At 71.3% G+C, this 56,460-nt stretch carries 51 protein-coding genes and 1 pseudogene (2 of these 52 running past the window's edge); 27 read left to right on the plus strand and 25 right to left on the minus strand.

From position 1 onward, the window contains the following. Positions 1–371, plus strand: the 3' portion of a protein-coding gene (locus ACLJT4_RS28105) for a dienelactone hydrolase family protein (RefSeq protein WP_411126360.1). Its footprint begins 352 nt before the window's first position; only the last 371 of its 723 coding nucleotides appear in the window; its start codon lies beyond the left edge, outside the window; it ends in the stop codon at positions 369–371. A gap of 270 nt (positions 372–641) precedes the next feature. Here ACLJT4_RS28105 and ACLJT4_RS28110 read toward each other — a convergent pair whose 3' ends face one another. Together ACLJT4_RS28110 and ACLJT4_RS28115 are read right to left on the minus strand one after the other, a co-directional pair. Then, complete coding sequence (locus ACLJT4_RS28110; protein ID WP_411126362.1) at positions 642–1,229, minus strand: YbhB/YbcL family Raf kinase inhibitor-like protein; 588 nt, start codon at positions 1,227–1,229, stop codon at positions 642–644. A 32-nt stretch (positions 1,230–1,261) separates the two neighbouring features. Next, the gene (locus ACLJT4_RS28115; protein WP_411126585.1) at positions 1,262–1,732 is read right to left on the minus strand and encodes a MarR family transcriptional regulator; all 471 of its coding nucleotides are present in this window, start codon (positions 1,730–1,732) and stop codon (positions 1,262–1,264) included. Positions 1,733–1,896: 164 nt separating this feature from the next. Between ACLJT4_RS28115 and ACLJT4_RS28120 the strand changes: the two genes are divergently transcribed. After that, entirely contained in the window at positions 1,897–3,156 is a 1,260-nt protein-coding gene (locus ACLJT4_RS28120) for a lanthionine synthetase LanC family protein (RefSeq protein ID WP_411126364.1), read from the plus strand. Positions 3,157–3,425: 269 nt separating this feature from the next. On the opposite strand, the gene ACLJT4_RS28125 is transcribed toward ACLJT4_RS28120, so the two are convergent. After that, positions 3,426–4,265, minus strand: a complete 840-nt coding sequence (locus ACLJT4_RS28125) for an SDR family oxidoreductase (protein WP_411126366.1) — start codon at positions 4,263–4,265, stop codon at positions 3,426–3,428. A gap of 92 nt (positions 4,266–4,357) precedes the next feature. Between ACLJT4_RS28125 and ACLJT4_RS28130 the strand changes: the two genes are divergently transcribed. Continuing rightward, positions 4,358–4,729 (plus strand): winged helix-turn-helix transcriptional regulator, encoded by a 372-nt coding sequence (locus ACLJT4_RS28130; protein WP_411126369.1) that lies wholly within the window; start codon positions 4,358–4,360, stop codon positions 4,727–4,729. 88 nt (positions 4,730–4,817) lie between these two features. Here ACLJT4_RS28130 and ACLJT4_RS28135 read toward each other — a convergent pair whose 3' ends face one another. Next, the gene (locus ACLJT4_RS28135; RefSeq protein ID WP_411126371.1) at positions 4,818–5,381 is read right to left on the minus strand and encodes a GNAT family N-acetyltransferase; all 564 of its coding nucleotides are present in this window, start codon (positions 5,379–5,381) and stop codon (positions 4,818–4,820) included. A 244-nt stretch (positions 5,382–5,625) separates the two neighbouring features. Next, positions 5,626–6,048, minus strand: a complete 423-nt coding sequence (locus ACLJT4_RS28140) for a hypothetical protein (protein ID WP_411126373.1) — start codon at positions 6,046–6,048, stop codon at positions 5,626–5,628. Between the two features lie 396 nt (positions 6,049–6,444). On the opposite strand from ACLJT4_RS28140, the gene ACLJT4_RS28145 reads away from it, so the two are divergent. After that, positions 6,445–7,212, plus strand: coding sequence for an SDR family oxidoreductase (locus ACLJT4_RS28145; RefSeq protein WP_411126375.1), 768 nt, complete (start codon positions 6,445–6,447; stop codon positions 7,210–7,212). A gap of 28 nt (positions 7,213–7,240) precedes the next feature. Further along, complete coding sequence (locus ACLJT4_RS28150; RefSeq protein ID WP_411126377.1) at positions 7,241–10,147, plus strand: BTAD domain-containing putative transcriptional regulator; 2,907 nt, start codon at positions 7,241–7,243, stop codon at positions 10,145–10,147. Between the two features lie 337 nt (positions 10,148–10,484). Here the strand turns inward: ACLJT4_RS28150 and ACLJT4_RS28155 are convergent, their stop codons facing one another. After that, positions 10,485–11,432 (minus strand): phosphotransferase enzyme family protein, encoded by a 948-nt coding sequence (locus ACLJT4_RS28155; protein WP_411126379.1) that lies wholly within the window; start codon positions 11,430–11,432, stop codon positions 10,485–10,487. Positions 11,433–11,690: 258 nt separating this feature from the next. Between ACLJT4_RS28155 and ACLJT4_RS28160 the strand changes: the two genes are divergently transcribed. After that, complete coding sequence (locus tag ACLJT4_RS28160) at positions 11,691–12,125, plus strand: VOC family protein (RefSeq protein WP_411126381.1); 435 nt, start codon at positions 11,691–11,693, stop codon at positions 12,123–12,125. 115 nt (positions 12,126–12,240) lie between these two features. Here the strand turns inward: ACLJT4_RS28160 and ACLJT4_RS28165 are convergent. Beyond that, positions 12,241–12,525, minus strand: a pseudogene (locus ACLJT4_RS28165) (helix-turn-helix domain-containing protein); the annotation flags it as partial. A 44-nt stretch (positions 12,526–12,569) separates the two neighbouring features. Beyond that, complete coding sequence (locus ACLJT4_RS28170; protein WP_411126383.1) at positions 12,570–12,923, minus strand: hypothetical protein; 354 nt, start codon at positions 12,921–12,923, stop codon at positions 12,570–12,572. A gap of 412 nt (positions 12,924–13,335) precedes the next feature. Between ACLJT4_RS28170 and ACLJT4_RS28175 the strand changes: the two genes are divergently transcribed. Together ACLJT4_RS28175 and ACLJT4_RS28180 are read left to right on the plus strand one after the other, a co-directional pair. After that, positions 13,336–13,836: a hypothetical protein gene (locus ACLJT4_RS28175; protein WP_411126385.1), complete on the plus strand. Its 501-nt coding sequence runs from the start codon at positions 13,336–13,338 to the stop codon at positions 13,834–13,836. A gap of 457 nt (positions 13,837–14,293) precedes the next feature. Continuing rightward, positions 14,294–14,950: a L,D-transpeptidase family protein gene (locus tag ACLJT4_RS28180; protein WP_411126587.1), complete on the plus strand. Its 657-nt coding sequence runs from the start codon at positions 14,294–14,296 to the stop codon at positions 14,948–14,950. 485 nt (positions 14,951–15,435) lie between these two features. Here the strand turns inward: ACLJT4_RS28180 and ACLJT4_RS28185 are convergent, their stop codons facing one another. Further along, positions 15,436–16,032, minus strand: a complete 597-nt coding sequence (locus tag ACLJT4_RS28185; protein WP_411126387.1) for a TetR/AcrR family transcriptional regulator — start codon at positions 16,030–16,032, stop codon at positions 15,436–15,438. A gap of 171 nt (positions 16,033–16,203) precedes the next feature. On the opposite strand from ACLJT4_RS28185, the gene ACLJT4_RS28190 reads away from it, so the two are divergent. The 4 genes from ACLJT4_RS28190 to ACLJT4_RS28205 all read left to right on the plus strand — a co-directional run bounded on the left by ACLJT4_RS28190 (position 16,204) and on the right by ACLJT4_RS28205 (position 20,246). Beyond that, positions 16,204–17,163: an alpha/beta hydrolase family protein gene (locus ACLJT4_RS28190; RefSeq protein ID WP_411126389.1), complete on the plus strand. Its 960-nt coding sequence runs from the start codon at positions 16,204–16,206 to the stop codon at positions 17,161–17,163. Between the two features lie 185 nt (positions 17,164–17,348). Continuing rightward, positions 17,349–17,987, plus strand: a complete 639-nt coding sequence (locus tag ACLJT4_RS28195; protein ID WP_411126391.1) for a glyoxalase — start codon at positions 17,349–17,351, stop codon at positions 17,985–17,987. Between the two features lie 380 nt (positions 17,988–18,367). Then, positions 18,368–18,847 carry a MarR family winged helix-turn-helix transcriptional regulator gene (locus tag ACLJT4_RS28200; RefSeq protein WP_411126393.1) on the plus strand — a complete coding sequence of 160 codons (480 nt, stop codon included), beginning with the start codon at positions 18,368–18,370 and terminating at the stop codon, positions 18,845–18,847. A 355-nt stretch (positions 18,848–19,202) separates the two neighbouring features. Continuing rightward, positions 19,203–20,246 carry a PP2C family protein-serine/threonine phosphatase gene (locus tag ACLJT4_RS28205; RefSeq protein WP_233659162.1) on the plus strand — a complete coding sequence of 348 codons (1,044 nt, stop codon included), beginning with the start codon at positions 19,203–19,205 and terminating at the stop codon, positions 20,244–20,246. Positions 20,247–20,390: 144 nt separating this feature from the next. Here ACLJT4_RS28205 and ACLJT4_RS28210 read toward each other — a convergent pair whose 3' ends face one another. The 4 genes from ACLJT4_RS28210 to ACLJT4_RS28225 all read right to left on the minus strand — a co-directional run bounded on the left by ACLJT4_RS28210 (position 20,391) and on the right by ACLJT4_RS28225 (position 24,424). Continuing rightward, a complete protein-coding gene (locus ACLJT4_RS28210) occupies positions 20,391–21,176 on the minus strand; it encodes a hypothetical protein (protein WP_411126395.1) in 786 nt (261 codons plus the stop codon). A gap of 65 nt (positions 21,177–21,241) precedes the next feature. Further along, a complete protein-coding gene (locus ACLJT4_RS28215; protein WP_411126397.1) occupies positions 21,242–22,393 on the minus strand; it encodes a YncE family protein in 1,152 nt (383 codons plus the stop codon). Continuing rightward, a complete protein-coding gene (locus ACLJT4_RS28220; protein ID WP_411126399.1) occupies positions 22,390–22,986 on the minus strand; it encodes an ankyrin repeat domain-containing protein in 597 nt (198 codons plus the stop codon). Before ACLJT4_RS28220 ends, ACLJT4_RS28215 begins: the two co-directional genes overlap by 4 nt. Positions 22,987–23,431: 445 nt before the next feature. Beyond that, positions 23,432–24,424, minus strand: a complete 993-nt coding sequence (locus ACLJT4_RS28225) for an NADP-dependent oxidoreductase (RefSeq protein ID WP_411126589.1) — start codon at positions 24,422–24,424, stop codon at positions 23,432–23,434. A gap of 121 nt (positions 24,425–24,545) precedes the next feature. Between ACLJT4_RS28225 and ACLJT4_RS28230 the strand changes: the two genes are divergently transcribed. Then, positions 24,546–25,682, plus strand: a complete 1,137-nt coding sequence (locus ACLJT4_RS28230; protein WP_411126401.1) for a GlxA family transcriptional regulator — start codon at positions 24,546–24,548, stop codon at positions 25,680–25,682. A gap of 150 nt (positions 25,683–25,832) precedes the next feature. On the opposite strand, the gene ACLJT4_RS28235 is transcribed toward ACLJT4_RS28230, so the two are convergent. Further along, positions 25,833–27,326, minus strand: a complete 1,494-nt coding sequence (locus tag ACLJT4_RS28235) for a family 43 glycosylhydrolase (protein WP_411126403.1) — start codon at positions 27,324–27,326, stop codon at positions 25,833–25,835. Positions 27,327–27,505: 179 nt separating this feature from the next. After that, complete coding sequence (locus ACLJT4_RS28240; RefSeq protein WP_411126405.1) at positions 27,506–30,808, minus strand: BTAD domain-containing putative transcriptional regulator; 3,303 nt, start codon at positions 30,806–30,808, stop codon at positions 27,506–27,508. Positions 30,809–30,936: 128 nt separating this feature from the next. Between ACLJT4_RS28240 and ACLJT4_RS28245 the strand changes: the two genes are divergently transcribed. After that, positions 30,937–32,460: an FAD-dependent oxidoreductase gene (locus ACLJT4_RS28245; RefSeq protein ID WP_411126407.1), complete on the plus strand. Its 1,524-nt coding sequence runs from the start codon at positions 30,937–30,939 to the stop codon at positions 32,458–32,460. Between the two features lie 60 nt (positions 32,461–32,520). Next, a complete protein-coding gene (locus ACLJT4_RS28250; protein WP_411126409.1) occupies positions 32,521–33,186 on the plus strand; it encodes an SGNH/GDSL hydrolase family protein in 666 nt (221 codons plus the stop codon). 256 nt (positions 33,187–33,442) lie between these two features. Here the strand turns inward: ACLJT4_RS28250 and ACLJT4_RS28255 are convergent, their stop codons facing one another. Together ACLJT4_RS28255 and ACLJT4_RS28260 are read right to left on the minus strand one after the other, a co-directional pair. Beyond that, positions 33,443–34,018, minus strand: a complete 576-nt coding sequence (locus ACLJT4_RS28255; RefSeq protein ID WP_411126411.1) for a TetR/AcrR family transcriptional regulator — start codon at positions 34,016–34,018, stop codon at positions 33,443–33,445. Positions 34,019–34,239: 221 nt separating this feature from the next. Next, positions 34,240–34,830 carry a TetR/AcrR family transcriptional regulator gene (locus ACLJT4_RS28260; protein ID WP_411126413.1) on the minus strand — a complete coding sequence of 197 codons (591 nt, stop codon included), beginning with the start codon at positions 34,828–34,830 and terminating at the stop codon, positions 34,240–34,242. An 83-nt stretch (positions 34,831–34,913) separates the two neighbouring features. Here ACLJT4_RS28260 and ACLJT4_RS28265 point away from each other — a divergent pair, with 83 nt between their 5' ends. Then, complete coding sequence (locus ACLJT4_RS28265; RefSeq protein ID WP_411126415.1) at positions 34,914–35,666, plus strand: class I SAM-dependent methyltransferase; 753 nt, start codon at positions 34,914–34,916, stop codon at positions 35,664–35,666. Between the two features lie 48 nt (positions 35,667–35,714). Here the strand turns inward: ACLJT4_RS28265 and ACLJT4_RS28270 are convergent, their stop codons facing one another. Further along, complete coding sequence (locus ACLJT4_RS28270) at positions 35,715–36,176, minus strand: thiamine pyrophosphate-dependent enzyme (protein WP_411126417.1); 462 nt, start codon at positions 36,174–36,176, stop codon at positions 35,715–35,717. Positions 36,177–36,285: 109 nt separating this feature from the next. On the opposite strand from ACLJT4_RS28270, the gene ACLJT4_RS28275 reads away from it, so the two are divergent. Further along, entirely contained in the window at positions 36,286–36,660 is a 375-nt protein-coding gene (locus tag ACLJT4_RS28275) for a VOC family protein (RefSeq protein WP_411126419.1), read from the plus strand. A gap of 181 nt (positions 36,661–36,841) precedes the next feature. Here the strand turns inward: ACLJT4_RS28275 and ACLJT4_RS28280 are convergent, their stop codons facing one another. Then, the gene (locus ACLJT4_RS28280; protein WP_411126421.1) at positions 36,842–37,813 is read right to left on the minus strand and encodes a LysR substrate-binding domain-containing protein; all 972 of its coding nucleotides are present in this window, start codon (positions 37,811–37,813) and stop codon (positions 36,842–36,844) included. Positions 37,814–37,884: 71 nt separating this feature from the next. Here ACLJT4_RS28280 and ACLJT4_RS28285 point away from each other — a divergent pair, with 71 nt between their 5' ends. Next, positions 37,885–38,973 carry a YeiH family protein gene (locus ACLJT4_RS28285; RefSeq protein ID WP_411126423.1) on the plus strand — a complete coding sequence of 363 codons (1,089 nt, stop codon included), beginning with the start codon at positions 37,885–37,887 and terminating at the stop codon, positions 38,971–38,973. Positions 38,974–39,360: 387 nt separating this feature from the next. On the opposite strand, the gene ACLJT4_RS28290 is transcribed toward ACLJT4_RS28285, so the two are convergent. Beyond that, entirely contained in the window at positions 39,361–40,233 is an 873-nt protein-coding gene (locus ACLJT4_RS28290) for a hypothetical protein (protein WP_411126425.1), read from the minus strand. Between the two features lie 730 nt (positions 40,234–40,963). Further along, positions 40,964–41,881 carry an endo-beta-N-acetylglucosaminidase H gene (locus tag ACLJT4_RS28295; RefSeq protein ID WP_411126427.1) on the minus strand — a complete coding sequence of 306 codons (918 nt, stop codon included), beginning with the start codon at positions 41,879–41,881 and terminating at the stop codon, positions 40,964–40,966. A 430-nt stretch (positions 41,882–42,311) separates the two neighbouring features. Between ACLJT4_RS28295 and ACLJT4_RS28300 the strand changes: the two genes are divergently transcribed. From ACLJT4_RS28300 to ACLJT4_RS28320, 5 genes are all read left to right on the plus strand, one after another. Further along, positions 42,312–43,046 (plus strand): S1 family peptidase, encoded by a 735-nt coding sequence (locus ACLJT4_RS28300; RefSeq protein ID WP_411126429.1) that lies wholly within the window; start codon positions 42,312–42,314, stop codon positions 43,044–43,046. 636 nt (positions 43,047–43,682) lie between these two features. Further along, positions 43,683–44,273: a nitroreductase family protein gene (locus ACLJT4_RS28305; RefSeq protein WP_411126431.1), complete on the plus strand. Its 591-nt coding sequence runs from the start codon at positions 43,683–43,685 to the stop codon at positions 44,271–44,273. Further along, complete coding sequence (locus ACLJT4_RS28310; RefSeq protein ID WP_037634412.1) at positions 44,233–44,550, plus strand: DUF6092 family protein; 318 nt, start codon at positions 44,233–44,235, stop codon at positions 44,548–44,550. The genes ACLJT4_RS28305 and ACLJT4_RS28310 overlap by 41 nt, the downstream gene beginning before the upstream one ends. 72 nt (positions 44,551–44,622) lie before the next feature. Next, positions 44,623–45,306: a tRNA-dependent cyclodipeptide synthase gene (locus ACLJT4_RS28315; protein WP_411126591.1), complete on the plus strand. Its 684-nt coding sequence runs from the start codon at positions 44,623–44,625 to the stop codon at positions 45,304–45,306. A 136-nt stretch (positions 45,307–45,442) separates the two neighbouring features. After that, positions 45,443–45,994 carry a hypothetical protein gene (locus tag ACLJT4_RS28320; protein WP_411126433.1) on the plus strand — a complete coding sequence of 184 codons (552 nt, stop codon included), beginning with the start codon at positions 45,443–45,445 and terminating at the stop codon, positions 45,992–45,994. A 67-nt stretch (positions 45,995–46,061) separates the two neighbouring features. Here the strand turns inward: ACLJT4_RS28320 and ACLJT4_RS28325 are convergent, their stop codons facing one another. After that, entirely contained in the window at positions 46,062–47,015 is a 954-nt protein-coding gene (locus ACLJT4_RS28325; RefSeq protein ID WP_411126435.1) for a LysR family transcriptional regulator, read from the minus strand. A 134-nt stretch (positions 47,016–47,149) separates the two neighbouring features. Here ACLJT4_RS28325 and ACLJT4_RS28330 point away from each other — a divergent pair, with 134 nt between their 5' ends. Further along, complete coding sequence (locus tag ACLJT4_RS28330; RefSeq protein WP_411126437.1) at positions 47,150–48,406, plus strand: MFS transporter; 1,257 nt, start codon at positions 47,150–47,152, stop codon at positions 48,404–48,406. 43 nt (positions 48,407–48,449) lie between these two features. Here ACLJT4_RS28330 and ACLJT4_RS28335 read toward each other — a convergent pair whose 3' ends face one another. Further along, positions 48,450–51,356, minus strand: coding sequence for a M48 family metalloprotease (locus tag ACLJT4_RS28335; RefSeq protein ID WP_411126439.1), 2,907 nt, complete (start codon positions 51,354–51,356; stop codon positions 48,450–48,452). Between the two features lie 30 nt (positions 51,357–51,386). Then, positions 51,387–51,869 (minus strand): hypothetical protein, encoded by a 483-nt coding sequence (locus tag ACLJT4_RS28340; protein ID WP_411126441.1) that lies wholly within the window; start codon positions 51,867–51,869, stop codon positions 51,387–51,389. A gap of 200 nt (positions 51,870–52,069) precedes the next feature. On the opposite strand from ACLJT4_RS28340, the gene ACLJT4_RS28345 reads away from it, so the two are divergent. Further along, complete coding sequence (locus ACLJT4_RS28345; RefSeq protein WP_411126443.1) at positions 52,070–52,618, plus strand: YciI family protein; 549 nt, start codon at positions 52,070–52,072, stop codon at positions 52,616–52,618. Between the two features lie 102 nt (positions 52,619–52,720). Here the strand turns inward: ACLJT4_RS28345 and ACLJT4_RS28350 are convergent, their stop codons facing one another. Continuing rightward, entirely contained in the window at positions 52,721–53,980 is a 1,260-nt protein-coding gene (locus tag ACLJT4_RS28350; protein ID WP_411126445.1) for an NAD(P)/FAD-dependent oxidoreductase, read from the minus strand. A 627-nt stretch (positions 53,981–54,607) separates the two neighbouring features. Between ACLJT4_RS28350 and ACLJT4_RS28355 the strand changes: the two genes are divergently transcribed. Together ACLJT4_RS28355 and ACLJT4_RS28360 are read left to right on the plus strand one after the other, a co-directional pair. Next, positions 54,608–55,351, plus strand: coding sequence for a class I SAM-dependent methyltransferase (locus ACLJT4_RS28355; protein WP_411126447.1), 744 nt, complete (start codon positions 54,608–54,610; stop codon positions 55,349–55,351). 331 nt (positions 55,352–55,682) lie between these two features. Continuing rightward, positions 55,683–56,460, plus strand: partial view of a lysozyme gene (locus ACLJT4_RS28360; RefSeq protein ID WP_411126449.1) — the 5' portion only. The gene runs 266 nt beyond the window's last position; the window shows 778 of its 1,044 coding nt (coding positions 1–778); it begins with the start codon at positions 55,683–55,685; its stop codon lies off the right edge, out of view.

Raw genomic sequence — 56,460 nt, forward strand, 5'->3', positions numbered from 1 at the left:
CCCCGGAATGGCGGACCACCCTGGACGCCCTCCTTGCACTGCCCGGGATCGGCGGCCCGGTCGGGTACTCGGGGTGGACCGCCCTCGGCATCCGGCTGGCGGTGACCGAGCCCCGCATCGCGGCCGCCGGATTCTTCGCCGGCGGCTACGTGCCCCGCGCCCAGCGCGAGGAGGCCCGGCAGGTCACCGTTCCGCTGCTGTTCCTAGTGCAGTGGGACGACGAAGGGAACCCACGGCAGCGGGCCCTGGACCTGTTCGACGCCTTCGGCACCAAGGAGAAGACGCTGCACGCCAACATGGGCGGGCACGTCGGCACCCCGTGGTTCGAGCTGGAGGACGGGGGCCGGTTCTACGACCGGCACCTGAAGTAGGACCGGGTCGCCAGGCCGACGGCAGACGGTAGGTGCTGACGGCCGGAATGCTGCTCGTCGAGGGCAGCTTCCGGCCCTCCTCGGCTCTGTCCCCACCGCGGGCCCTGCCAATTCGGCGGGGCCCGCGGTACCCGACGCCATGAACTGTTGGTTCCCGCCGAGGCTTCGAGCGCTTGCCAAGCTCGTGTACCGGTGCTGTCGGTCCTGCCGCCCCGCGCGGGCGCTGGCGCGTAGCCGCGCGAGCAGTTCGGCCGGAACCCCGGGTGCTGTTCAGCGTTGACTGATTCCGGTGATGCGGCCGCGGGCCAGGACTGGTGCGTCGAGGGAGGCCAGGAGGCGGCGGGGGCGGGTCTTGGTGAGGGCGTCGCGGTCCGGGCGGTCCAGCAGGCTCGTGCCCAGCGCGTAGAGCTCGAAGACGTAGCGGTGGGGTCCGTGGCCCTTGAGCGGCTCGGGTCCGTAGTAGCCGCGGCTGATGAACGAGCGCAAGAGCGTCACGCCCGGCGCTGGGGTTTTCTTGCCGAGGGCGCCGGGCGGCAGTTCGTGTGGGCTCGGCAGGCGCGTCTCGTCGATGAGGGCGAGGCAGTGAACGGCGGGGTTCGCCCCGAGGGGGACGTCGACGTCCTCGACCACGAGCAGGAGCTCGGACGTCCCGGTGGGCGGTGCGCTCCAGGTCAGGTGGGGGGAGATGTTCTGGCCGCCGACGCGGGTGCCGCTGTGCTTCAGGGGCAGGGTGCCGTCGTCGGAGAAGTCCCGGCTGATGATCGTGAGGGTCTGCGGGCCGAACAGGTTGGCCTGGTTCCAGGCGTGGTTGCGTTCGTCGGGGCGGCGGTTGCGCAAGAGGGTGCCGAGTACGGCCATGGGTCCTTCTCTTTCCTTGGTGTGGGGGCCGGTCAGGGTCGCTCGGCGGCGGTTGCGGGGTCCGCTGCTGAGTTCAGCGTGGTGAAGATGCGGGCGAGCGCGGCGAGGTCGTCGGCATCGAGCTCGGTGAAGGCGCGGGGCGGCTCGGTGAGGAGGCGCTCGGCGGCTGCGGCGGTCTGCCGGCCGAGGTCGGTGAGGTGGACGACTTTGCGACGCTTGTCGTCGGGGTGGCTCTCGCGGCGCACCAGGCCCCGCCGCTCCAGCCGATCGACCGCGACGGTGGCCGCGGAGGGGTCTACCGCGGCGGCTTGGGCGATCTCGCGCATCGTCATCGGGGCTCGCATGAGGTTGATCAACTGCTCTGCGTGCCCCGGGCCGAGGTCCAGCTCCCTGCGCAGCGCGCGGCGTCGGTCCTGGCCGGTGATGAACGCGTGGACGGCGGCCCATGCCTGTGCGGACGAGGCACCGTTCGAGTGCGAGTCGGGGGTCAGGGCGTCCTCCAGTGGCCGGGAGGCCCCTGGAGAGCCTCAGAAAGATTGTTGCATATCAACTATTTCTTAGGCGTGGCGGCCTCGGCGTGGGAGTCTCGCTGTTCGGATCACCACCACCATCTGCCGGCTGACAACTGTCTGGGCGAGAGCGGAGTGACATGCCACAGTGAGCGCCCATGACGGCGGATGTGACGATCTCAGTGGCAGGCGAGGCGGAAGGACTGGCGACGGATGCGCTGCGCTGGCTCCTCCGAAACGCGCGGGAGAGCGGAGCCGACGGACTGGCCTGGGCTGCCGCACCGTCCGACCGGGAAACCTCCCCGACGTTCTACAGCGGCACGGCAGGCGTCATTGCCGCTCTCCTGGAAGCATGGCGGCACTTCGGCGACGACCGGTACGCCGATGCCGCCGTGCGCGCTGCCCGCAGCGTGTCCGCCGGCGTCGACGGCCATGAAAACAACTCCCTGTACTTCGGCCTGACCGGCATGGCGCTCGTCCTACGGGCGGTCCACGACGAACTCGGCGCTCCGCCGGCCGGCGCCGCCGCGTGTCGGGCCCTGGACCAGGTGCGCGCACGTTTCGATGGCACACGCTGGGGCGACTGGTTCGACCTGATGGTCGGCAACGCCGGAATAGCCCTGGGTGCTCTGTCATTGGGTGATGCGGATCTCGCGATACGCGCGATGGAGCCCTACCTGCGCGCTGCCGAGCAGACCGCGGCAGGCGTTCACTGGGAGTCGGAACGAGGCCGGACGTCGCGTCTGCACCACATCGCGCACGGCACGCTCGGCATCGTCTACGGACTGGCCCGCGTTGGGCGGGCCACCGGTCGGACGGATCTGGTCGACCTGGCGCGGGCGGGTGCCGCGGACGTCGTGACACGCAACGAAGCCGGCTCGACCGCCTTCCTCGTTCCTCACTCCGACCCACAAGACCATCCGGACCTCACCGCGCGCTACAGCTACGGCTGGTGCCACGGCCCGACCGGCGACGCGCACGTGTTCCGGCTGCTTCGCAGCGTCCTCGACGAACCCACGTGGCAAACCCACGTCGACAACTGCTGGCACACCGTGACCCGGTCCGGACTGCCACGCCGGCTGCGGCCTGGCTTCTGGGACAACAACGGACGGTGCTGCGGCACGGCTGGCGTGCTGGCGCTGGCCTGCGACCGCATCGCCGAACAGGAGGACCGCCCCGACTTCGCACGGCTCCTCGTCACCGATCTCCTCGCCCGCGCGACCCGCGACCAGGACGGAGCCCGATGGTCCAACGTCGAGCACCGAGCCACTCCAAGCGCCCTCGAACCCCGGACCGGCTGGGCATCGGGCAACGCCGGGATCGTTCGCGAACTGCTGCGCTGTGTGCGTGTCTGGCGCGGGGCCGACCCGACGTATGCAGTCACCTGGCCGGACCAGCCGCCGCCGGCACGGCGGTAACGCCACGCATCCTTCCTGGCCCGAGGCTCGGCACGGTCGACGGTGCGCTGAACTGGGGGGCCGGACCTGCGGTGGTCTGTTCTGTAGGGCCCGGTGTGAGGCCCTGAGCGGCCCAGCGCCTGGCGCGCCGACAACGACGGTACCGCCGACGACGACGGTACCGCCGATGGCTGCGGTACCACCGATGGCTGTGGCACTACGGAGGTGGGCAGCCTCGTACGATTGCGGTCGCACGAGACTGCCCGGGCGTTCCAGTTGAGAGTTGCGCCTCAGCGGAAAGCGGCGATGTTGCGGGCGACCCAGTCGTTGAAGGGGCGCGGGGCGCGGCCGAGGACGCGTTCCACGTCCGGGCTGATGCGGAGTTCGGCCGGGTTCGGGGCGGAGATGATGTCCAGGGTGTCGTCGGCGAGTTCCACCGGCACGAACTGGGTCATCGTGGCCTTGGCCTCGTCGCGGGTGAGTTCGTGGAACCGCACGGGCGAGCCGAGCGCGGCGGCGATCACCTCGGCCTGCTGACGCGGCGTGATGACCTCCGGCCCGGTCAGCTCGTACACCCCACCGGTGTGCCGGTCGTCCAGCAGGCAGGCCGCCGCGACTTCGGCGATGTCCGCCGGGTCGATGACGGGCACCCCTACGTCGCCGAAGGGTGCGGCGACCGTCGCTTGCGTGCGGACGGACTCCGCCCAGGCGAAGGCGTTGGATGCGAAGCCGCCCGGTCGTACGACGGCCCAGTCCAGGCCGGACCCGCGCAACGCGTCCTCCACCGCGCGCATCGCGACGCGCGACGGGCCGAGCGGCCGGGTCGCCACGCCCTGCGAAGACAGCAGGACGACCCGGCGGACCCCACTGGCCGCGGCCAGGTCGATGATGTCGGTCGGCCTTGCTTCGGGGGCGTGCAGATCGCCGGACAGCAGGAGGAACAGCGCCTTCGCCCCGTCCAACGCGGGGGTGAGGCTTGTCGGCTCGGACAAGTCGGCCGCCACGTGCCGGACTCCGTCAGGCATCGCCACCGCGTGCCGCGACACCGCCGTCACCTGCTCCCCCGCCTCGGCCAGGGCCTGCGTCAGAGGTCGGCCCACATTCCCGGTAGCCCCGGTCACCACAATCATGTCCAGCTCCTAGTTCGTTGTGCACTGCGGGAATTGACGCTAGGAGCCCGGCTTACTTTTCGTAAGAACATACCTAGAGGTAAGCTCCAGACATGAGGGAAGGTGCGCAGCTGACGCAGGTCGAGGCGGGCAAGCGGTATGAGGTGTTTCACACTGACTGCCCCGCGCGCGACATGGTCGACCACGTCACCAGCAGGTGGGGCATCTGGGTGCTGATCTCCTTGCGGAGCAACGACCTTCGGTTCTACGAGCTGCGCGACAGCATCCAGGGTGTCAGCGAGAAGATGCTCGCGCAGACCCTGCGTGCACTGGTCCAGGACGGCCTGGTCTGGCGGGAGGTGGAGCCGACGACGCCACCCCAGGTCACCTACGGGCTGTCCGGGTTCGGTCGGGAAGTCAGCGAACCGCTGACGGACTTGTTCGACCGGATCACCCAGCGGCTGCCGCCGCGCAGCCAGGCATAGTGCGGTGGCGGTCGGCCAGGCCGGCCCACCGCTCCGTCGACCTCGTCAACCAGTGGGTGGCGTATCAGAACGGCCGTTCGCGCACTGGCTACTGCTGCTCCCACTGCTCCTTGGTGATCTCGTACCGTACGCCTCCGTGCTCGGCGCCCTCGATCATCTCCATGTCGGAGGGAGTGGGGATGGCATGCGCGAGCGTCATGTCGAGCTTCTCCATGATGTTGCGCGAACCGTGGTTCACCGTCATCGTCTCAGCCCAGACCATGCGCACACCGAGCTCCGTGAATGCCTTGCCCAGCAAGGCCCGCGAGCCCTCGGTGGCATATCCCCTGCCCCAGGCCGCCTGCCTCAGCCGGTAGCCGAGTTCGACCTCGTCCAGCGGGCCGTTCGACTCGGGGCGCAGGATGAACCAGCCGATGAACGCGCCGCCGTCCTTCTCGTGCGCGGCGAACAGTCCGAGGTCGCCGCCCCACTTCTCGTAGCCGGCGAGGATGTTCGGCAGTTGGCGCTCACGGACGAGCTCCGGTGCGGTCGGACGGCCGCCGGTCAGGTAGCGCATCACCGCCGGGTCGCTGTCCAGCTCGATCAGCAGGTCCGCGTCATCGGCGGTGAAGCGGCGCAGGGCCAGGCGCTCGGTCTCAAGGTAGGTGTCCATGCCTCGATCATGCCCGAAGCGAGTCGGGTCCCACTCCTGCGCGCCCCACAGCCCTGGACGGCTCGGAGCGAACACCTCTCGCGGGACGGCGGATTCCGTCAACCGGTCGCAGCTGAGAGGGACTTCGACCCACGTCCGGCCGAACAAGACCCTGGCAGAGCCACGTTGGCCGATACAACGAACCCGCGGTGAACCGCGCGGCCGTGGACGGTGGTCGTGCCCCGCCCGCGGCCGCGCTACTGGCTCAGCGGACCTGCACCGTCACCACCTCAGAGGCGTGCAGGCGCACCGGGTGCTGGTCGTGCGTGCTGGTCAGGCCGTAGAGCACGGCACGGAATTGCAGGTCGCCGCGGCGCGCGGCAGTGCCACGTGCGGTGACCTTCGCGTCGCCCTTGACGGCGGCGCTGCAGTTTTCCTGGTGCCATCCCTCGCCGAAGCCGTTCTCTTCCAGGCACAGCTGATGCAGGTAGCCGGCGCTGTCGTCGTCGCCGTGCGCGCTGACCGTGATGGTCTTGCCGACCTTCGCCGTGTGCGGCGCCGTGATGTCCACATTGCCCTTGGCGAACGCCGGCCCGGCGGCCAGCGTCACCGCGGCCAGACCCAGTGCACCGACCATGGCCGCCCGGCCACCGCGCGCCCTCATCCCGGTCTTCTTCGTCCTGGTCATGGACTTCCCCTCCCATGGATCTCCCCGAGACCCATCCGTTCGTCAAAGCGCCTCGTGCGCTTCGCTGATCATCCAGACGGGCCGTTCACCTCGCTCGTTGCGCCCCGCCCCTGCCCGTTACAAATCCACGACAAAACGCGCCGCCGACGCTTGATCAGACCGGCAGCCGCCACATCTCGTTGGAGTCCAGTCCCGGCGCGTTCGCGTCGTCGCAGCGGAGGTGGGGCGGCGACCTTGGACGGCGTCCACCTGCACGGCGGCGTTCCGTGCGATCGTCTGGTCGACTGGCGTCGACGTGACCCGGTGAGCCGGTGGTGAGCTTCCGGTGAGGGCTGGCGGCGACTGTGGGGGCATCGCCGGATCCGCCGCGGACCGGCCATCGAACAGGGAGCGACGATGAACGTTCTGACTGGCAAGACGGCGCTGGTGACCGGCGGCTCGCGGGGAATCGGCCGGGCGGTCGCGTTGCGGCTGGCGGCAGAGGGCGCGCTGGTCGCCGTCCACTACGGCGGCAACGACCAGGCGGCCGAGGAAGTCGTGGGGCGGATCGAGGAGGCGGGCGGCCGGGCGTTCGCGATCCGGGCCCGGTTCGGCGAGGACGGCGCGGTGGACCGGCTGTTCGAGGAGCTGACCGTGGGGCTGGCGGGGGCCGGGCTGGACGTCCTGGTCAACAATGCGGGCATCAGCTCGGGCAACCCGATCTCGCGGGTCACCGAGGAGGAGTTCGGCAGGTTGATGGGCATCAACGTCGCCGCCCCGTTCTTCGTGATCCAACGCGCGATGGCGCTGCTCAACGACGGCGGACGCATCATCAACATGGGCTCCACGGCCAGCCGGTTCGCGGTCTCCACCCAGATCGCCTACACGATCAGCAAGGCGGCACTGGAGTCGATGGCGCCGTCGCTGGCCAACGAGCTCGGCCGGCGCGGCATCACGGTGAACACGGTCGCGCCGGGCGCCGTGCGGACCGACATGATCGCCGGCTACACCTCCGTCCCCGAGGTGGTGGCCGGGCTGGAATCGATCACCGCGCTGGGGCGGTTGGGCGAGCCCGAGGATGTCGCGGACGTCGTCGCGTTCCTGGCCGGCCCGCAGGGCCGCTGGGTGACCGGTCATACCGTCGACGTCTCGGGCGGAACCTTCCTGGGCCCCCTTGCCCCATGAGCCTGTGCGCGCATGAATAATCGCGCGCATGCAGTTCGGAATCCTCGGCGAGACCCGAGCGCGGCACGGCGACGGTGGCGAGGTCCCGTTGGGCGGACCGGCCCGGCGGGCGCTGCTGGCCCTGCTGCTGGTGCGCCCCGGAGAGGTCGTCCCGACGCACCGGTTGGCTGACGAGATGGACCCCACCGGGGCGCTCTCGGCGCATGCGCTGCAGTCCCAGGTGTCCAGGCTCCGTTCCGCGCTGGGCGCCGGGGCGGCGATCGAACGGGCCGGCGCCGGGTATCGGATCGTGGTCGATCCGGACGACGTGGACGCCTCACGGTTCGAGCGCCTGGCCGGCGCGGGACGGGCGGCGCTGGCCGACGGCGACGCCGGGCGGGCGCTCGTACTGCTGGGCGAGGCGCTGGAGTTGTGGCGTGGACCGGCGCTGGCCGACCTGCCCGAGAGCGAGACGGCCCGGGCCGCCGCCGTGCGGTTGGAAGAGCGCCGGCTCGGGGCGCTGGAAGACCGCATCGAAGCGGGGCTGCGGCTCGACGGGCACCGGACGCTCGTGCCTGAGCTGCGCGAGTTGGTCGGCCGCCATCCACTCCGGGAGCGGCTGGCGGGGCTGCTGATGCGGGCGCTGTTCGCCGAGGGCGGGCAGGCCGAGGCGCTGGTGGTGTTCGAGGAGACCCGGCGACGCCTGGCCGACGAGCTGGGCGCCGATCCTTCGCCCGAACTGACGGCGCTGCACGGGGAGTTGCTGCGCACCGATCCGACGCCGTCGCCCGCCGCTCCGCCCGCCCAGCTGACGGGCTTCGTGGGGCGCGCGAACGAGGTGACCGAGGTGGCCGAACTGCTGAAGGCGGTCCGGCTGGTCACCCTCCTCGGGCCCGGCGGCGTCGGCAAGACCCGGCTGGCGGTCGAGGTCGCGGGTACCGGGGGCATCGAGGGCCAGCTGTGCTTTGTGGAGCTGGCCCCGCTGCGGGACGGCGCCGGCCTGCCGCACGCCCTGCTGGGCGCGCTCGGCCTGCGTGGGAACGGGCTCCAGATGGGCGGTGACGCGAAGACGCCGGTCGATCGTCTGGTCGCGGCGCTGTCCGACCGAGCGCTGCTGCTCGTCCTGGACAACTGCGAGCACCTCGTCGACGAGGTCGCCGGCCTGGCGGCGCGGCTGCTGACGACCTGCCCGCGGCTGCGCGTGCTGGCAACGAGCCGGGAGCCGCTCGGCATCACCGGCGAGCACCTCTACCCCGTGCGGCCGCTCGACGGGGACGCGGCCGTGCAACTGTTCACCGAGCGGGCCGGTGCCGTGCGGCGCGGCTTCACCGCCGACCCCGAGGTCGTGCGGAGGATCTGCGCGGCGCTCGACGACCTGCCGCTGGCCATCGAGCTGGCGGCGGCGCGGTCTCGCACCCTGGACATCGACGACGTGGCGGGCCGGCTGGACGACCTGCTCGCCGTCGGCGCCCGCGGAAGCCGCACGGCGGACGCGCGGCACCGCACGCTGCGCTCGGTGGTCGCGTGGAGCTGGGACCTGCTCTCCGAGCCCGAGCAGCGGGCCGCGCGCAGGTTCACGGTCTTCGCCGGGGGCGCGACGGCCCGCTCCGCGCTTCGGGTGTGCGGCACCGACGGTGAGACGCTGGAGGCGCTGGCCGACAAGTCGCTGCTGGAGGTCGCGGGCGTCCGCTATCGGATGTTGGAGACGATCCGCGCCTACGGTGCCGAACGGCTCGACGAGGCCGGCGAAGGCACCGCCGTGCGGCGCGCCCACGCCCAGCGCCTGCTGGAGCTCGTACGGACGGCCGACCCGCATCTGCGGCGGGCCGAGCAGTTGGAGTGGCTGCCCGTGGTCGCCGCCGAGCACGGTGACCTCCTGGCGGCGCTGCGCTGGGCAGTTGAGGAGACGGCCCTCGAACTGCTCGCCGCGGCGTTCACCTACCTGTGGGTCCGGGGCGCGTCCGCGTCGGTCGCTCCCCTGGCGATCGCACTGCTCGCATCGGTGGGCGAGACGGCCCCCGACGGGCTCGGCGAGGAGTACGCGACGTGCGTGCTGCTCGCCGGCGCGGCTTCGGCGACGGGCGAAGCCGGGAGGCAGGTATGGCTGCGGCACCGGACGGCGGCCGGCGAGGCGCTGGCGGCCGCGTGGCCCGGCGACCGGTCGGGCCGCTACCCGGTCGTCCTGCTGCTGTGGATGCTGCGGAACGCGGGCGGACCGGACCCGCAGGGTGCGTTCGCGCTCGTGTCGTCCCAGCGCGAGTGTCCCGAGCCGTGGGCCCGGGCCGCCGCCCACTACGTGTCGGGATTCGGGCACCTCGGCCAGCGGGAGGCCGCGACGGCCGAGGACGCCTTCGAACAGGCACTGGAGGGCTTCCGTTCGCTCGGGGACCGTTGGGGAATCGCGCTGGCCTTGGACGCGCTGGCCGGCGTCGCCGGCGCGCGCGGCGAACGGACACGGGAGGCCGCACTGACCGACGAGGCCCTGGAGCTCACCGAACGGCTCGGCGCCCTGGAGGACAGTGCCGACCTACTGGTCAACCGGGGCGATCACCTCGCCCGCGACGACGCGGCCGAAGCCCGTACCGCCTACGCGAAGGCTGCCGCGCTCGCCCGCCGCGCCGGCAACTCCACCTACCTGGCGGCCGCGCTGCGCGGGCTGGGCGACGTCGCCCTGGAGGAGGGCGACCTGGCAGAAGCGGAACGGCTCTACAGCGAGGCGCTGGAACGGATCGATCCGCACTGGATCAAGAGTCTTGGGCCCCGGGTGCGCACGCTCATCGGCCTCGGCCACGTCTCCGTGGCCCGGAGCCACCACGCGGCAGCGCGCGAGTACTACCGGCAGGCCGCCGAGGTCGCCGCCGCGGTCGGAGCGCGCGTCCCGGAGGTGCTGCACATGCTGGGATTGTCCGGGAAGGCCGTGGAGTCCGTCCTCGGAGCCGCGGCCACGGACCGGTGAACGCGCGGTGCGTGCTCCCGTAGAAGAGAGAAGAACCGCAGTCGCACGGTCGCGGAACTTCAGGCGGTCGCTGACGGGTACCGCGAGGATCCGCCCGACCTCGACCGGCGACGCGATGGTGCGGTCCGGGCACTCACCCTCGGCCTGGCTGGCACGAACCGGCTGGCCCCCGGCCGCGGGTAGGACAGTCGGCAACCAGCGACATGGTGGACCGACGGCGGCCGACGGCCGACGGCTTACCATCAACTACCCTGATGGACCTGGTTGGCGGCTATGGACCTGGTTGGCGGCTACGAACGGCAAGCCGACAGGCAGTGGTCTTCCCCCCGCTTGGTCATCACCCCGCTTGGTCATCGTCCCGTGCGGCGAACCACTGACGTGCGGCTTCCAGCCCGGCCTCGTTCACCTGCGGGCCGTCGATGCCCGTGAGGTCCCCGCGAGCGATCCGGCCGGCGAAGTAAGCGGCTTGGCCGGCCCAGCGGTAGTCCAGCAGGGGGTGGAGCGCTCGCTCGACCTCGTCGTGGGTCAGTGCGCCACCCGCCACGTAGGCGTCGATCAGTGACCGCATGGAATCCGGCCCGCGGTACATCACGAGCGCCGCCAGGTCGTACACCCGCGGCAACACACCGGCCCCGCTCCAGTCAATCATTCCGCAGACACCACTGACCGGGTCGAGGCGGAAGACGTCTGGAGCGGGGTCTCCGTGCACCGGCCCCCACGTCAACGACCGCAGGTCGAGTGCATCGAGCCGGGCCAAGACGTTGGTGATCACGGGCCTGAGCCAGGGCCGTACGTCCAGGTGCTCCGACGGGAGATACAGGCGGGTCGGGCGGGTGCCCTTGCCGTCCTGCGTGCCGAGCGCGCGATGGGCTCGGGCCAACGTGGAACCCATCAGGCCCAGTTCGGTGTGCGACTCGCCGGTCAACCCGCGACCTTCGACCCAGCGCAGCAGCGCCATCACCTGGCCGCCGAACGGCACGACCGACCGACCACGGGTCGTCGCCACGGGAGCCCCCGCAGGTATTCCGTCGCGGTCCAGCCGCTTCGCCAGCCCAAGTCCGAACACGAACGCGTCCTCGGCTTCCGGCGGGACCGCCTTCACCACCCAACGGGTGCCCCCTGAGCGGGCCTCCCACGTCAGGGAGTTCATTCCGCCTTCGAGGAGGGTGACTTCAGCCGCGTGAAGTGCCCAGTGGTCCGCAAGCAGCTGGGCAACCGTCTGCGGATTGTGGGGCGTGGGCTCTGCTTGGGTGGGGTGATCGGGCGAGGCACAACGGTCAGCCATCGTGGCAATCCTCCACACGGAACTCGGGCCCCCAGAGTAGGCCGCAGCGCTCACCAACTCACGTCATTTAAAGGACTGTTGATCTCCTGATGCGATGGGTACACCTTGGGGCGATCCGCTACCACCGTCGCGCCGTTCTCGTGGACTGTCCGTTTTGATCACCTGGTGTCCGAGGCGGCCCAGGATGCAACGGGTGACTGGCGGATGCGTCTGTGGAAATGGGCGGCAGGGCCCCCTGGTACGCGGTACGGTGCGCCGATGTCAGAGATCAAGAAGTTCCAAGTCACTTTTGACTGCGCGGAACCTGAGCGCCTCGCTCGCTTCTGGTGTGAAGTGTTGGGGTACGTCATTCCGCCGCCCCCGGAGGGGTTCACCACCTGGGACGATTTCAACCGCACCCTGCCTCCTGAGAAGCAGGGATCATCGTTCGCCTGCGGTGATCCCTCAGGCGTGGGCCCGCGCCTGTACTTCCAACGTGTCCCCGAAGGCAAGATCGTTAAGAATCGGGTGCATCTCGACGTCCGGGTCGGCACCGGGCTCGTGGGGGATGAGCGCCTCGCCACGCTCGAAGCCGAGTGCGCACGACTGGTCGCGCTCGGTGCGACCCACGTGCAAACGCTGTACGCCGATGAGGAAAACGAGTCGTGCATCCCGATGCTGGACATCGAGGGCAACGAGTTCTGCATCGACTGAACATTCTCCGATCCAAGGAGGTGGGGAGCCACCTCCTTGGATCTCCCTGGGCTCGTATGGGGCGGGAGTTACCCCTTTCGGAACCCCTTTCGGAACCCCTTTCGGAACCGCTTGCGGGCCGGAGCGCGAGCAGAGGTCCGAGGTGATCGATGATGCGGTCGGCCGCGGACTTCGAGACGCCGAAGAGCGGAGCGAGCTGGTGCGGCGTCAGGTTGGGACGCGAGTAGGCGGCGACCAGCAGGACTCGGTCTTCCAGCGGCAGGCTCCATGGTCGGCCCCGCCGTACTGCGCCCCCTCCTTCGCACCGAAGCATGGTCACCAACTTGTCGAAACAGCGCGCACTCAGCCCGGTGAACAGCCATATCCAAGAAGGTTCCGATGCCGTGGTCACTCCAGCCACGCCGTGATCATCCCATTCCCGGCCCGACTGGGCCGGAACATGCGTCAGACCTCCGGGATGAAGGCCGGGTCGATGCCCAAAGCGGTGATTCCCTCGCACACGGAGCTGTCGAACTGCTGGATCTCCGCCACAAGAGTGGCCCAGGCCACGGGTGAAGACCAGGAATCTGGCGTGTAGATGGAGCCAACCCGCCAGCCCTCGCCTGAGCACACGATGCGGATCAGCCCCTCCTCCGCCTGCATCGAGTCGAGTTGGAAGTCCTCCTGGCCTGCGTTCGAAGACTGGAGCCAGAGCGCCAGATGGTAGGCCAGTTCGGCCACGGGGAACGCCTCCTCGGACCACACCATCTGCCCCTCTTCCCAGATGGACAGCTCTGCCTCGATGTCGAGGAGAAGCACCGCCAGGGGAACTTCCTGCGGGGTGAGACCGCGTCGCGGTAGGTCCGACAGTCCAAATTTTCGGCAGCCAAACCGCACTGCTTGGCCTCCATCAGATTTGAGGCCCACTACGCGTTCAGGCCACTCAAATATGGGCAATTTTACCAAGGTGTACCAGGCGCCCCACTCAGCCCCCCTTAACGGGCCACCCCTTGGCGACGAAAAATGGCCAGGCCGTCCGCATCTTCCAACTTCCCGCAAGTGAGCGTGACGGACACCAGTAGGATGCCACCCAAATCACCCAAGCATCGAGGATTTCTACGTGCGCTCATCATTCTCGACTTTATCTATTTCCCTTACGGGCGGTTTGCTGGTTGGAATATCCGGTCCGGTCCTCGAAAAGTCGGGCGGGCCGGTAGGTCATGCCGCAAGCGTGATCCTGGTCGCGGGCTGGATATACGCGCTGCTGGGGTTCTCGTCCGGGCTTCTAGCCAAGACCAAGGTGCAAGCCGTCGCCCTGTCCATAGTTTCACTGTGGGTGACAGTTTCAGCTTACTATCTAACGAAGGCCGCTCAAGGTGACTTTACGCAAGCCAGTTATGTAGAACCGACTGGACCTACCGTTTTCGCCTGGAGCGATTTTCTCTCCATGCTCGCCGTGTGGTTCTTCTTCGCTCTCCTCCTCGGATCTCTTTGCGGAATAGCCGGGTACTTCGCACGTACCGGCCCGTACCGGCTCCCTTTCAGGATCCTGGTTCCAGCGGTGGCTCTCGTGGAAACTTCCGTGCGGCTGTCAGCAGAGGCAGACGTCCAGGAGACGCTGGTGGGAGCGACCTGGAGTGTCACACGCATTCTGGCGGTAGCAGCGATCCTGCTTCTCGTTGGCGTCTCGGCGTTGGAGGCCCGGAAGCGACGGTCCGCCGAGCGAGCGTGATCGTGCTCGTGCTCGTGCTCGTGCTCGTGCTCGTGCTCGTGCTCGTGCTCGTGCTCGTGCTCGTCTGAACTCAAGACCCATCTCACCGCCGACGGAAACTACCGCCCGCCGCGCTTCGTACTCGCAGCGGACAAGCGAGAGACGCACCACGAGCCAACGGCCTGCGATCCATCCGACCAGGCATTTGCGTCTCGTCTGTGCCCCCGTTCCCGCGGGGTGTCCGTCATGCCGTGCAACGAAGATCGCGACCTGCACTGCACGCACCTCGCGCACGAGGACGGCGACACGCTGAGCACGTGCTTCACCGAGAAGGACCACATCGCCTCGCACGGGGAGCAGCGACGGCCCTGCCGGGCTGCCTCTTTCGTCGCCGACCAGTACCTTCTGAGCAACCGTCCCTCTCCCTTAGGGGGTTGCCGTGGCCGTTGCACCTGCCGTTGTCGCGCTCTCAGCCGTCCTGTTCGCCCTGCCCCCGCTCGGCAGCGGTCCGCCGCTGCCGGACCGGCTGGCCGAGACCGGCGGGGGCAGCCAGCTGATCACCGCCGTCGCACCCCGCACCGATGCCACGACAGGGGCCCTGACCTGGTGGGACCGGCGGGGCGGAAAGTGGGTCATGGTCGGCAGCGCGCCCGCCCGTTTCGGGGCGAAGGGTCTCGTGGAGGGCAGCAAGCGCGTTCAGGGCACCGACACCACCCCGACCGGGGTGTACGACCTTCCCTACGGCTTCGGGATCAAGGCCGCGCCAAACGGGACCTCGGTGTCGTACCGCCGGGTGAACCGGAACTCCTGGTGGTGCCAGGACGAGCACTCGCGCGCCTACAACCGCTGGGCCGAGCCGCTGCCCGCCGACTGTCGCGCCGCCGAGGCCGAGCACCTCGCCGACTACGGCACCCAGTACGCGCACGCGCTCGTCATCGGCTTCAACTACGAGAAGCCGGTTCGCGGCCGGGGCGCGGGCATCTTTCTGCACGTCAACGGGCGTGCGGCGACGGCCGGATGTGTCTCCGCTCCCGCGGACGCCGTGCGCCGGATCCTGGCCTGGGTCGAGCCCCGGCAGCGGCCGCACATCGCGATCGGGACCACCTCCGGGCCCACCGCGATCACTCGCTATTAGGGTGCGTCGCGGAAGAGGGTCTCTGGGTGGTTGAGTGATCTTGAGCCGTGGTCGGGGTGGGTAGGTCGCGACGCGGACGGGGTGGGTAGGTCTCGCCGTAGCAGAGAAGCGCAGGGCCGTTCGGGGAACGGCCGCTCACCAACCTGCTCAGGCGCCGTCACGTCACCCTCCTCGGCTGCGTTCCGCACGCGGTGCGCGCGGTCACTTCGCGGCCCCGCCCCGTACCGACGTGCACCGACGTGCACCGACGTGCACCGACGACCAGGCCAGGCATCTCCTCCCCCACCTTCACAGGGGCCCCGACCCACACCGCCAGGCAACCGATCGGGAAAGCCAACCCCCACAGCCGCCAAAGCCGTTACGCGCCAACCTACTTGTCCTGGTGATGGCGTGTTCGACGTTCACGGGAAGCGGCAGCACCAGCTCAGAGGCGCCGTTGCTGGCCGGCGCCGGCCCCGTTGTTGGGCGGTGGCAGTTCAGGGGCATCAGGACGTCTGCGGTCGTCGGAGTCCCTGGAGGAGGAGGGCGACCAGGCGTCGGGGGTCGTACCGGGGGTCGTTGTCGCGTCCGATGCAGAGGTTGCCGATGCCGCGCATCAGCTCGTAGGGCTGCACGCCGGGCCTGATGTCGTCTGACTCGACCGCGGCGTCGAGGAGTTGGGCGCACACGGGCAGCAGGCGGTCGAGGAAGTAGGCGTGCAGTGCGGCGAAGCGGTCGCTGTCGGACTGCAGGGCGTCGGCGAGGCCGTGCTTGGTGACGAGGAAGTCGACGAAGAGGTCGACCCATTGGTGCAGTGCGGCGAGTGGCGAGTCGGCGTCGGCGAGCAGCTTCGGGCCGGCTTCGGCGCATGCCTCGATCTGATGCTGGTACACGGCGGTGACGAGGTCCGCCCTGGTCGGGAAGTGGCGGTAGATCGTGGCCATCCCGACGCCCGCCCGGGCGGCGATCTGGCGGATCGGTGCGTCGACGCCGGCGGTGACGAAGACCGCGGCCGCGGCCGTGAGCACCGTCTCCCGGTTGCGCTGGGCGTCGGCCCGCTTGCTCCGGGACGGCGGTTGCCCTACAGGGCCCTCGGCGGCCATCGCGTTCTCCTTCAACACCGATTGACAAAACGGAACAGCGCTCCGAATACTAAATGGAGCAGCGTTCCGTTTCAGCTTAACCGAAGCGGGACGCCCCTGACCCCGCCTTGCCTGCCCGCCGGCCGCAGGAGACCGCCGGGCGGCCGGCGCCACCGAAAGGGAACCCACACCATGAGCGCACCCACCACCACCGACGCCTTCGGCGCGCCCGTGCCGGTCCTGTCCTTCAGCCCCGTGGTCCTGCCCGTGCCCGGACGTCCCGTCGATCTGCAAGTACGCGTCTGCGCACCCGCGACCGGAACCGACCTCCCCGTCATCCTCCTCTCCCACGGCCACGGCCCCTCGAACAACCTCTCCTCACTCAACGGCTACGCGCCGCTCGCCAACTTCTGGGCGGCACACGGATTCGTCGTCGTCCAACCCACCCACCTCACCTCCCGCACCCTGACCCACCTGGTCGCCGACGCCCCCGGCGCGCCCGACTTCTGGCGCTCCCGCGCCGAGGACATGACCCACGTCCTCGACCGGCTCGACGTGATCGAGAACGCCGTGCCGCAGCTCGCCGGGCGGATCGACCATGCCAAGATCGCCCTCGCCGGGCACTCGCTCGGTGGCTTCACCGCCGCCCTCCTGCTCGGTGCCGGGCTCACCGACCCCGACACCGGCAACGTGGTGCACCTCGTCGAGCCGCGGATCAAGGCGGGCGTGCTGCTCGCCGCGCCCGGCAGAGGCGGCGACGTCTTCAACGGCCCCATGGCCGCGCAGTGGCCGATCGTCGGGGCCGTCGACTTCTCCACCATGACCGCACCCGCGCTGGTCGTCGCCGGCGACAAGGACGACTCCCGGCACTTCACGGACGTGGGGCCGGCCTGGCACAGCGACCCCTACACCCTCGCTCCCGGCCCCAAAACCCTGCTCACCCTCTTCGACGCGGAACACGGACTCGGCGGGATCGCCGGATACGACGCCGCCGAGACCACCGACGAGAACCCGGCGCGCGTCGCCGCCCTCGCCCAGCTCACCGCGGCCTACCTCCACTCCCAACTCCACCCCGATTCCCTTATCTGGCAGACCACTTGCGAGGAACTGACGAGCGGGCCCGACGCGGTAGGACACGTCGAGACCAAGTAGCTCCGCAGTCACGCCCCGCGTCGGACGGGCCGCGGCGCCGTCGTCCGATCTGCCGCGTCGGCCCACTCCCGCTCCGGATGCTGCCGGGCCTGCTGGCCCCGTTCCCAGGCGGCATCCGTGCGGCATCCGGAAGCGGTCAGTTTTCAAGAAGCGCCGGTCACCCGGCCGGCCCTAACGTCGACGGCATGAACTCCATCGACACCTTCATCTTGGAGGTGGCCGACCTCTCGGCCGCCACCCGCTTCTACTCCACCGTCCTCGGGCCCGACTCGCCACACCTGCACCTACGGGCAGCCGGGGACCCTACGACCGGCTTCCGCGGATTCGCACTGTCGCTGGTGGTGTCCCAGCCAGGCAACGTCGACGCCCTCGTCGACGCGGCGCTCGCCGCCGGGGCCACCGCGCTCAAGACCCCCTCGAAGTCACTGTGGGGCTACGGCGGCGTTGTCCAGGCACCGGACGGCACGATCCTGAAGATCGCGACGGCGGCGAAGAAGGACACCCACCCGGTCACCCGGGACGTCGACGAGTTCGTGCTCCTGCTGGGCGTCGACGACGTGAAGGCCACCAAGCAGTTCTACGCGGACCGGGGCCTGAGCGTGGGCAAGAGCTTCGGTAGCAAGTACGTCGAGTTCGCCAGCGCCCCCGGCCACGTCAAGCTCGCGCTGTACAAGCGCCGCGGTCTCGCCAAGGACGTGGGCGTCTCCGCCGAGGGCACCGGATCCCACCGCCTCGTGCTCTCCGGCGCCGCCAGTCCCTGCCGAGACCTGGACGACTTCGTCTGGGAAGCCAGCTCCCATACGCCACTGACCACTACGGCCTGACCGGAGCCAGTCACCTTTCCCAACCGTCGGTACGCCTCCCCGTGCGTCATGCGAGCTACGAGGCCGCTGGCCGAGGAGGTGGTCGGGGAGGTGGTCGGCGAGCACTCGGGCGGCGTGCTCGACCAGCCGCCTTTCGCTCGTGGCGCCTGCCGGGCGCCCGGCGCGGAGGCCGTGCCGTACATGCGGAGGTCGCGCGCCGCTCCGAGCGCGCCGACGGCTCGGCCCACGCCACCGTTCGCGCCCTGGAGCAGGGCGGTGTCGCCGGGGCGGAGGCGGCCGTGGGTGTCGAGTTACACGACATCTATTGGGAGGGCGAGGCCCCCAATGCCAGGCTCAACGGCTCGATGTCGTATCAATCAATGCCGTGTAATCTTTTAGATATGGATGCGATGGATGCGATGGATGCGGTGGAAGAGGTGCGTTATCTGGTGCTCGCCGCCCAGCGCGAGGGCAACCGGATGCTGGCGGCGGCCCTGCGACCACTGGGCGTGACGCCCGCCCAAGGTGAGGTGCTGCGGCTCCTGGCGGAGCGCCAGCCGCTCACCCTGTCCGGGCTCGGCGCGCTGCTGGTCTGCGAGAGCGGGGGCAACCCCAGTCGGCTGGTCGACCGCCTGGTGGCCGCCGGCCTGGTCCGCCGCGAGGAGGGCATCGAGGACCGGCGGCACGTACAGCTCACGCTCACCCCGGCCGGCCATCGCACGGCCCGCGGCGTCACAGAGGCCGAGGCGGAGCTGAACGCACGGATCGCCAAGGCCGCCGCCGGCCACGACCTCGACGCCGTCCGGGGTTTCCTGCGCGCCCTCGTCGCCAACCAGGGCGCGGGCCAGGCCCTGGCCCGTCGATCAGGCCGCGAGGAATAACGGACACGGAAGCCGGCGGCGGAAGCCGATCGGCGCAGGCCGGGGCCGCCGAGCCGCCGTACAGCAGCTTCACGACCGCGCCGGCCTCCGCATCCGCCACCGAGGTGAACGGCCGCGCGCGACGGGCTGCAGTGCGGGGCCGGGCCGCGGCGCGGCAGAGGACCGCGGGACCGGGCGACACCGGCGCGGTCCGGGAGGGCGAGCGTCAAAACCGTGGCGGCACGCCACGGCCGGCCGGCGACAAGCGGCCCGACTCCGACCCATCAGAGCGCTTTGTCTGCTTTGTGTAGATATTCTGTGGAACGTGACTGGGTCTGGGCGGCAGCGGCTCCTTCGATACGGCCGGTGGAGGCTCGTGCGGCTCTCGCCGGTCGTCCTCACCGTCGTCATCGCCAGCCTGGCCTACACCACTCCCCCGGAGATGGCCTTCAGCCGTCTTCTGCCCGCGGCGCCGGCCCTCGCCGCCGCCATGTGGCCGGTGCTGCCGACCGTCCTGCTGGGGACGGTCTGCCTCTTCCTGATGATCGGCCTCAGCATCGTGTTCCCCGGTCTGGGGACGTGGTGGACGGCCGGGGGGATCATCGCGGTCACCGTGGCGGCGGCGTACGGAAGCCACGTCCGGCTCCAGCGGGAGCGGACCCTCTTTCAGGTGCGGCTCGTCGCCGATGCGGCGCAGCAGGTGGTACTGAGCCCGATGCCGCGCCGCTTCGGGAACATCGAGATCGAGTCGCTGTACCTCGCAGCCGCGGCGGAGGCCCGTATCGGTGGGGACTTCTTCGAGGTGGTCGACACGCGATACGGGGTCAGGATGCTCATCGGCGACGTGCGGGGCAAGGGGCTGCCGGCCGTGGGGGCGGCCGCGGCGATCGTCAACTCCTTCCGGGAGGCGGCGTACGGCGAGGCCGACATGGTCAGCGTCGCGCGCCGCCTCGACGCCAGCTGCGCCCGCTACAACGCCGCCTTTCCCGCCGAGGGGCCGGTGGAGCGCTTCGCCACCGCCCTGCTCGCCGAGATGCCGCACCGAGGCGGGCGCATCGAGATCCTCAACTGCGGACACCCGCCGCCGCTGCTCCTGAACCACGGTGAACTCCGCGCCCTCGAACCCACCGCCCCCTCGCCGCTGCTCAACCTCGCGGAGCTGATCGGCGATCACTACACCATCGACGCCTTCGACTTCTCCCCCGGAGACCTGCTGCTCCTCTACACCGACGGGGTCACCGAGGCCCGCGCCCGCGACGGCGAGTTCTTCCCGCTGGCCGCCTGGATGCGCCGACAGCTGCCGAGGCCGCCCCACGAGCTGCTCACGGCTCTTCACCGCGACCTCCTCCGTTACAGCAAAGGACGCCTCGACGACGACATCGCCGCCCTCGCCGTGCGTCTGCGCGACCCCTCGGAGTAGGCCCGGGCCACGGCCAGCGGGCGGCCGGGCTGGGGTCGTCGGCTTCACGGACGAGGTGCTGCTGCCGGCCGACCGACGGGTCTCAGGGCGGCGCCGGGAATCGTGCAGACCTCGACGGAGTCGCGCCGGCGCCCCTGCGTTCCCTCAGGAGGCCCAGGGCAGCCGGACGGCTTCGATCTCCGCGTCATCGACCAGGGCGTCGATCAGCGCGGTGGGCCCGACGACCTTGGTGCCCCACAGGTCGTAGTCGGTGTAGACGATCCATGAGCGGTCCTCCGGCCACAGGTTGGAGGGGCTGAATTCCACCTCGTCGATGTCGTAGAGCGCCCGTGCGTCCCGCAGTCGTCCCGAGCGGACGTGCAGGTGGTCGAAATCCCCCATGACCAGTGGGTTGTAGTAGGCACAGCAGCGGGTGTCCGGGCCGGCCGGGCTGTGCTCCCGCAGGATCTCGATCAGCCGGTTCCAAGATTCCCGGTCCAGGCTGCCCTCCGTCGGCGGCTCGATGCCCACCGGCCAACTCCCGTCCTCCGTACGGCCGTCAGGGGCGCTGCGGAACGAAGGCCAGTGGCCCTCGCGGACAATCGGGTCGCCGGTGCGACGTGCGAGCTCCGCCCAACGCAGCCGTCGCCAACCGGGTCCCGGATGCTCCGCACGCCCCAGGTCCCCGCCCGTGACCGTTCCCACCTCGAAGTCGATGCCGCCGAAGGTGGCGGGTTCGATGCTGCCGTCCGCCAGCCTGGCCTGGTGGACCTCATGGTGGGACACCGTTCCCGGCCCCTGCTCGTGCTCGTACATCGCGTTCAACACCCAGGCCGCGTCCGGCATGCCAGGCGGAGGGAACCCGGTGATGCCGTCCTCCTCGCACAGTTCGACGAGCCAGTCGGTCTCGGCGGAGGGCACGATCTGCCACAGGGCGGATATCTCGGACATGCGCCACATCATCTCATCCGGTTACCCCGCTGCCACGACCAGCCGCAGTTGCTCGTCCCCGCCGGTCAGAGAATCGCGATGCCCAAGGGGCGGTCGCCCGCGGTGAGGCGCCGGACGGTGCCGGAGTCCACGTCGACGACGGAGATGCCGTCCCAGTAGCCGTCGCGGGTGAAGCCGCCTGTGACGTAGGCGGTTCGGCCGTCGGGCGAGACCGCGACGTCCTCGTGGGGACCGTCCAGCGGGATCACCTTCTCCTGCCCCTGCGGGGTGCGCACGGTCAGCGACGGGCCCTTGTCCCGGGAGGGGTCGATGGGGCCGGTGCCGACGGCGAACAGCGTGCCGTCGGCGGTGATCGTGACGCCGTGCTGGTGGGTGTCGGCGGTCATCCGCTCGATGCGCGTGCGGCCCGTCTCCGAGTCGACCACGGCCAGCCGCTCCCCTTCGAACGGCAGCAGCAACTTGCCGTCCGACGGGCGTACGGCGGTGTAGTGCGGCTTGAGCCAGGATCCCAGGCCGCCTTCGGTGCCGTAGGGGGCGACCTCGATGCGCCGGGTGCGCAGGGAGCCCGGGATCACCACGGTGACGTCGAAGGAGTCGTGATCCGTGGCGTACACCTCGTGCCCGTCGCGTGCGACGTCCACGTCGAACGGTCGGCGGCCCACCTCGGCGACCCCGGTGACCTTCAGGCTGCGGGTGTCGATCGCCTCGACGGTGCCGTTGCCGCCGGGCCGGTTGACGCCGACGTACACATGACGGCCGTCAGGGGCGAGCGCGATGCCCATGCCGCCGCCGCGGTACTCGCCGTGCGTCGGCTCCCCGATGCCCTTCGTCTCATACGGGATGCGGGTGATCCGCTGGCGTTCGGCGGTGTCGACGACGGCGACGCCCTCGGCGGTGGCGACCCAGGCACGGCCGTCGTCGCCAACGGCCAGTCCGTAGGGAGCGGTGCCGACGTGTACGGAGTCGAAGGCGCCGCGGGCGGGATCGACGAACGTCACGGTGTCGGCGCCGAAGTCGGCGACGAGCACGGTGCCGTCGGGCGTCCGGCCGGCGGGCGCGGGGACCTTCTTCGCGGCGGCGGACGGCGCACCGTCGTGCGGTGCCGCGCCGTCCGCCCCACCGGCGGTGCACCCCGTGACGACGAACGCGAGGGCGGCGATGACGGCCGGGGCGCGGCCGGCCGACAGGGCCCGCCGCCGGGGCGCGGCCCGCGTCACCGGATGGCCTTGAGCAGGTCGGCGATCTCTGCGTACCCGTGACGCACGGCGTGCCTGAGGGCGGTGACGCCGTCTTTGTCGGGCAGGTTCAGGGTCGCGCCGGCGGTGATCAGCAGCTCGACGATCTCCTGGTGGGCGCAGCCGCCGTCGCCGAGGATCACGGCCTCCAACAGGGCGGTCCAGCCGAGCCGGTTCACGTGGTCGACGTCGATGTCGGTCTCGCGGAGCACGGCACGCACGTAGGCGACGTGACCGCGCTCGGCAGCCGGGATGAGGGACGTGCCGCCGAAGCGGTTGGTCACCGTCAGGTCGGGCCCGGCCGGGAGCAGGGCACGCATCATGGCGACGCTGCCGGTGACGCCGGTGACCAGCCACGGACTGTCGTCCCGGTCGTCCTGGGCGTTCGGGTCGGCGCCGGCGGCCACCAGCACCTCGGCCGCCGGCACGTGGTCGCCGAGCGCGGCCAGCAGCAGGGGCGTGCGGCGGTGTTCGTCACGGGTGTCCACCGCGGCACCTCCGTCGAGGGCGGCGCGCACGGCATCGGCGTCGCCGTGCCTGGCGGCCGCACTCAAGGCACGGTCGAGGTCAGTCATCGTGGTGCTCCTTGAACTCCAGGGGGTGCGGGTACGGGTGCGCAACACGGACAGCGTCGTCGCCGCCTTCGTTCGGACCGCGATCCCGATGCCCGCCCACAGCCCGCCCACAGCCCGGCGCGGATGCGGACGCGGATGCGGATGCGTATCCATCCTGGGCCGCGTCCGGCTGCGTGACGTCGTCGGACCGGCTCACCACGACGCGCGGATCGGTTGACACCGGTGTCAACCGATCGGTTGACACCGCCGTGGCGGCGTCTCCGACGGCCTCGGCGCCAGCTCCACGGCCCTCGACGAACGGGGTACCCCAGCAACCGTCGAGCAGGTCGGCGGCGGCCGGCCGGGAGGCAAGCCCAGTTGGGGCCCGCCCGCCCACGCCGCACTGCGACGCCTCACGGCGACGGTCGGCCAGTGAGCAAGCCTCCTCGCAGGGGAAGTGCCGCGTTCAGCGCACGGTGAGGACCAGCTTGCCCGTGGTGCGGCCGGTCTGCCCCAACACGTGGGCCCGGGCGCCTTCGGCGAGCGGGAAGGTGTCGGAGACATGGGCGCGGAGCCTGCCCCGGTCGACGAGTTCGGCGATGGCGCGCATTCCGGCCTGGTCGTGCTCGACGAGCAGGGTGACGGCGCGGACCTGTGCCTTCTCCGCAGTGGCCAGGGTGTCCTCGGCACCCGGTAGGAGGGAGACGAGGACACCGCCGGGGCGGAGCACCTGCACGGAACGGGTGGCGGTCTGTCCGCCGAGGGCGTCGAGGACGACGTCGTAGCGTTCCTCGGTGTCGGTGAAGTCCTCGGAGCGGTGGTCGATGCAGGCGTCCGCACCGAGTTCGCGCAGGAAGTCGTGCTTGGGGGCACTCGCCGTCCCGGTGACGTGCGCGCCGCGCTCCTTGGCGATCTGGACGGCGAGATGGCCGACGCCGCCGGCCGCGGCGTGGATCAGCACGCGCTGACCGGCCCGGAGTCCGGCGGTGTCGACGAGGGCCTGCCAGGCGGTGAGCGCGGCGAGCGGCAGAGCGGCCGCCTGGACGTGGTCGATCCCGGCCGGCTTGGCGGCGAAGGCGCGGGCGGGTCCGGTCACGTACTCGGCGTGCGAACCGGCCCCGTGCGGGTAGGGCAGCATGCCGAACACCTCGTCACCGGGCCGGAAGAGGGTGACCCCGTAGCCGGCCTCCACCACGGTGCCGGAGACGTCCCAGCCGAGGGTCAGCGGCGGGGACGGCAGGAAGATGCGCAGGGCGCGGTGCTTGAAGTCCGTGGGGTTGAGTCCGGCGGCGTGCACGGCGACGAGGATCTGGCCGGGGCCGGGCGCGGGCCGGGGAAGCTCGGTCAGCTGGAGGACTTCGGGGCCGCCGAGGGTCGTCTGGTGCAGGGCGTGCATCACGGGGGCGCCGTTCGGGGCGGCGTGGCCCGGAGATTCCGCGGAGTGAGGGGGGTTCGGCATGGCCGTCGCATCGGGCGTATTGAGGTCGTCGGGGCTGTGTGTCGAAGTCATGCCTCGATCTTGGCCGTACGGTCCGCCCCGGAGCGATGGCCAGAAGGTCAGCCTTCGATACATTCTTGCCATGCCCATCGATCCTGCCACCCGCCGCGTCCCCGGTGCCTGCGGCACTGCCGCCGCCCGTCCCACGTCCGCCGCGCCCACCCGGGCCGGTGACCTCGCCGACCGCGCGGCCGAGCCGGACCGTCGGACGCATCTGGTCCCGCGGCCCGGCGCCCACAAGGTCGTCGTCCTGGCCCTCGACGGCGTCTACCCCTTCGAACTCGGCATTCCGCACCGGGTCCTGGGGTCCGCCGGCGGCCGCTACGAGGTGCTGTCCGCGAGCGCGGACGGACGGGCCGTGCGCACCGACGCGGACCTGACCGTCACCCCCGGGCACGGACCCGAAGTCCTGGCCGAGGCGGACACCGTGGTCATCCCTCCGTACGCGGTCTCCCGGGACTCGGTCCTCGCCCCGGACCCGCGGGCGCTCGCGGCGCTGTCCCTCGTCCGCCCCGGCACCCGACTGGTGTCCATCTGCACCGGCGCCTTCCTGCTGGCCGCCGCCGGCCTCCTCGACGGGCGGCGGGCCACCACCCACTGGGCACTCGCCGACCACTTCCAGGAGTTGTTCCCCCGGGTCGAGCTCGATGCCGGTGTGCTCTTCGTCGACCACGGTGACGTGCTGACCTCGGCGGGGGCCGCGAGCGGCGTCGACGTCTGCCTGCACCTGGTCCGCAAGGACCACGGCAGCGAGGTGGCCAACCACGTCGCCCGGTGCTGCGTCGTGCCCCCGTACCGGGACGGCGGTCAGGCCCAGTACATCGAGCGGCCACTGCCGCCGGCGAGCGACACCGGCACCGGGCCGACCCGCGACTGGGCGCTGCAACGACTGGAACTACCCCTCACGCTGGGCGAGTTGGCCGCACAGGCTGCGATGAGCACCCGAACCTTCGCCCGGCGCTTCCGGGAGGAGACGGGGTTGAGCCCCGGCCGCTGGTTGACCCAGCAGCGGTTGCGGCGGGCGCGGCACCTGCTGGAGTCCAGCGACCTGTCCGTGGAACGGGTCGCCCACGAGGTCGGCTTCGCCACCGCCACCTCGCTGCGGCGCCACCTGGCGGCGGAGGCGGGCGTCGCCCCGTCGACGTACCGGCGCACCTTCCGCGCCTCGCCGCCGACCGCCGGCAGCGACGGGAAATCACCGGTCGGGGCGCGCGAATAGCACGAACGGGCCGCGCAGAGCGGGTGCTGCGGCACGGTGAGTTCGGGTGAGCCTCCGGTTCGGAGCTCTCGACGCCTCGGCGCGGGTCCGCGGCGGCATCCGACGCCCCGTCACCGGACCCGCCGCGGACGGTCGGGCCGTCGGACGGTCTCAGTTGGTGTAGACCTCGGCCCGGTCCACGCTCACGAAGGATCCGGTGGACGGTGCGCCGTGTTCCCCGGTGACCCGGACGCGCAGGGTGTGCTTGCCGGAGGGCAGCCGCGGGCTGAGGTACTGGAGCGTCTCGCCCGTCCGGGGCGAGGCGTAGAAGTCGACGCGCTTTTCGGGGCCGCCGTCGACGCTGAGGGCGGCGATGCCGTTGCCGGTGTCCTGTACGGACAGCAGCGCGATGCGGGTGCCGGTGAAGGTGAAGGTCGCGGTGTTGCCCGTCCGGTCGCTCCAGTGGTCGTCGCCCCAGAAGCACTGGGCCGCGCAGCCCTTGCCCGAGTTCCAGGCACCCTGGTAGGAGACCTGGCCGGGCCCGCTCGAACGGCCGTCGTCGTTGATCCAGTAGTTGCCGTTGCCCGGGTCGCCGGCAGGCAGGGCCTGCGAGGCGCCCGCGGCGAGCGGCCGGCCCAGGTCCGGGCTGCCGTCCGCACGCCAGCCGATCGGCTGGGCCCGGGTCGTGCGGTTGCCGTAGGTGTACGCCGAGGTCGACTTGGCGTGGTAGACGATCCAGTCCTGGGTGCCGTCGGGTGACCGGAAGAAGGCGTGGTGGCCGGGGCCGTACACCCCCTTGGCGTCGTTGCGGCCGAAGACCGGTCCGGGGTGCTGCTGCCAGTCGGCGGGCTTCAAGGGGTCGGCGTCGTCCGGCAGGGACAGCATCCACAGCTGGTAGTCGGGCTTGCCGGTGTCGCAGGTCGAGTACGTCAGCCAGGTACGGCCGTTGCGGTTGAGGAATTCGGGGGCCTCCCGGACTTCCGGGCAGCCCCCGTCGGCCTTGAGGGCCACCGCGTCCCCGGAGACGGTGTACGGGTTGGACATCGGGGCGATGTTCAGGCCGTTGTGCTGGTAGGGGTTGAGTCCCGAATAGGCCAGGTAGAGCTTGCCGTTGTGCTGGAAGACGCTCGGGTCGATGGCGAAGTCGTTGGCGTGGTTGGGCGGGGTCAGCTTCGCCTTGAAGTGGTACGGCCCGGCCGAGTCGTCGGCGTCCGACTCCAGGACGTACAGCCGGTGGTGGTCGTCCACGCCGTCGTCGGCCGTGTAGTACATGTACCAGCGGTTTCCGAAACGGTAGAACTCGGCCGCCCATATGTGCTGGTTGCGTGTGCGATCGGTGTCCCGCCACACGGTGACCGGGTCCGCGTCGAGCAGTGTGCCGAGCGAGGGCGAACTCCACATCTTGATGCTGTCGTTCTGGGTGGTGGTGAGGTGGTAGGCCCCGTTCGCGTAGGTCAGGAAGGGGTCGGCACCCGTGTTCAGCGGGTTCCGGAACGTCCCCGCGGCCTGGACCGCCGGCACCGACCCGTGCCCCGCCTTGGTCCCCACTTCCGCCTCCGGTTGCGCCTGCGGTCTGCCCACCACCTGGTCCTGTGCGGCGCAAACCAGACCGATGATCAAGGTGAGCAGCGATGCGAACAGGGCGATCTTCGACTGACGAGACATCAGCGACACTTCCTTACCGTGGCGCAATTGCTGGGCATCGGGCTCGCATCCGGACGGATGTCGCCCTACGGAGTCTGGCGCGGTGGGCGGCCGTACGACACCCACCCTCCCCCACCCGCCTGCCACGCCACTAACACCCCACTAACATCCCCGGCAGCCGGTCTGACGGCCGCGCAGGATCACCGCTGCGCGGCGGCGCCCAGTTCGGGACGTGCCGCGGACGGTGGCGCCAGGCAGCGCAGGCGCGCCGGATCGGTGTGGGTCAGGGCCGCCGCCGGGTCCTGGTTCCAGCCGGCCCCGTACGCCTCGGCGAAGCCGTCGTCGCCGAGCGCGCGCCGGCTGCGGCTGCTCAGCGCGCGGACCTGCGGGTCGGTGCGGTCGTGGGCGCCCCGCAGACGGGCCGCCGCGCCGAGCAGGCCGGCCGCGTCCCGGTGTCGCCCGTAGAGCGCGGCGAGGCCGGCCACGGTCACCACCACCGTCGCGGCGAACGGCATGTCCCTGCTGTCGACCGCAGCCGCGTACGCCCGGTCCAGTGCCTCCTCGGCGCCCGGCCCGTCGCCGAGTGCGAGGCAGAGTGCGCCCCGTGCCGTGGCGACGAGGGCGCGCCCGTGGGGGCCGACGACCTGGAGCTGCTCGGACAGCGCGGCCTCGGCCAACTCGACCAGCTCGCGGGCCCGTTCCAGGTCGCCGGTCCGCACGCACAGACCGGCCTCCCGGGCGTCGAGCACGATCGCCAGCTCGGGCGAGGGCGAGCGCCGCGCGCGTTCGCGGGCCGCGGCGACCAGCCTCCCCGCTCGCGCGCCGTCGTCGAGCCGCTCGTGCACGTCGACGCGGCGCAGGTCGATGAAGACCTCGTCGTCGAGGCTGAGCGACCCGAACGTGCGGGCCAGGCGTTTGGCTTCGTTGAGGTCGGCCAGCGCGCCGTCGAGGTCCCCGTCGTACTGCCGCAGCAGCGCGCGCAGCGGCAGTGCCTTGGCCAGGGCCCAGCGGTCGCCCGCCCGGTCGAAGCATTCCAGGGCGGCGGGCACGTCGCTGCGTACCTGGTCGAGGTGGGCCTCGTTCTCGGCGAAGTGGGCCCGGAACATGCGGGCCAGCCCGGCCAGCCACGGGTCCGGCCCGTCGACCAGCCGCTGGAGGAACGTCGACGGTGCGTCGTCCGCGTCCAGGGCGGCCAGCCGGGTCGCGAGCAGGGCGCCGCCGACGCCCGGCAGCTCCGGGTGGTTGCGCAGGCGGCCGACGAGCGCGCGCAGTTCCTCGCCCCGTTCCTCGGACACGTCGACGACGAGCGTGCTCGGGGTGGCGAGGAAGTTGAGCAGCAGCATCCCCTCGGCGATGTCGCGCTCGACGCTCGGCTGCCCGACCGGCAACGCGACCGCCGCGCCGAGCCAGTAGGCGGCGTCGGCGTGCCGGCCGAGCATGCGCCAGCACCAGATGAGGTTCACCGCGAGCCCGGTCGCGCGGTCGGCGTCGCCGGTGTCGTGGAGGTGGCGGAGCGCGGCGAGCACGTTGTCGTACTCGGCGTGCAGGACGCGGAGCGCGTCGAGCTGTTCGGGGCCCCGCAGCAACGGGTCCTGGCGGGCGACGAGTTCGGCGAGATGGCGGGCGGCCAGGTCCCGTACGTCGGTCGGAGTGCCCTGTTCGGCCAGGCGCTCCAGGCCGTACTCGCGGATCGTCTCCAGCATCCGGTACCGGCCGGTGTCCGGCGCGAGGTGCAGCAACGACCGGTCGACCAGGTCCGCGAGCAGGTCCCGGACCTCGTCGGCGGGCACCGGGGTGCCGGCACAGACCGCGGTGGCCGACGCCGGCGTGACGCCACCGGGCAGCACCGCGATGCGCTCCGCGACCGTCCGTGCGTCGGCGCCGAGCAGGTCCCAGCTCCAGGCGATGACCGCGCGCAGCGTGCGGTGCCGCGGTGCGGCGGTCCGGCTGCCGGTGGTCAGCAGGCGGAACCGGTCGGACAGCCCGGCGGCCAGGTCGGACAGTGAGAGGGTCCGCAGGCGGGCCGCGGCCAACTCAAGTGCGAGCGGGAGCCCGTCCAGGCTGCGCACGACGCGCAGCACGTCGCCGAGGTTGCGCTCGTCGACGTCGAAGCCCGGCCGCACGGCCGCTGCCCGCTCGCTGAACAGCAGCACCGACGGCGACCGGCGGGCCCGTGGGACGTCCGTGTGCGGTGCGGGGAGGGCGAGCGGGCCGAGCAGGACGAGGCTCTCGCCGTCGATCGCCAACGGCTCGCGGCTGGTGGCCAGTACCCGCAGCCCGGCGCAGCGGGCCAGCAGCGCCGAGACCAGGTGCGCCACGGCGTTGATGAGGTGCTCGCAGTTGTCCACCACGAGCAGGCTCTCCCGGCCGCCCAACTGGTCGGCCAGTACGTCCAGTTCGCCCCTGACATCAGCGCGCAGCTTGGCCGAGGCTTCGAAGAGCGCTGAGCCGCGCAGCCCGATCGCGGCCAGCAGCGCCGTGCCGACCTTGGTGGGCTCGGTGACCGAGGCGAGGTCGATCATCCAGGCGCCGTCGCGGTACTCGGTCCGATGGCGGCGGGCGGCCTCGACGGCGAGCCGCGTCTTGCCCGCGCCGCCGGGACCGACCACGGTGACCAGGCGTCCGGCCGTCAGCAGCGTGCCGATCCGGGCGAGGTCGTCGTCGCGGCCGACGAAGCTGGTCAGCGGCGCGGGCAGGTTGCTCCGTCTGGTCGGCTCGGTGTCGGGGGCGGGCCGGTCGGTGCGCAGCAGGCGCAGGTGGCGTTCGCGCAGGGCGGTGCCCGGGTCGGTGCCGAGGTCGTCGGCCAGGGTTGCGCGGACCTGCTCGTACCGGGCGAGGGCCTCGGCCTGGCGGCCCTGGGCGGCGAGCGCGTCCATGAGCAGCGCGGCGGCGCGTTCGTGGACGGGGTGCTCGGTGAGGAGGGCGGTGAGGCGGACGGTGGCCGCGTCAGCGTGCCCCAGCGCCAGTTCGGCGTCGGCGAGGTCGGCGACGGCCTCGATCGAGGCGTGGGCCAGCCGGGTCGCGACGGCGGGCGCCGAGTCGGCGACGAGCGCGGGCTCGACGCCGGGACGGTCGCCCCACAGCGCCACGGCCTCCCCGAGCGCGGTCGCCGCGGAACGGGGTGCGCCGGCCCGCAGGTGGTGCCGGCCGTCCCCGGCGAGCTGTTCGAACCGCAACGCGTCCACGTCGGCGGCGTCCACGGCCAGCCGGTAGCCGCCGTCGCCCTGCGCGACGTCGCCGGCCGAGCCGAGGGTGCGGCGCAGCCGTGAGACGAGGGCCTGGAGGGCGTGGGCGGGGTCGGTCGGCGGGTCCGCGGCCCAGATCGCGTCGACCAGTGTTGCCCGTTCGACCACGCGCCCGCCGGCGAGCGCAAGCCGGGCGACCAGAGCCTGCAAGCGGGCGCCGGGAACGGGCAGGACGGTGTCACCGCGCGACGTCTCGAAGGCGCCGAGCAGCGTGACGCGAAGCCGCACACCCCCGTCCATCTCCCCATCTTCGCGCACGCCCCGCCGGGTCCTCGCGTCAGGTCGGCACCGGTGCGCTTCCGTGTCAGCGCCGTGTGAGGCCGGTGTGAGCGGCGCCCCGCAGCCTTGGGGCGTCAACGAGTTGGTTCGTTCGAAGGGGATTTCTCATGCATGACGTGGTGATCGTGGGCGCCGGCCCGGTCGGTCTGTTCCTCGCCTGCGAGTTGGGGCTCGCCGGCTGCTCCGTCGTGGTGCTGGAGCGGGAGGCGGAGCCCGGGTCCCCGTGGCGGGCGGAGCCGCTCGGGGTCCGGGGGTTGTTCGCCGCGTCGCTCCAGGCGTTCCACCGGCGCGGGTTGCTGGCCCCGCTGCTGGCCGCGTCGGGTGTCCATGACGCACCCGGTCCGGACCTCGACGCGGACGGGCCGCCGCCCATCCGCGGCGGCGTGGGCCACTTCGCCGGCATCGTGCTCGACCCGACCAAGGTGGACCTCGCCGCGCTGCCGTTCCGACTTCCCAGCCTGGCACCGGACTTCACGATGACCAGCCTCGCCGCGGTCGAGACGGTGCTGTCCGAGCGCGCCTCCAAGCTCGGCGTGGAGATCAGGCGCGGCGTCACGGTGTCCGGCGTCGCACAGGACGACGAGGGTGTGGTCGTGCGGGCCGGCGACGACGCGTACGCGGCCCGCTGGGTCGTCGGGTGCGACGGCGGGCGCAGCGTGGTGCGGCGGCTCGCCGGCTTCGAGTTCGTCGGAACCGAGCCGCGGTTCACCGGCTACACCGTGGTCGCCACCCTCGCCGATCCCGAGGTGCTGCGCCCGGGGATCAACCTGACGCCGACCGGCATGTACCTGCAGATGCGCGCGGAGGGGCACATCGGCGCGATGGACTTCGACGGCGGTGCGTTCGACCGTTCGCAGCCGCCGACCCTCGACCACCTCCAGACGGTGCTGCGCCGCGTCTCCGGCACCGAGGTGACGCTGCGCGAGGTCCACCGCGCGTCGACCTTCACCGATCGGGCGATGCAGACGACGACCTACCGGCAGCGACGCGTCCTGCTCGCGGGCGACGCCGCGCACATCCACTCCCCCCTGGGCGGCCAGGGGCTCAACACCGGACTGGGCGACGCCCTGAACCTGGGGTGGAAGCTCGCGGCGACCGTGCACGGGCATGCGCCGGACGGACTTCTCGACACCTACACCCGCGAACGTCATGTGGTCGGCGCGCAGGTGCTCGACTGGTCGCGCGCCCAGGTTGCGGCCATGGCTCCGGACCGGCACGGCCAGGCCGTCCAAGGAGTGCTCCGCGACCTGCTCGGGACCCAGGACGGGACGACCTACGCGTTCGGGAAGCTCTCGGGCTCGTCGGTCCGCCACGACCTCGGCGGCGAGCATCCGCTGGTCGGCCGCAACGCCCCGGACTTCCGCCTGGAGGACGGCACGTACCTCGCCGACCTGATGCACGACGGACGGGGCGTCGTGCTCGACTTCGGCGCCGGGCGCCGGCTGCGGGATGCTGCGACGGACCGGCGGAGCCTGCTGCGGTACGCGGCCGGCACGGCCAAGGACGACCTGGGACTGGGTGCCGTGCTCGTCCGGCCGGACGGCGTCGTCGCCTGGGTCGGCGAGCGCGACTTCGACCACAAGGCGTTCGAGCAGGCCGCCGACCAGTGGTTCGGCGACGCCGGAACCTGAGCCGCCGTCCTGTCCCTTCTCGTCCCTCCCTTCCCCCGCCTCGTCTTTCAAGGAGCACAGATGACGATCACCCTGCGCCCGGGATCCACCGTGATGTTCGCCGGCGACTCCATCACCGACAGCCAGCGGCTGGACAGCGAAGACGGCCTCGGCTTCGGCTACCCGCTGCGGGTCGCGGGCGAGTGGAACTTCCGGCACCCGGACCGGCCCGTGAACTGGCTGAACACCGGGATCGGCGGCCACAAGGTGAGCGATCTGGAAGCCCGCTGGCAGGCGGACGTGCTCGACGCACGGCCGGACGTGGTGTCGCTCCTCGTCGGCGTCAACGACATGGGCTGGCACACGCTCGACCCGGACGGCCGGGTGATCCCCGCGGAGGAGTTCGCGGCGGGTTACGACCGTCTGCTCGCCCCGCTGGCCGAGGCGGGCACGGAGCTGATCCTCATCGAGCCGTTCCTGCTGCCGATCCGCGGCACCGTCATGGCCGGCCCCGGCGCGCAGATCGACGACGCGGTGCGCGAGGAGTGGCGGGCCGACCTGGACCCGAAGATCCAGGTCGTGCGCGAACTCGCCCGCAGGTACGGCGCGCCTCTGCTCGCCGCGGACGGAATGTTCGCCGAACTCGCCGCGGCCAGCGACCCGGAGCACTGGTCCGCGGACGGCGTGCACCCGACGCCGGCCGGTCATGCCGCACTCGCGGCGGCCTGGCTGCGCCTGGTGGCGTGACCGTGCCGCGCGCACGCCGCCCGCGACACCGTTGAGCGTCGGAGGCTCCGCCGGGCGGCGGCGCGGTGGCGCAGGGCGCGGTGGGCCCCTTCGACCGGGTGGTCCACTGCGCCGGCCTCGCACGGCTCGGCAGGGGCCAGGGACAGTCGGCGCTCTCGCGGACCGGTTCGAGCCTATCCGCCGGGGCCGTCGACGGAACGTGAGCGCGCACGTCACCGGTCGCGGCACCGCGGCACGACCGCAGTGGCGAGCCTTTTCACGGGCGGGCCGTGAGGCCGTCCAGGGTGAGGGCGAGCAGGCGTTCCGCTTGCGGGCGTTGGTCGGGGCGCGCCGAGGTGAGGGCGATGCCTTCGAGGGCGGCGCCGAGGTCGGTGGGGCTGATGTCGGTGCGGATCGTCCCGGCGGCCGCGCACGCGTCCATGAGTGCGGTGAGGGCCGCCTGGATCATTTCCCGGCTGTGGCCGTAGGGGTTGCTGCCCGTCGCGGCGAGGGCGCGCAGGGCGTCGATCATGCCGTATTTGGCGGTGACGTAGTCCAGGAAGAGCAGTGTCCAGGCGCGCAGGGCTTCGTGGGGTGGTTTCGTTGCGAGCAGGGTGGGGGCTGCGTCGCAGAGTTGGGCCACCTCGTTGCGGTAGACCGCCTCGATCAGTGCCTCGCGGGTGGGGAAGTTGCGGTACAGCGTCGCGCTGCCGACGCCCGCCTCCTTGGCGATGCGTTCCAGGTGCGCGTCCAGCCCCTCCGTCGCGAACGCGCGCACGGCGGCGGTGAGGATCTTCTCCCGGTTGCGCCGTGCGTCGGCCCGCAACGGTCGTGGTGCTCCTGCGTCAGCCATCAGCGGTCGTCGTCCCCTCTCACGCGCTCCCCTTGCCGACTGGGGCGCCCTCACTTACCACACACCAAATGGGGTCACCCCCGGTTTCACTCTAGGCCAACGCGCTGACCTGCGCACACCCCGTTGGAAGGAAGCCGGTCAGGCGGCGTCGCGGACGGCGCACTGGCCCGTCGGTATCCGGTCGGTACTGGGCGCGCCGGTCCCCCGCCTTCGCCGTACCCCTACCGCCCGGGCGGAGCCGGTCGATGGAGGACGGTGTCGATGATGAGGTCGATCTCCTGCGGGCCGGGCGGTTCGCCGGTGAGGAGAAAGCTCTGCAGTATGAGAGCGGGTCCGGTGCGGGCGGCCAGGGGCTGCACGGCCTCGGAGTCGAACTCGCCGCGGTGGACGCCCTCGTCGAGCAGGGCGTCGATGCTCTCCAGGCGTGGCGCGATGACCTGTTGCGCGAACAGGGCGCGGAGCTCCGGCTCGTGCAGCATGTCGACGATGAACTCGATGCCCGGTATCAGGGTTCGGCCCGCCAGCACGTCGCTGAAGGCGGTGAGGACGCCGGCGAGGTTCTCGCGGGTCGAGCGCTCCGGGTTCGGCTCGGGCAGCGGGGGCAGGGCGTAGCGCAGGGCGTCCAGGACCAGGGGCTGCTTGCCGGGCCAGCGACGGTAGAGCGCGGCCTTGCCCGTGCCGGCCCGGGCGGCGATGCCGTCCATGGAGAGCCGGCCGTAGCCGTTCGCGGCCAGCTCGTCGAGCGTCGCGACGTAGATCGCGTGTTCCAGCTCCGCGCCTCGGCGGCGGCCCGGGTTCGCACTCTCTGCCATGCGTCCGACAGTAGACGGTGGCGTTCCTTCCTGCCTACACTTGCCTTAGTGAACAGCCTCGTCTACTACCAGGGGTGAGAGTTGTGGCCGATCAGCATGCGGTGCGTGACCAGCAGGGCGGCGGAGAGCCGGCGTTGGACTTCGAGGCGGTGTACCAAGGGCGCGAGATCTCCTACGGAGCGGCCTCCCCCCAGACGGACCTCATCCCGTGGCGGCTGGACGGTCCCCAGCCGTTGCTCGTCGAGCTGGAGGCGGCGGGCGACATCACCGGCCCGGTCCTGGAGTGCGGCTGCGGGCTCGGGGACAACGCCGTGTTCCTGGCGAGCCGCGGCCACGAGGTGACCGCGTTCGACGCCGCGCCGGCCGCGATCGAGGAGGCCCGGTCCAAGGTCACCGCCGCCGCCCCGGTGACCTTCACGGTCGCCGACGCGACGGAACTGAACGGCATCGGCGTCCCCGGCGGCTTCCGCACGGTCGTCGACAGCGCCATGCTGCACTGCCTCACCGCCGATCAGCGGCGGGCGTACCTGACGGGTCTCCGTCGGGTGTGCGCACCTGGTGCCAAGCTCCACACCCTCTGTTTCAGCGGCGAGTTGGCGGCCTTCCTCCAGATGCCGGCCGCCATGGACGAAGACAGCCTGCGCGCGGACTTCGACCACGACTGGACGATCCGGCGCATGGAGCCGTGCCACTACACCACGAGTTTGTCCCTGCAGCAGTGGCGGAGCTTGTCGCCGGCCGTCACGGACGCCCCGGAAGGCGAGGGCCTGGTGGCCCTGGACCAGCACGACAGGGTTCTCCTGCCGTTCTGGCGGATCACCGCCGAGCTGACCTGAGGATTCGGAGCCGAGCGCCCGGGTGCTCTCCGATGCAGGTCACCCGGCCTACAGCAGCGCCTCCTGGGGGCGCGTGGGCACCACGATGACCGTGGTGGTGCCGGCGCTCAGGGCCGTCGTGAACTCCCGCTCCAGGTCCTCGGCCGTCTCCACGTCGACCGCGCGGCACCCGAAGCCACGCGCCACGGAGCCGATGTCGATCCCGGGCAGGTCGAGCCCCGGCACGCCCGGGGTCTCCTCCAACTCCGCGAACGACTTCAAGATGGCGTACTCGTGGTTGCGCATGACGACGTAGACGATCGGCAGGTCGTGCTGGGCCGCCGTCCAGATGACCTGCACGGAGTACGGGAAGGAGCCGTCGCCGATCAGGCCGACCACCGGTCGTTCGACGCCGCGGTCCCGGTCACCGAGCGCGACCCCGATCGCCGCCGGGGTGCCCCAGCCGATGCCGCCACTGGCCGTCGCGAAGAACGACCCGGTCCTGACGGTGGGAACGCCCTCGTCACGCACTGTGGTCCGTTCGATGGGGGTTCGGGTCGCGCATGTCCGCCGCGGCGGCGGGTACACCCCTGTCGCACGGGATGTGGTGGAAGTGACCGGAGAGCGAGGGCTGTCGGAAGTGATACGGAAGCTGCAAGCGGTCGCGCTGGACTGCGCCGATCCGGTACGGCTCGCGGAGTTCTACGCGGAACTGCTCGGCGGCCGGGTGGTCGCGGACCCGGAGGATCCCGGGTGGGTCGAGGTGCAAGGGTTCGAGGGGACGCCGCTGGCCTGCCAACGGGTGAACGGCTACCGACCACCCGATTGGCCCGGTCAACAGCGCCCGCAACAGCTCCACTTGGACTTCGACGTGGACGACCTCGACGGGGAGGAGAAGCGGGTGCTCGCCCTCGGCGCGACCGTCTTGGAGCGCACGGACCAGATCCGTCCGGGGGCCAATTGGAGGGTCTACGCGGACCCGGCGGGCCATCCGTTCTGCCTCTGCCTCCACTGACCCAGCCGCCGCCGCTCACGACGAACGGGCGGGGCGGCACGGAGCCCCCTCGGGCCCGTGGGCGCCCGGGCGAGGGCGCCCCTGCATCGTCCTGCCGGCCCCTCCCCGGCTTCGTGTGCCGGCAGCGCCGGTTTCACCGCGGCGGGCGCCGCGGTCCGTCGGGCACCGCATGGGCAGGTCGCTAGACGCTGACCTCCCGCCGGGCCACCGCGACCAGTTCCGCAGCCGGCCCCACCAGGCGCCGTCCGGTCGGCCAGACCGCGCGCAGGTCGCGGGTGAGGTCGACGCCCGCCACCTCGACGCCGGTCAGCCGACCCTCGACGATGTCCCCGCGGACGGCCAGCTCGCTCAGGACGGACGGCCCGGTGCCGGCGATCACTGCGCCGCGCACGGCGGCCGTCGAGCCTAGCTCGACCAAGGGCCGCGCACGGTCGCAGCCGGCCAGGTGCAGGGCACGGTCCAGGGTCTGCCGCGTGCCGGAACCGCTCTCCCGCAGCACCAGCGGCGTGCGGGACAGTTCCCGTGCCGACAGCGGCTCGCGGCGACGCGCCCACGGGTGACCGGGGTCGACCACGACGACGAGCCGGTCCTCGGCCACCTGCCGCGTGGACATCACGCGGGACAGGCGCGGTCCCTCGATGAACCCGATGTCGGCCTCGCCCGCTTCGACCAGTTCGGGCACGTGCTCGCTGTTGGTCACCTGCAGCCCGATGTACAGCTCCGGCCGACGGCTGCGCAGTTCGCTGATCCAGGTCGGCAGCAGGTACTCGGCGATGGTGAGGCTCGCGGCGACGCGCAGTTCGGCCTCCCGCCGATCGCGCAGCTTGCCGGCCCCGGCGAGCAGATCGTCCAGTTCGGCCAGGACGGACCGGGCGTGTCCCGTGACGACCTGCCCGGCCAGCGTCAGTCGGGAGCCGCGTCGGGTCCGGTCGAGCAGCACCAGTCCCAGCCCCCGTTCCAACGTCGACAGCCGGCGGCTGGCGGACGGTTGGGAGATCCGCAGCCGTTCCGCCGCACGGCCGAGGCTCCCGAGATCGGCCACGAGGACGAGGAGCCGCAGCGACTCCAGGTCGGGCGTGCGCAGGGGGAGGTGAACGGAGGGGCGGTCGGACGCGGAGGGCTCTGTCACAGCCCCAGCGTATGAGTCGGTCATGCGTGCACGCTATGACCTCCTGCACGATCAGGGGCTACAGGGCGAGCACGCGGCCACCCAGAGTGGTGATCATGAAGGACGCCAGCCTCCCCCGGCCAACCCGCCCACCCGACCTCGCCCCCGCCCGAAAGCCCGGCGCGGGCTTCGTCGACCGGCTGCCCGGGCTCGCGCTCGCCGTCGCGGTCGCCCTCGTCGCGACCTCACTGGGTCGGTTGGCCCCCGTCGTCGGCGGGCCGGTGAGCGGCATCGTGCTCGGGGTGCTGGTGGCGGTCGTGGCGCGGCCCGGCGCCCGGATGCGGCCCGGCATCACCTTCGCCGGACGCGGAGTGCTCCAGGCCGCGGTGGTGGTACTGGGCGCGCAACTGTCCCTGGGGCAGGTGCTGCGGGTCGGTGTCGGCTCGCTGCCGGTGATGATCGTGACCCTTGCGGTCTGCCTGGCCGCGGCGTACGGCATCGGACGCCGCCTGGGCGTCGTCCGCGACCTGCGCACCCTGATCGGGGTGGGCACCGGCATCTGCGGCGCCTCCGCGATCGCCGCGGTCACCCCGATCATCGGAGCGGCCGAGGCAGAGGTGGCCTACGCCGTCTCCACGATCTTCGTCTTCAACATCGCCGCGGTGCTGACCTTCCCCGTCCTCGGGCACCTGCTGGGAATGGGGCAGCACGCCTTCGGCCTGTTCGCCGGCACTGCGGTCAACGACATGTCGTCGGTGGTCGCCGCCGCCACCACCTACGGCGGCCCGGCGGCCGACTACGCGGTGGTGGTCAAACTCGCGCGCACGCTGCTGATCATCCCGATCTGCCTGGGTCTCGCCGCCCTCGCCCGGCGCCGCGCACGGACGGCTGACGCCGGCGCTGCAGGTTCGGGTGAAGGGCTCCCCGGCCGGGTCCGCGTCGGCCGACTGGTGCCGTGGTTCCTCGGTGGCTTCCTCATCCTCGCGGCCGCGAACACCGCCGGACTCGTCCCGTCGGCCGCGCACGGCCCGCTGAGCGCGCTCGCGGTCTTCCTGATCACCGTCGCCCTCTCGGCCATCGGCCTGTCCACCGAACCCGCCAAGCTGCGCCGCGCTGGCGCCGCCCCCCTGCTGCTCGGCGGCTGCCTGTGGCTGGTCGTGTCCGTCACCAGCTTGGCCGTTCAGTTCCTGACCCGGTACGTGTGAGGGTCGCACGCACCGATGCACGCCGGCACGCAGCGCACCGCACGACGTCCTCACCTCCCGCCACCCCGACCCCGAGCGCCTCGGACAACCCGTACGCCTGGTTCGCGCCGCGTCGGAGGAGTGGTGGGACACCGAGGGGCAGAACCGGCGGGCGGCGAAGAGGGGCCGTCAACTGCCCTGAGGGGAGCGCCAGGAGCCGCGAGCGGCGGCTGCTCCGAGGAGCAGCCGCCGGTCAGGACGCACGGGCGGACTCCGCACCGAAGCCGACGTGACCGTTCGGGCCGACGGTCGCGCGGGCCCGGGCGGAGGTGACGGGGCCGGAGACCGTGAGCACGCGGCTCACGGCACGCGCGCGCCGGCCTCGACCCCGAGCGGCCTCCTGCGATCTCAGCGACCCCCGCCGGAACCCGCGGCCGCGAACGACATCGCCACCGCGCCCGCCCGGCCCGTCGGACGGTACGAGTGGTGCGCCGCCCAGTCGCCGTAGGCCGGTGCCTGGACCTGGCCCGTCACGAGGGGCTGCGCCTGCTCCGTGACGGGAGGCTGGGCCTGCTCCGTCACGATGGGCTGCGCCTGGGGCGCCACCGGTGCCTGGAATCGGCGCTGCGGGACGCGGCGCATCTGCGTCCTCGCGTGGATCACCCGGTGCTTCGCGGGGTGCACGCCCTGACGCTTCTTCAGGTTCTGGATCGCCACCGCCCCGTTCGCCGGGTTCACCGTGTAGCGCACGCCCTCGTGCGTGACGGACCGGTGGGTCGAGCTGAGGGTGGCGATCTGCTTGTTCTTGAGCTGGATCTTCGCCGTGTAACTGCCGTTGACCTTCTGCACGGTGGCGCGCGCGCCGTTGGTCAGCGTGACCGTACGGGCCGGGCCCGGCTTGTTCTTGTCGTGGTTGTTCCCGCCCTGCGTCTTGGAGTGGACGTGCGTGCCGTCGAAGTAGACGTAGATGCCCTTGTTGTAGCTCTGGCCCTTCTTCAGGGTCGCGAACGGCTTGCCGCTGCCGATCGCCTGGAGGTCGCAGACCCCGTTGTGGATCACGGCCTCCATGCCGCCGCCGAGGCCGACGGCCCGGACCCTGTCCTTGGCCGTCGCCTGGGGTGCGGTGCGCGCGGCGCCGGCGGACGCGGGCCGGTCCTGCTGCTCCGGGGTGCCCACCGCGAACGCGGTGGTCGGTACGGCCATCGCCCCGGCGAGCACAGCGGCGGTGCAGACGGCACGCAGGGAGGCGTGCGAGGCGGGGAAGATGCGGGAGGTCTTCATGGAGCTCGTAACCCTTCTCGAGGTGCAAAGCGCGTGAAGCGGTTCACCGAACTTATACAAACCGACCCATTACGGATCAATTTGGACAGCTCGGGATATTAGACAAGGTTCCATCGACGGGAAGGGCGAGGCGCGCGGTGTGCGGACGCGGCTTGCGGCTCTTGGCCCCACCGAAATCCGCCAGCCCCGCACGAGACCCCGTGGATGCCGGCAAGCGGCGGGCCGGACCCCGCCCCCTCGATACCGCCCCGAGGGCCGCGACGCACTCAGGCCAGGGCGCCGAACAACCCCCTTACGCCCGTGGGGAGTTCCGGCGTGTACGAGTTCAGGAGTTCGCGCCGGGGCCGTACCCGTTTCCGCCGGCTGCGTCTGCCCGCCCGGGCCGGCAGACGCCCTGGCTCCCCGAAAGGGGCGACCCTCCCCCTCAAGGCACCTAGTCAGGTAATAGCCATATCGCATGGCCCTCTGCGGCGGTTCCGGCGGTCCCCCTGATGCTTGCCGGCATACGGGACATCATCGTCCTGGCACGTGTCGCCCGCCTGCGTCCACGCCCGCCGGGAAAGCACGGTGACGGCATGCGCGCTCTGCGCGCCGACGATCGGCCGGCAGGTCAGCACGACTGGCGCAACGAAGACGCCCCGCCCCAGGCTCGGGGTGGGGCGGAGCGTCTTCGCCGACCTACGGACTGCCGGACGGGGCGCATGAGTCGACGGCGCCCGCCTGAATGTCGTCAAGGGGTGTAGACGGCGTCGCTGCCGTACAGCTCCTTCGTGAAGCTGGAGAGGTAGTCGTGCCGGTCGGAACCGTCCAGGTCGTACGTCAGGTACACGCCGTAGCCTTCGCCCACGGTGCGCCGGGCGAAGTCGGCCGCGGTGCCCGCAGGCGTGGCGCCGATCTGGACGGCTGCCGGGGACAGGCTCGACTTGGGCAGCGCGATGCCCGGCACCTGCCACTGCCCGTACCAGGGATTCCAGGCGTAGTTGAACTTCGAGGTGATGTCCACGCCGCCGTAGGACAGCTTCTCCGCCGACGGGCCGATGCTGTACAGGGAGATGAGCTTGTTGGGCATGTAGTCACGCAGTGCGGAGACCAGGTGGACGAAGGAGCCGTCGTTGGGTTGCCCGGTGCCGTTCTTCCCGTACTCGGCGTACTCGTCGTCGAAGTCGATGCCGTCCAGGCCGTACTTGCCGACGGCGTCGGACAGCTGCTTGGCGAACGCCGAGGCTGCGTCCTTGGACGGGAAGTTGGCGAAGCCGGCCCCTTCGTGGTTGCCGAGCACCGACAGCATGACCTTGATGCCCTTGGCCTGGAGCGGTCGGATCTGGTGGGCCGCATCGTCGAGGACGCGCTGTACGTTCTCGTTGAAGTACAGGTAGGCCGACTTCTTGGTGGTGTCGTAGTTGATGTTGGCGGCGAAGATGACCGCGACGTCGAACACGTTGGCGCCGCCCTTGGCCAGCGTGTACTTGCCGACGTTGAGCATGCTGTTGTTGTTCACCTCGACATAGGCGACCGAGGTGGGACCCTTCTTGACCGGTGCCGCAGCCGCAGGGCTGGCGGCCGCCTTGGCACCGGCCGAGAGTGCCGCTACGAGCAGAAGCGCGAACGCAGCCGTGCGCGCTCTGCCTCGACCTAAAGCGAAAGTCATGGACCAATCTCCTGTCGATGGGGTGGCAACGCGAACTTGCCCCAGTTGAAAGACCCTTAGGCGATGCGCAGGTCAACGGGCCCTGAGGGGTTGCCGCTGCGCTCGCCGGGCCGGCGGGGTAATCCTGGAGCTCCGTTCCCACAGGTCGGGACGAGGTGACGGCGACGGCCGGTTCCCTTGACGGCCGACGCCACCCCAAGCCAAGGACCCGGTCCACGTCCCGATCCAAGTCCCCTGCCGGGTACGGCCTATCGGTGGATTCTCGGCACACCCCGGAATCGTCGAGGTCCCTGGCGGGGGTGGGTTCTGTTGTCGAGTGGCGCGGTCGTTGGGGCGCCGCAGAGGCGTTTCACGGAGATCATTCGGAACTTCTCGGCTCAGTGGGGCATCTCCTCCAGTGCGTGCCCCCACAAGCGAGGAGCTGTTCCGGATGATGCGTCGAGTTCGTGTGCTGCTGGCGAGCACCTTGGTGCTGGTGGCGGGGGCGGTGATGTCGTCGACGCCGGCCTCCGCCGTGATCGGCGGGTCGAAGAGCACCTACGGGCCGTGGGCGGTGCGGATGCTCATCGACGGGAAACCGACGTGCACCGGGACGGCGGTCGCACCCCAGTGGATCATCAGCGCTTCGCACTGCTTCTTCGAGCAGGCCCAGCCGGTCGCCGACAAGCGGATCTCGTTCCGGGTCGGCAACCTCGACATGCGGAAGGGCGTCACCGTCCGCCCGGTGCCCGGTCGACGCGTGGGGAGCGCGGACGCCGACATGATGCTCATCAAGGTCCCGCCGATGAAGGTCCGCACGGCCCCGTTGGCCACGGCCGGGGTCCACCAGGGTCAAGTCGTGCGCCAGTACGGGTGGGGCGCCACCTGTACCGGGGACGAGAACACCTGCCAGTCCCCGGTGCTCAAGCAGTCGGACCTGCGGGTCGTACGGGCGGACGATCCTCGTTGCGAGGGCTACACCGCGCCGGGCGGTTCGGACTTCTGCATGGAGAAGGTGGCCGGGATTCCCGCCGGTGGCGACTCCGGAGGTCCGATCATGAGCATCGGTCCGCGCGGCACCGAGACTCTCGTCGGCGTCTTCGACGGCTCCGACCGGGAGGAGATCGCCCAGGCCGGCGAGGTCTCCCAGCAACTCGCCTGGATCCGCTCGGTCATCCAGCACTAGCACGGAGCGCGGGCGGGCGGGCGAGGACGCCGCCGCCCGCGTGCGGCTCGGCCGCTCGCCCGCTCCGTGCCGCGTCGGCCCGGTCGACGGACCCGACGGACCGTCGGAGCGCCCGCGACACGCCGAACGCGGCTGAGATAACTGACACATCTGAGGCGTCTGAGGTTTCTGTGGCGTTTGCGACTGTCTGAAACCGAACGTATGGAGTCGCGCCGCGACGGTCCGCCCGGGCCGGGCCCGCCCCTTGCGAAGCAGGCACGGCCTGGTTTCTCGCCGCCTCGAAAACCGGCGGGAAGGTTTCCGGTTCAGTTCTACCGGTGGCGGAATTCGATACTGCGGAACGCTTAAATCCGCGTCAATGTGACGAAGCTTCTCCTGATCCCCCTTGTCTGGCCGGATCTTGAGCTGGTACACCTGATCCGAAAATTGTTTCGCCGAACTGAATCGAACCCAGCCACCGGCCCGTCGAGTGGACCGGTCGTGAATCCAGCCGCAGGTCAATCGACGTTCCATTCCTGCTGCTGGCGAGCGACCGTGCCCTGGAATCGTCCGGATGAGCGAGCACCGGCGAGACGTCAGCCACCAGAATTGCCGCACAGCGGCCGGTGATAAGTGCGCCCAAAAAGAAGGGGATTGATGTTAACTCAAAGTTCATCTGAATCGCCGCCCGAATCCTTGGCGGACGCGTTGACGGTCCTCAAGACCCGTACCGCGGTCCGCAATTATTCGAAGGAGCCGGTCGACGACGCGCTGATCGAGCGGCTGTTGGAGGCCATGCTCGCCGCTCCGACCGCCTCCAATCGACAGGCGTGGTCCTTCGTGGTGGTGCGCAGGCCCGCCAGGGTCCGGCAACTGCGCGCGTTCTCGCCCGGGGTGCTGGGAACGCCCGCCTTCTTCGTCGTGGCGTGCGTCGACCGCAGCCTCACCGACAACCTTTCGCCGAAGCTCTCCCAGACGATCTACGACACCAGCAAGCTCTGCGTCGCCATGGCGGTGGAGAACCTCCTGCTCGCGGCGCACGCGTTCGGCCTGGGCGGATGCCCGGTGGGCAGCTTCAGGTCCGAGATCGTCAAGAGCATGCTCGGCATCCCGGAACACATCGAGCCCATGCTCGTCGTCCCGATCGGCCGTCCCGCGACGGCACTCGTCTCGTCCCCCCGCCGCGCCAAGAATGAGGTCGTCAACTATGAATCCTGGGGAAACCGTGCTGCCGCCCCAACTGCGTGAGGACATCGCACTCCTCGCCGCGTTTCTGCTCAGCAGCGGTCGCGGACTCCTGGACGAGCCGGCCGACTACGGCATCTACCGCTGCACCGACGGGGCCCGCCGAGTGCTGCAACTCCTGGACGAACACGGGGGCAGCACGGCACGTCTGACCGCCGTGCGCGAACGCCTCGACGAGGTCATGTTCGCGCCGATGGGCGAGGACCGGGACATGGGCGAGATTCTGGACGATCTGTGTCGCCAAATGGCAGGCGCCTTACCGGAAATCGAAACACCCTGACATTCGTCCGGGGCAACCCCAAAAGGATTTCATAGCATGCTAACAGGCTTAGTTCCCGCGCTGGACCACAGCATGCGGGAAGAAATACTTGGCAATCGCGGCCGAAAGATCCGGCAACGCGGTGAGCACGCTCTCATTGGAATCAGTGCGGGCAACAGTTATTTCAGCCAGAAGAACGTCACCATGCTGCTGCAATGGGCCGGGCAGCATTTCGAGCGCACGGATGTCGTCTACGTGGACACGCACATCGACGACATGCTGATGGCGGACGGCCGCAGCGCGCAGGAAGCCGAGAGGTCGGTCAAGCGCACGCTCAAGGATCTGCGGCGCAGGCTGCGGCGCTCGTTGGAGAGCGTGGGCGACCACAGCGAGCGGTTCCGGGTCCGGTCCCTGTCCGAGCTCCAGGAGACCCCTGAGTACCGGGCCGCACGCGAGTCCACCGACCGGGCCTTCCTTGAGGACGGCGAGTTCGCCACCGTCTGCGAGGAGATGGTGCGCGCCGTGGTGATGAACCGGCCGGGTGACGGCGTCGGCATCTCGGAGGAACACTTGCGGGCCGGTCTGAACTACGTGCTCGCCGAGGCCCCGCTCTTCGCGGACTCGCCCGGCGTGTTCTCCGTCCCCTCGTCGGTGCTCTGCTACCACATCCCCACCCCGGTATCGACGTTCCTGGCCCATCGCGAGACCGGTTTCCAGGCGGCTCAGGGTCAGGCGTACGTCGTCGTCAGGCCGCAGGAACTGGCCGACGCGGCCTAGCCAGGCATTCCCCAGCCGGACACCTCACGCCCCTCCCCTCACCGTCCCTCCCGGTGCCGCCGCCGGAATTCGGACACGTCACGGGGAGGGCAGGAGGCATGCTTCCGCTGTGGAACAGGTGTGAAGGGGGAGGGAGTTGGTGCGTCCGCTGCTGTTGGTGGACGTGGATGGACCGTTGAATCCGTATGCCGCGAAACCGCAGCGGCGGCCCGCCGGCTACCAGACGCACCGTCTGCTGACGCCTCGCTGGGAGGCCGCCCAGCGGCGTCGGCTGGCGGAGTGGGGCACGCCGGACGCCCGCGTGAAACCGCTGCGGGTGTGGCTCAACCAGGAGCACGGCCCGGCGTTGCGCTCGCTCCCCTTCGACCTGGTGTGGGCGACGACGTGGGAGGACGAGGCCAACGCCTACGTCGCGCCCGTCCTGGGGTTGCCGGAACTGCCGTTCATCGCCTGGCCCTCGCCGCGGCCCGAGCCCGAGGGCGGGGTGTTCTGGAAGACGCCAGCGATCGTGGCGTGGGTGAGGGGCCGGGCGTTCGCCTGGGTGGACGACGACATCACACGGGCGGATCGTGCCTGGGTGGCGGAGCACCACGACGGCCCCGCCCTCCTGCACCGGGTCGACCCGCGGCACGGACTCACCGTCGACGACTTCGAGACGCTGACGGCGTGGGCGACCGGCCTCGGGTGACACGGCGCGCGGACGGTGAACCGCCAACCGACCAGTTCGCGGTCGTCCCCCTTCCCCGCAGCGGCGTTCAGCGTGCGGTCGCGGTCGTCCAGTCCGGTGTCCAGGCCGGTGTCCAGGTGCCCGTCGCGTCGTGGTCGGCCGCCGTGCCGGCGAGGTGGGCGCGGAGCGCGGCAAGCGCGGGGTGCGGGTTGTCGCGGTGCCACAACAGCGCATGCGGGTAGACCGGGGTCGGGTCGGTCACCGGGATGCGGCGCAGGCCGTGGTCGGCGGGCCAGACGAGGCGGGTGTGCGCGCCCATGAAGGTGGCCAGGGCCGGGGTGTCGGCGACGGTGTCGAGGAGCGCGTCCGAACCGAAGTTGGGGCCGGTCGCCTCGATGGTGAGGCCGAACTCGGCGACGAGGTCGTCGTAGTAGGCGGCCCACTCCGTCCCGGGGACGATGCCGGGCATCCAGATCCGGTGCCCGACGAGCTGCGCCGTGGTCACCGACCGGGCGCCCGCCAGCGCGTGGGCGGGACCGGTGAGGAGTTGGAGCGGCTCGTCGACCACCCGGACGGACTCGATGTCCGGGGGAAGGGGCCTACCGGGCACGCCGACGGCGCGGAACGACGCGTCGATCGCTCCGGACCGGAGGGCGGCGACGGCCGTGTCGATCTCGAACAGCAACATCACGTCGAGGTCGATCTCGGGATGGGCGCGGTGGAAGTCGCGCATCAGGCCCGAGGCGGCACCGCGCGAGTTGATCACGTCGACGCGCAGGGGACGGCGTCCGGCGCGCACGGAGGCGACGGCCCGGTCGGCGACGCGCAGCAGCTCCCGCGCATGGGGCAGGAACGCCTGCCCGTCGATGGTGAGCTGCGCCCCGCGCGGGGTGCGGGTGAACAGTCGCACTTCGAGGTTGCGCTCCAGCGCGGCGATGCGTTTGGAGACGGCCTGCTGGGTGACGGCCAGCTCGACGGCGGCCTCCTGGAATTGCCCGGCGTCAGCGACGGCGACGAAGGTCCGGACTGCTTCGAGATCCACGGCCACCAGCCTACTGGAACAACCGCTGGTTGTAGCAAGGTGGCCCCAGGGTTGTTTGTCGTCGGGCTATGACGCTCGCTTTGATACCTCCGATCGCGGATCGGTTGTACGGGTGAGTGGTGAGGGCGTCGGACATGGGGAACGGGCATCGGCTGGGCCGTCGGTTCGGGTGGCTGTGGGGTGCGTACGGGGCCAGCGCGCTCGGCACTTGGCTCGCCTTCGGCGCCTTCCCTCTGATCGCCATCCACGTGCTGCACGCCGGGCCGGCGCAGGTCGCGGCGTTGTCCGCCGTGGGGGCCGCGGTGGGCGCGGCCGTGGCGGTGCCGCTGGGCCCGTGGGTGGAGTTCCGGCGCAAGCGGCCGGTGCTCATCGGCACGGACCTCGTACGGTTCGCCGCGCTGCTGACGATCCCCGTCGCCTTCGCGTGCGGCGTGCTCTCCTTCGTCCAGCTCCTGCTGGTCACGGTCGTCGTCTCGGCGGCCGACATCACCTTCCGCGCCGCCTCCGGCGCGTACCTGAAGACGCTGGTGCCGGCCGAGGACCTGCTCGTCGCCAACGCCCGGTTCGAGTCCACGACGTGGACGACCACGGTCGTCGGACCGCCGCTGGGCGGCGCGGCGATCGGGCTCCTCGGTCCCGTGGCGACGGTGGTCGCCGACGCGGTCAGCTACCTGCTCTCGGCCCTGGGCATCCGCGCGACGGGCGGCGACGAGCCGCGGCCCGAGCGTCGGCCGGCCGCGCGGCTGCGGGCCGGTGACCTGCTCGACGGCTGGCGGTACATCCTCGCCGACCGGACGTTGCGCCCGCTGTTCTTCAACACCGCGCTGTTCAACGGCCTGCTGATGGCCGCCGATGCGCTGCTCGCCGTGCTGATGCTCGGGCCGCTCGGGTTCTCGCCGTGGCAGTACGGGCTCGCCTTCGCCGTGCCCTCCCTCGGCGGGCTGCTCGGATCACGGTTGGCCCGGCCGCTCGCCGCTCGCTTCGGGCAGCACCAGGTACTGATCGCGGTCGGGACGCTGCGGGCACTCTGGCCCGTCGGGCTGGCCTTCATCGGACCCGGCACCGGGGGCCTGCTGCTGGTGATGGGCGTCGAACTCGGGCTCATCTTCTGCTGCGGGGTCTTCGGCCCCGTCTACGCCACCTACCGCCTCGAACGCACCGCGAACGACCGGATCGCCCGCACGCTGTCCGCCTGGTCGGTGACGACCAAGGCCGTGACCGCGCTCCTGACGGCCGCATGGGGCGCACTGGCCGGCCTCCTCGGCGCGCGCACCGCCATCGGCCTGGCCGGTGTGCTCCTGCTGGCGACCCCGCTCCTGCTCCCCCGCCGTGCCGCACCGCCCCACGCCGCGCCGGAGTCGGTACCGGCGCCGGCGCCGGACGGCGCCTGACGGGCCAAGCGGACGCCCGTGCCCGGCGACGCGTCCCCGGACGCTACTTGGGCGGCGAGGTGGCGGCCTGCTTGATGTCGAGGACCGCGGTGCCGAAGGTGCGCATCGCGTTGACGATCTCGTTGAGGGACGTGGTGAAGAGGTGTTCGCGTTCTGCATCGGTCCGGTGCGGTGCGCCCTTGGGCGGCGGGACGGTCGCTTCCTGACAGTCCGTCACCCCGCGGTGGAGCTGGTCCAGTGCGGCGGACCAGTTCCTCTGCAGGTCCCGGTCCGGAACGGGGAAGTAGGCGCGCGCCTCCTCGACGCGCTGGCCGAGGGTGCCGCAGCGGCGGTGGAACGCCAGCTCGTCCAGCGCGACCGTCCCGTCGGCGTTGCGCGTGCCGGCGGCGGCCTTGAGGAGTTCGGAGTCCAGGGCGATCGAGGCGGCGTTGATCTGCTGGGCACGAAGGGTGCCTCCGGCGTTCAGCCAGGACGCCGCCTGCCAGGCACGGGTCTGCGGGGTCCGCGCCGGCGGGGCGGGCCCGCGTTGTTTGCGAACCGCGTCGGCCGCCTCCTGCCACTGGCGGGAGTCGTCGGAGGCGGCTGCCTGGGTGAAGGTCATGGCGGCCAGCACCACCGCCGGTAGGCCGAGCGCGAGGAGCGTTCCCGCTTTCAGGAGCGTCGAGGGCGGGCGGTCCGCCGGACTGGGCACCGGTGCGGCGGCCTCGTACGCCGGGGGTCGGCCGCGCAACCGGCGCACCGCCCAGGCCAGTCCCGCTCCCACCAACGCCGCGCAGGCGGAGCCGAGGACGGCGTTGACGAGCGTCAAGGAGGTGACGGTGCCGTCGATGGTCAGGCCGTTGCGGGGGCGCCACCGGCACACGTCGAAGGCGGTGTTCAACGGCCCCAGGCAGCCGTCGACGGAGAAGAGGACGAACACCTCGGCGTAGGCGAGCAGTTGGACGACCTGCGCGGCGATCAGCGCCCGCAGCAGCCAGTGCCGACGTGCGCCGGCGGCCACCACCGCGGCCGTCAGCAGACAGGCCGCCAGGACCGTCACGGTCACCCACCACATGTGGACGAGGACGAAGGGGCCGGCCGGCTCCGTCGGCGTCGCCGGCCGCGACTGGTTCATCACGACCTGGGCCAGGACCAGGCCCGTCCCGCACGCCAAGGCCCCGGCGAGACCGGCGCCGAGCGTCCGCCGCAGCCGCAGCCGCAGCGCCGTGCCCGTCGGACCCCCGACCGTGCGCCGCACGCCCGGGAACAGGACCAGCGCCAGCGGTACCAGCCACAGCGACAGCGTGGCGACCCCGGCGAGGAGGTCACCGCCCAGCGGGGTGAGGACCATGAGGCCGGTGGAGAACGCCGAGAGGTCCGGCCCGTAGCCGTGCCAGTCGCCCGGGACCGTCCGGGCGTAGTACGCGGCCAGTTCCGCACCCCGGTCACCGATGCCCAGGGAGAGGCTTTCGCCCGCCACCCGCCACCACCCCAGCCCGGCCCACAGCACCGCGGCGGTCACCGCCGCGCAGCAGGCCGCGGCCGCCCAGCGGTGTCCCCGCTCGGGCAGGGCGAGTGCCAGGCGCAGGCATTGGGACCACCACACCGCGGGCACCGCCGCGATGAGCAGGAACGCGAGAAGGTACTGGGGCTGCGGCAGCATCCAGTCGAGCCGATACTGGGTGCTGGCGACGAACTGGCCCAGCAGCAGGCCGAGGCCGAGCCAGAGGCCCGCCACCGTGGCGGACGGCCCGTGCCCGTCGGCCGTGCGTGAGCCGCGCAGGAGCGGGAGGCCGAGGGCGAGGCAGAGCACCGGTGTCACGGCGCCGACCGTGATCCAGATCGAGCCCGGGCCCTCGGACAGGACCGGAAGCGTCATCAGGGACTGGTACAGCAGCGCGGCCGACACGCCGGTGAGGAACATCGCCAGGGCGCTGACGCGGTCGAGGCGGCCGGCGTCGACGAGCGCGCGTCGGCGTTCCGCCCACTGCGGATGGGTCCCCAGCAGCGCGGCCGGCCGGCGCAGCCACGGTGCCACCGGCCCGGTGGGATCGGGGCGCTGCCAGCTGGCGGCGTCAGCGCCCCAGGCGACTGCCCGGCGGTCGGCGAACAGTTCGCGCCGCCGCAGCAGGTCGGCCCGCGCCAGGTGCACCAGCGCGGCCAGCAACAGTCCGACCAGCGCGGGGGCCAGCAGCACGGCCGCGCCGCCGGGCCACCAGGGGGACTTGACACCGGACAGCCCCAGGGCGAGGACCCAGCCGGTCTCCGCGAAGGTCGGGATGAGGGCGAGCAGCACGTAGGCCCGCCACAGGGCGGTGCTGGCGTAGGCGTAGTCCACGTCGCGGTGGTGCACGTGGGCGAGTTCGTGCAGGACGACGGCGCGGAAGCCCGCCGGGTCGGTGCGGAGCCGGGGCAGCAGGCCGGAGTGCAGGCAGACGGTGTAGTTGCCGGAGCGGCCGTGGACGCCGGCACCGGAGGTCGTCCGCGCGGGGTCGACGCGGAAGCGCAGCCGTGCGCGGATCCCGGTGCGGGCGCACAGTGCGGCGAGCTCGGCCCGCAGCGTGCCGTCGAGGTCGACGGCTTCGAGCGGCAGCATCCGGCGCCACCGTTCGCGGGCCGCCGGCAGCCACCAGTACAGGCCGGCCGCCAGAGCGAGCAGCACCACCGTGGCGAGGGCGCCCCGGTACGGGACGAGCGTGTGGTCGCCGATGCACTGGTACAGGGTGCCCGGCCGGGTCAGTGCCGTCAGGAGGTTCTGCGGATCGCTGCTGCCGGGATCGAACCCGGCGGCGTACAGGCAACCCGACGGGCCGTGCAGGGCCTCCCGGCCGTCGCGCAGCCCGAGGAGCGCCGGGGCGCTCTGGAGCAGTTCGTCGAGCGTGGGGATGCTCGACACGACGACGAGGACCATCAACAGGGCGAAGCGGGGACCCGTCCCGGTCGCGCTCCGGAGCCCGGCGAACGCCTTCACGGCACCCTGCCCTTCACGACGTGGCGGCGTTCACGACGTGGTGCCGGGGGTTTCGGGGTGCCCCTCGTCGACCGCGGCCGCCGTCGCGATCCGCGCCACGACGCCGTCGGCCAGCGCCTCGGCGTCCGGACGGTCGAGGCCCCGCTCGGTGGCCTGTTCCACGATGTGCGCTCTGACCAGCGCCAATTCGCCGGGGTCCAGCACGGTCAGGGTGCGGTTCGGCGTGGCAGGCGCGCGGCGCAGGAGCCTGCGCACGCCGGCCTGGCCGCGGGCCAGCAGGCCCTCCGTGGCGCGGTCGACCGTGCGGCGGGCCGCCTGATCGAGGACGAGCCAGACCACCGGGGCCGCCACCGCGGACACTTCGGCGTAGCCGAAGCCGAGCGGCTCCCTCCTGGGCCCGTGCCGCGCGAGGGTGCGCACGACCCGGTCGTCGTCCAAGGTCCGCAGGCTGTCGACGAACGGCAACTCGTGGGCCGCGTGCTCCGCCACCACGTCCCGTACCAGATCGCGCACATACCGCACCGTGCAACCCCCGTACGTAGCCGTCCAGTTCCTTGCATTGCAGCACCAAAGGGGGACGAAGGGTACCCCTGGGGGAACACGGTGACGGTCCGTAGGCAACGGCGCGTGGCGGCGCGGAGCGCACGTCCCGGTGTGGGGATGCGGCAGCCCCCCTCAATAGGACGGCACGGCGCCGTGGGGGACCATGGAGCATGGAATTCCTCTGCTACCACCGCGATCGCACCGGCTCCTTGCCGCTGCGCGAAGAGCTTCTGACGGAGCATTGGGCGTACATGGACCGGTACGCGGAGGAGATGATCGCCCGGGGTCCGACGTTCGCCGCCGACGGTGACACCCCCTCCGGCAGCCTGCACGTCCTCGACCTGCCCGATCCCGCCGCCGCCCGCGCGTTCGCCTTCGACGAGCCGAACTATCAGGCCGGCGTCTACCGGGACGTGCTGCTGCGGCGATGGCGCAACACGTTGGGGCGCACCATGTGGGACTTCCCCGGCGGCCGGCTCGGCGGCAACCGCTACCTGGTGCTCGGCCTGGGCACCGGCGACGCCGCCGACCTCGCACCGCCGTCCGACCGGGACGAGCTGATCGCCTACGGGCCGCTGCTGTCCGACGACGGCTCCACCTGGCTGGGCACGGCGGCGTTGCTCCGGGCACCGGACCCGCTCTCGGCCCGCGCCGTGCTGTCACCCGACCGGTACGCCGACATCGAGGTGCACGACTGGGAGTTCGGCGGACGGCGTTAAGGGGCGCGGCGGTCGAGGCGGGCCGGGCCGGCGACCGCGACCGGCTTCGCCCGATCCGGCCGCCGGCCCGCCCTCACCGCCGTCCGAGCCTCGCGGCTCGCCTCACGCCAACGAGTCCAGCGGCACCTGGGGGTCGGCCAGCTTTCCGGGGTCCAACGGCGTGCCGGAGCGGATGAGCTGTTGGATCTGCTCGGTGACGTCCCAGACGTTGACGTTCATGCCGGCCAGGACGCGTCCCTCGTGGAGCCAGAAGGCGATGAACTCCCGCTTGCCGACGTCGCCGCGACAGACGACCTGGTCGTAGGAGCCGGGCGGGGCGTAGCCGGAGTACTCCATGCCGAGGTCGTACTGGTCGGAGAAGAAGTACGGGACGCGGTCGTAGCTGATGTCCTGGCCGAGCATGGCGCGGGCGGCGGCGGGGCCGCCGTTGAGGGCGTTGGCCCAGTGCTCGACGCGCAGCCGGGCGTCGAACAGGGGGTGGTCGGCGGCGGCGACGTCGCCGGCGGCGTGGATGAACGGGTCGGAGGTGCGCAGGGCCGCGTCGACGGCGATGCCGCCACCGCCGGCGCGGTCGACCACGTCCAGGCCCGCGGCCTCGGCGAGCGCCGTGCGCGGGGCGGCACCGACCGCGACGAGCAGCGCGTGGGCGGGGTGCTCGTCGCCGTCGTCGGTGCGGACCGACACGACCATGCCGTCCTGGCCGACGATCTCGGTGAGGCGGGCGCCGAAGTGGAAGCGGACGCCGTGTTCGGCGTGCAGGTCACGGAAGACCGCACCGAGTTCCGGGCCCAGCACTCTGTACAGCGGGGTGGGTTCCGGTTCGACGATGGTCACTTCCGCGCCGTATGCGCGGGCGGCTGCGGCGACTTCGAGGCCGATCCAGCCGGCGCCGGCGATGACGAGCTGCCCCTGGTCGCGACCGGCCTTGGCGAGGACCTCGCGCAGTTGCTCGGCGTGGGCGAGGTCGCGCAACTGGTGGATGCCGGCGAGGTCGGCGCCGGGGACGTCCAGGCGGCGCGGTTCGGCACCGGTGGCCAGCAGCAGCCGGTCGTAGCGGACGGAGGTGCCGTCGTCGAGCCGCACCGTCTTCGCCGCCCGGTCGAGGTGGACGGCGGGCTGGCCGAGGCGGAGATCGACGTCGGCCTGCTCGTACCAGTCGGGCTCGTGGACGAAGACGCTGTCCCGGTCGGCCTTGCCCGCGAGGAACTGCTTCGACAGCGGCGGACGCTCGTAGGGCCGCTCGCCTTCGTCGCCGATGACGATCACCCGGCCGCCGAAGCCTTCGGCGCGCAGGGTCTCGGCTGCCTTGGCGCCGGCCAGTCCCCCGCCCACGATGACGAACGTCTCGTCGGTGTTCACCACTTACTGCCTCCTCGTTGCCCGGTCCGTCTCGTCGACGTGTGTGTGTTTCCTCCGCCGGCGCCGTGGGCGCCGTACGGCGGCTGGTGCAGCCGCCTGGGCGTTGCGTCGACGGCTGGTGCCGAGAATCCCGCACGCCGCGGCGAAGCCGGAAGATGATCTCCACCAGATGGGCGCATCACCCGCGGGAAGACGACGCCTGGGGGTGATGGGAGAGGTGTGCGCGGTGCGCGCGGACGCCTGTGGAGTGGCCGGGTGACTGGGATCGGGGGCAGGTCGGCTCCCGTCGTCCAGGCCCTCGCCGGGTGGGCTTCGATGGTTGGGGAGGTCCGGAAGGGCTGCGAGGAGTGGAAGGAAGGGGAAAGGGGAGGAAGGGAGGAGAGGGCAGGAGAAGGGCGGCGGAGGGCGTGGGGATTGGCCCAGTTCACGGCTGATTCGCCAGGTGGTGTTGGGTGATTGGAGGATCATCCCACCACCTTCTTTGTGCTATTTGCCAGTACAGCGTCCAGACGCGACGGAGGAGACTTTCGGCCACGCCGCGAGCCGTTGATCCGGTGCATCCGATACATCCGGTGCATCCGTTGGGCCGGCGTGGACATGCACATCGACGTAGCACGGGAGGGGCAGCACGTGAGCGTGCAGCAGTACGACGAGATCGGTGAGGCATTCGAGGGGTTCAAGTCCCTGCCGCTGGTGCGTTACGGGGAGGTGCCGAGCTTCCTGGGCATGGTTGGGGACGTGCGCGGCAAGTCCGTTCTGGACGTGGCGTGCGGCACCGGCTTCTACAGCAGGGAGTTCAAGCGGCGCGGCGCCACGGATGTCTTCGGGGTCGACATCTCCGTCGAAATGATCGCCGCTGCAAGGGAGTTCGAGCGGCGTGCGCCGTTGGGCGTGCGCTACGAGGTCGGCGACGTGGGCGAGTTGCAGTCCGTCGAGCGGCGCTTCGACGTCGCGGTCGGCGTGCAGTGCCTGAACTACGCCGCGGACCTCGCGGAGCTGGAGCGGATGTGCGCCAACATCCACCGGAGTCTGGTGCCTGGCGGCGAGTTCTTCGTGTTCGCCCAGAAGCCCGATTACGCGTTTGACTGTTCGTCCCTGGACAAGTACGGGTTCCGCTGCGAGCCGACCGGCGAGGAGACCGAGATGGGTCCGCGGGTGCGGGTCACCGCCCTCCTGGAGGCGGGGCCGATCGGCATCGTCGCCACGGCACCGCGTCGCGAGGTCTACGAGGAGTGTCTGCGGGCGACCGGGTTCAGTGCGGTGGAGTGGGTTCCGCTGGAGGTGTCCGAGGCCGGCATCCGTGAGTTCGGCGAGGAGTTCTGGGCGGACGCCCTTGCGCACCCGCCGCTGGAGATGCTGCGCTGCCGGGCCTGACTCTTCGGCCCTTCGGGTCCTTCGCGGTTCTTCGACTCCCCGTCGACGCTGAGCCGAGGAAGCCCGCCGCTCCGGTGTGTCATGCCGGGGCAGCGGGCCTTCCGCCCACGGACCCGAGACGCACCCGATACGGGCCCGCGCCCCGACCGGGAGCCGTCTCGGGGTCCGGTTCGACGGCCATGCGGCACCCAGGAGCACCCCAAGTAGTCGCAAAACTTGCCCAGTTGTGCACTCCGGGGCTCTTGACGACGGCTTTGGTCTAGTCCAACTCTTGTCGGTGATCGGTCACGCTCTTCGCTCTTCCTCCCCCCACGGAAGGACCGGACACCTGATGAGGATGTCGACCCGAATGGCCCTGGCCGCCGCGGCCGCCGGAGCCCTCTCCCCCCTCGCGATCCCCACCGCCAGCGCGGGCACCGTGCACGTGCGGGCGAGCCACCCGGTCGCGCGCGTCAGCGCGGCACAGTTCGCCCCGTACGTGGACATGAGCAACTCCGGCGTATCCCAGCTCGATGCCGCCATCACCGGTCACGGCGTGCAGACCTACACCGCCGCCTTCACCATCGGCGCCGGTTGCAACAACATCTGGGGCGACACCCTCCCCGTCGGCAACGACCCGAACGTCGACCCGGAGATCGCCAAGGCCAAGTCCGAGGGTGCCAGCGTGATCATCTCCTCCGGCGGCGCCGGCGGTGAGCCGTTGGCCTTCACCTGTACCGACCAGGGCCAGATCGACGCGGGCTACCAGAAGGAGATCACCGCCTATGGCGCCAACGCCCTGGACTTCGACATCGAGGGCGCGGCCGTCGCCGACGTCGCGGGCGTGGCCCGGCAGATGACGGCGATCAAGGATCTCAAGGCGAAGAACTCCGGGCTGACCGCCTCGGTGACGCTGCCGGTGCTGCCCACCGGTCTGACCGCGGACGGCGTCAACGTGTTGAAGGCAGCCAAGGCAGCCGGCGTGAAGCTGGACAACGTCAACGTGATGACGATGGACTACGGGCAGGGCACCGGCACCGACATGGGCGCGGCCGCGATCAGCGCCGGCAAGGCCACCCTGGCACAGATGCAGTCCGTGGACCCGGACTACGGCTACGCCAACCTCGGCA

Source organism: Streptomyces sp. x-19, from assembly GCF_046549115.1.
Lineage (GTDB): Bacteria > Actinomycetota > Actinomycetes > Streptomycetales > Streptomycetaceae > Streptomyces > Streptomyces albulus_C.

Coding starts and splice junctions, on each gene's coding strand:
- ACLJT4_RS28295 (WP_411126427.1), bottom strand. CDS start 41,881: ATGACTTTCGCTTTAGGTCGAGGCAGAGCGCGCACGGCTGCGTTCGCG.
- ACLJT4_RS28140 (WP_411126373.1), bottom strand. CDS start 6,048: ATGACCAGGACGAAGAAGACCGGGATGAGGGCGCGCGGTGGCCGGGCG.
- ACLJT4_RS28145 (WP_411126375.1), top strand. CDS start 6,445: ATGAACGTTCTGACTGGCAAGACGGCGCTGGTGACCGGCGGCTCGCGG.
- ACLJT4_RS28310 (WP_037634412.1), top strand. CDS start 44,233: ATGAATCCTGGGGAAACCGTGCTGCCGCCCCAACTGCGTGAGGACATC.
- ACLJT4_RS28250 (WP_411126409.1), top strand. CDS start 32,521: ATGACGATCACCCTGCGCCCGGGATCCACCGTGATGTTCGCCGGCGAC.
- ACLJT4_RS28225 (WP_411126589.1), bottom strand. CDS start 24,424: ATGCCGAACCCCCCTCACTCCGCGGAATCTCCGGGCCACGCCGCCCCG.
- ACLJT4_RS28195 (WP_411126391.1), top strand. CDS start 17,349: ATGAACTCCATCGACACCTTCATCTTGGAGGTGGCCGACCTCTCGGCC.
- ACLJT4_RS28245 (WP_411126407.1), top strand. CDS start 30,937: ATGCATGACGTGGTGATCGTGGGCGCCGGCCCGGTCGGTCTGTTCCTC.
- ACLJT4_RS28260 (WP_411126413.1), bottom strand. CDS start 34,830: ATGGCAGAGAGTGCGAACCCGGGCCGCCGCCGAGGCGCGGAGCTGGAA.
- ACLJT4_RS28290 (WP_411126425.1), bottom strand. CDS start 40,233: ATGAAGACCTCCCGCATCTTCCCCGCCTCGCACGCCTCCCTGCGTGCC.
- ACLJT4_RS28185 (WP_411126387.1), bottom strand. CDS start 16,032: ATGGCCGCCGAGGGCCCTGTAGGGCAACCGCCGTCCCGGAGCAAGCGG.
- ACLJT4_RS28300 (WP_411126429.1), top strand. CDS start 42,312: ATGATGCGTCGAGTTCGTGTGCTGCTGGCGAGCACCTTGGTGCTGGTG.
- ACLJT4_RS28160 (WP_411126381.1), top strand. CDS start 11,691: ATGTCAGAGATCAAGAAGTTCCAAGTCACTTTTGACTGCGCGGAACCT.
- ACLJT4_RS28315 (WP_411126591.1), top strand. CDS start 44,623: ATGCGGGAAGAAATACTTGGCAATCGCGGCCGAAAGATCCGGCAACGC.
- ACLJT4_RS28210 (WP_411126395.1), bottom strand. CDS start 21,176: ATGTCCGAGATATCCGCCCTGTGGCAGATCGTGCCCTCCGCCGAGACC.
- ACLJT4_RS28230 (WP_411126401.1), top strand. CDS start 24,546: ATGCCCATCGATCCTGCCACCCGCCGCGTCCCCGGTGCCTGCGGCACT.
- ACLJT4_RS28285 (WP_411126423.1), top strand. CDS start 37,885: ATGAAGGACGCCAGCCTCCCCCGGCCAACCCGCCCACCCGACCTCGCC.
- ACLJT4_RS28255 (WP_411126411.1), bottom strand. CDS start 34,018: ATGGCTGACGCAGGAGCACCACGACCGTTGCGGGCCGACGCACGGCGC.
- ACLJT4_RS28155 (WP_411126379.1), bottom strand. CDS start 11,432: ATGGCTGACCGTTGTGCCTCGCCCGATCACCCCACCCAAGCAGAGCCC.
- ACLJT4_RS28190 (WP_411126389.1), top strand. CDS start 16,204: ATGAGCGCACCCACCACCACCGACGCCTTCGGCGCGCCCGTGCCGGTC.
- ACLJT4_RS28280 (WP_411126421.1), bottom strand. CDS start 37,813: ATGACCGACTCATACGCTGGGGCTGTGACAGAGCCCTCCGCGTCCGAC.
- ACLJT4_RS28120 (WP_411126364.1), top strand. CDS start 1,897: ATGACGGCGGATGTGACGATCTCAGTGGCAGGCGAGGCGGAAGGACTG.
- ACLJT4_RS28305 (WP_411126431.1), top strand. CDS start 43,683: ATGTTAACTCAAAGTTCATCTGAATCGCCGCCCGAATCCTTGGCGGAC.
- ACLJT4_RS28125 (WP_411126366.1), bottom strand. CDS start 4,265: ATGATTGTGGTGACCGGGGCTACCGGGAATGTGGGCCGACCTCTGACG.
- ACLJT4_RS28135 (WP_411126371.1), bottom strand. CDS start 5,381: ATGGACACCTACCTTGAGACCGAGCGCCTGGCCCTGCGCCGCTTCACC.
- ACLJT4_RS28345 (WP_411126443.1), top strand. CDS start 52,070: ATGGAATTCCTCTGCTACCACCGCGATCGCACCGGCTCCTTGCCGCTG.
- ACLJT4_RS28330 (WP_411126437.1), top strand. CDS start 47,150: ATGGGGAACGGGCATCGGCTGGGCCGTCGGTTCGGGTGGCTGTGGGGT.
- ACLJT4_RS28150 (WP_411126377.1), top strand. CDS start 7,241: ATGCAGTTCGGAATCCTCGGCGAGACCCGAGCGCGGCACGGCGACGGT.
- ACLJT4_RS28110 (WP_411126362.1), bottom strand. CDS start 1,229: ATGGCCGTACTCGGCACCCTCTTGCGCAACCGCCGCCCCGACGAACGC.
- ACLJT4_RS28235 (WP_411126403.1), bottom strand. CDS start 27,326: ATGTCTCGTCAGTCGAAGATCGCCCTGTTCGCATCGCTGCTCACCTTG.
- ACLJT4_RS28200 (WP_411126393.1), top strand. CDS start 18,368: ATGGATGCGATGGATGCGATGGATGCGGTGGAAGAGGTGCGTTATCTG.
- ACLJT4_RS28130 (WP_411126369.1), top strand. CDS start 4,358: ATGAGGGAAGGTGCGCAGCTGACGCAGGTCGAGGCGGGCAAGCGGTAT.
- ACLJT4_RS28220 (WP_411126399.1), bottom strand. CDS start 22,986: ATGACTGACCTCGACCGTGCCTTGAGTGCGGCCGCCAGGCACGGCGAC.